Annotated in this window: 33 protein-coding genes; 12 read left to right on the top strand and 21 right to left on the bottom strand. The window is 61.9% G+C overall.

Features of this window, described 5'->3' with window-relative positions; all coding sequences use genetic code 11:
* Nucleotides 1–691 (top strand): protein NO VEIN domain-containing protein (locus V5E28_RS45785; RefSeq protein ID WP_336216550.1); only part of this gene is annotated, 691 nt, incomplete at its 5' end.
* Nucleotides 692–724: 33 nt separating this feature from the next.
* Here V5E28_RS45785 and V5E28_RS45780 read toward each other — a convergent pair.
* Entirely contained in the window at nucleotides 725–1,741 is a 1,017-nt protein-coding gene (locus tag V5E28_RS45780) for an HNH endonuclease (RefSeq protein WP_336216549.1), read from the bottom strand.
* Nucleotides 1,742–1,772: 31 nt separating this feature from the next.
* Here V5E28_RS45780 and V5E28_RS45775 point away from each other — a divergent pair, with 31 nt between their 5' ends.
* The 3 genes from V5E28_RS45775 (at nucleotide 1,773) to V5E28_RS45765 (ending at nucleotide 4,528) form a co-directional block, all read left to right on the top strand.
* Entirely contained in the window at nucleotides 1,773–2,156 is a 384-nt protein-coding gene (locus V5E28_RS45775; protein WP_336216548.1) for a nucleoside triphosphate pyrophosphohydrolase, read from the top strand.
* Nucleotides 2,157–2,764: 608 nt separating this feature from the next.
* Entirely contained in the window at nucleotides 2,765–3,922 is a 1,158-nt protein-coding gene (locus tag V5E28_RS45770) for a restriction endonuclease (protein WP_336216546.1), read from the top strand.
* A gap of 228 nt (nucleotides 3,923–4,150) precedes the next feature.
* Nucleotides 4,151–4,528: a hypothetical protein gene (locus V5E28_RS45765; protein WP_336216545.1), complete on the top strand. Its 378-nt coding sequence runs from the start codon at nucleotides 4,151–4,153 to the stop codon at nucleotides 4,526–4,528.
* A 6-nt stretch (nucleotides 4,529–4,534) separates the two neighbouring features.
* Here the strand turns inward: V5E28_RS45765 and V5E28_RS45760 are convergent, their stop codons facing one another.
* Entirely contained in the window at nucleotides 4,535–4,828 is a 294-nt protein-coding gene (locus V5E28_RS45760; protein ID WP_336216544.1) for a WXG100 family type VII secretion target, read from the bottom strand.
* Between the two features lie 2 nt (nucleotides 4,829–4,830).
* Nucleotides 4,831–6,639, bottom strand: a complete 1,809-nt coding sequence (locus V5E28_RS45755) for a DUF6571 family protein (protein ID WP_336216543.1) — start codon at nucleotides 6,637–6,639, stop codon at nucleotides 4,831–4,833.
* A 400-nt stretch (nucleotides 6,640–7,039) separates the two neighbouring features.
* Between V5E28_RS45755 and V5E28_RS45750 the strand changes: the two genes are divergently transcribed.
* The 3 genes from V5E28_RS45750 to V5E28_RS45740 all read left to right on the top strand — a co-directional run bounded on the left by V5E28_RS45750 (nucleotide 7,040) and on the right by V5E28_RS45740 (nucleotide 12,004).
* Nucleotides 7,040–10,474 carry an ADP-ribosylglycohydrolase family protein gene (locus V5E28_RS45750; RefSeq protein WP_336216542.1) on the top strand — a complete coding sequence of 1,145 codons (3,435 nt, stop codon included), beginning with the start codon at nucleotides 7,040–7,042 and terminating at the stop codon, nucleotides 10,472–10,474.
* Nucleotides 10,467–11,270, top strand: a complete 804-nt coding sequence (locus V5E28_RS45745) for a carbohydrate kinase family protein (RefSeq protein ID WP_336216540.1) — start codon at nucleotides 10,467–10,469, stop codon at nucleotides 11,268–11,270. Before V5E28_RS45750 ends, V5E28_RS45745 begins: the two co-directional genes overlap by 8 nt.
* 371 nt (nucleotides 11,271–11,641) lie before the next feature.
* Nucleotides 11,642–12,004 carry a hypothetical protein gene (locus V5E28_RS45740; protein ID WP_336216539.1) on the top strand — a complete coding sequence of 121 codons (363 nt, stop codon included), beginning with the start codon at nucleotides 11,642–11,644 and terminating at the stop codon, nucleotides 12,002–12,004.
* 42 nt (nucleotides 12,005–12,046) lie between these two features.
* Here V5E28_RS45740 and V5E28_RS45735 read toward each other — a convergent pair whose 3' ends face one another.
* The 8 genes from V5E28_RS45735 to V5E28_RS45700 form a co-directional block, all read right to left on the bottom strand.
* Entirely contained in the window at nucleotides 12,047–13,411 is a 1,365-nt protein-coding gene (locus V5E28_RS45735; RefSeq protein ID WP_336216537.1) for a tyrosine-type recombinase/integrase, read from the bottom strand.
* Entirely contained in the window at nucleotides 13,408–13,599 is a 192-nt protein-coding gene (locus V5E28_RS45730) for a helix-turn-helix transcriptional regulator (protein ID WP_336216536.1), read from the bottom strand. The genes V5E28_RS45735 and V5E28_RS45730 overlap by 4 nt, the downstream gene beginning before the upstream one ends.
* Nucleotides 13,596–14,927 (bottom strand): replication initiator, encoded by a 1,332-nt coding sequence (locus tag V5E28_RS45725; RefSeq protein WP_336216535.1) that lies wholly within the window; start codon nucleotides 14,925–14,927, stop codon nucleotides 13,596–13,598. The genes V5E28_RS45730 and V5E28_RS45725 overlap by 4 nt, the downstream gene beginning before the upstream one ends.
* 255 nt (nucleotides 14,928–15,182) lie before the next feature.
* On the bottom strand, nucleotides 15,183–15,344 hold the full coding sequence (locus tag V5E28_RS45720) for a hypothetical protein (protein WP_336216533.1): 162 nt from the start codon (nucleotides 15,342–15,344) through the stop codon (nucleotides 15,183–15,185).
* Between the two features lie 12 nt (nucleotides 15,345–15,356).
* A complete protein-coding gene (locus V5E28_RS45715; RefSeq protein ID WP_336216532.1) occupies nucleotides 15,357–15,686 on the bottom strand; it encodes a hypothetical protein in 330 nt (109 codons plus the stop codon).
* 6 nt (nucleotides 15,687–15,692) lie between these two features.
* Nucleotides 15,693–16,370, bottom strand: a complete 678-nt coding sequence (locus V5E28_RS45710; RefSeq protein ID WP_336216530.1) for a DUF2637 domain-containing protein — start codon at nucleotides 16,368–16,370, stop codon at nucleotides 15,693–15,695.
* Between the two features lie 4 nt (nucleotides 16,371–16,374).
* Nucleotides 16,375–17,349, bottom strand: coding sequence for an FtsK/SpoIIIE domain-containing protein (locus V5E28_RS45705; protein ID WP_336216529.1), 975 nt, complete (start codon nucleotides 17,347–17,349; stop codon nucleotides 16,375–16,377).
* A 383-nt stretch (nucleotides 17,350–17,732) separates the two neighbouring features.
* Nucleotides 17,733–18,065, bottom strand: coding sequence for an SCO3933 family regulatory protein (locus V5E28_RS45700; RefSeq protein ID WP_336216527.1), 333 nt, complete (start codon nucleotides 18,063–18,065; stop codon nucleotides 17,733–17,735).
* A 144-nt stretch (nucleotides 18,066–18,209) separates the two neighbouring features.
* Between V5E28_RS45700 and V5E28_RS45695 the strand changes: the two genes are divergently transcribed.
* The gene (locus V5E28_RS45695) at nucleotides 18,210–18,590 is read left to right on the top strand and encodes a GntR family transcriptional regulator (RefSeq protein WP_336216525.1); all 381 of its coding nucleotides are present in this window, start codon (nucleotides 18,210–18,212) and stop codon (nucleotides 18,588–18,590) included.
* Between the two features lie 187 nt (nucleotides 18,591–18,777).
* Here the strand turns inward: V5E28_RS45695 and V5E28_RS45690 are convergent, their stop codons facing one another.
* On the bottom strand, nucleotides 18,778–19,992 hold the full coding sequence (locus tag V5E28_RS45690) for a helix-turn-helix domain-containing protein (RefSeq protein WP_336216523.1): 1,215 nt from the start codon (nucleotides 19,990–19,992) through the stop codon (nucleotides 18,778–18,780).
* A gap of 777 nt (nucleotides 19,993–20,769) precedes the next feature.
* Between V5E28_RS45690 and V5E28_RS45685 the strand changes: the two genes are divergently transcribed.
* The 3 genes from V5E28_RS45685 (at nucleotide 20,770) to V5E28_RS45675 (ending at nucleotide 22,411) form a co-directional block, all read left to right on the top strand.
* Nucleotides 20,770–21,036, top strand: coding sequence for a winged helix-turn-helix domain-containing protein (locus tag V5E28_RS45685; RefSeq protein WP_336216522.1), 267 nt, complete (start codon nucleotides 20,770–20,772; stop codon nucleotides 21,034–21,036).
* Nucleotides 21,037–21,092: 56 nt separating this feature from the next.
* Entirely contained in the window at nucleotides 21,093–21,566 is a 474-nt protein-coding gene (locus tag V5E28_RS45680; protein ID WP_336216521.1) for an NUDIX hydrolase, read from the top strand.
* Nucleotides 21,567–21,697: 131 nt separating this feature from the next.
* A complete protein-coding gene (locus tag V5E28_RS45675; protein WP_336216519.1) occupies nucleotides 21,698–22,411 on the top strand; it encodes an AAA family ATPase in 714 nt (237 codons plus the stop codon).
* Nucleotides 22,412–23,089: 678 nt separating this feature from the next.
* Here the strand turns inward: V5E28_RS45675 and brxL are convergent.
* The 9 genes from brxL to V5E28_RS45635 form a co-directional block, all read right to left on the bottom strand.
* Nucleotides 23,090–25,135, bottom strand: a complete 2,046-nt coding sequence (gene brxL / locus V5E28_RS45670) for a BREX system Lon protease-like protein BrxL (protein WP_336216518.1) — start codon at nucleotides 25,133–25,135, stop codon at nucleotides 23,090–23,092.
* A gap of 69 nt (nucleotides 25,136–25,204) precedes the next feature.
* Nucleotides 25,205–27,517, bottom strand: coding sequence for a BREX-1 system phosphatase PglZ type B (gene pglZ, locus V5E28_RS49895; protein ID WP_442945983.1), 2,313 nt, complete (start codon nucleotides 27,515–27,517; stop codon nucleotides 25,205–25,207).
* Nucleotides 27,514–30,735, bottom strand: coding sequence for an Eco57I restriction-modification methylase domain-containing protein (locus V5E28_RS45665; RefSeq protein WP_336216516.1), 3,222 nt, complete (start codon nucleotides 30,733–30,735; stop codon nucleotides 27,514–27,516). Before V5E28_RS45665 ends, pglZ begins: the two co-directional genes overlap by 4 nt.
* 14 nt (nucleotides 30,736–30,749) lie before the next feature.
* Entirely contained in the window at nucleotides 30,750–34,226 is a 3,477-nt protein-coding gene (brxC, locus tag V5E28_RS45660; RefSeq protein WP_336216515.1) for a BREX system P-loop protein BrxC, read from the bottom strand.
* The gene (locus V5E28_RS45655; RefSeq protein ID WP_336216513.1) at nucleotides 34,223–34,783 is read right to left on the bottom strand and encodes a hypothetical protein; all 561 of its coding nucleotides are present in this window, start codon (nucleotides 34,781–34,783) and stop codon (nucleotides 34,223–34,225) included. Before V5E28_RS45655 ends, brxC begins: the two co-directional genes overlap by 4 nt.
* Nucleotides 34,780–35,490 (bottom strand): hypothetical protein, encoded by a 711-nt coding sequence (locus V5E28_RS45650; protein ID WP_336216511.1) that lies wholly within the window; start codon nucleotides 35,488–35,490, stop codon nucleotides 34,780–34,782. The genes V5E28_RS45655 and V5E28_RS45650 overlap by 4 nt, the downstream gene beginning before the upstream one ends.
* 445 nt (nucleotides 35,491–35,935) lie before the next feature.
* Nucleotides 35,936–37,162: an McrC family protein gene (locus V5E28_RS45645; RefSeq protein ID WP_336216510.1), complete on the bottom strand. Its 1,227-nt coding sequence runs from the start codon at nucleotides 37,160–37,162 to the stop codon at nucleotides 35,936–35,938.
* Nucleotides 37,159–39,360 (bottom strand): McrB family protein, encoded by a 2,202-nt coding sequence (locus V5E28_RS45640; protein ID WP_336216509.1) that lies wholly within the window; start codon nucleotides 39,358–39,360, stop codon nucleotides 37,159–37,161. Before V5E28_RS45640 ends, V5E28_RS45645 begins: the two co-directional genes overlap by 4 nt.
* A 379-nt stretch (nucleotides 39,361–39,739) precedes the next feature.
* Nucleotides 39,740–41,563 carry a hypothetical protein gene (locus V5E28_RS45635; RefSeq protein ID WP_336216507.1) on the bottom strand — a complete coding sequence of 608 codons (1,824 nt, stop codon included), beginning with the start codon at nucleotides 41,561–41,563 and terminating at the stop codon, nucleotides 39,740–39,742.
* A 200-nt stretch (nucleotides 41,564–41,763) separates the two neighbouring features.
* On the opposite strand from V5E28_RS45635, the gene V5E28_RS45630 reads away from it, so the two are divergent.
* Nucleotides 41,764–41,954: hypothetical protein (locus V5E28_RS45630; RefSeq protein ID WP_336216506.1), on the top strand; the 191-nt coding region annotated here is incomplete at its 3' end.

Below are 41,954 nucleotides of genomic sequence, written 5' to 3'. Positions count from 1 at the left end.
ATTAGCCCTGTTTGCCGTCCGAGACGCCTTGCAGGCAGACTTCCCACGACAGCGGCTCTACTTCCCGTGGATTCAGTACCAGGATTCCCTACGGACCTGGCAGACGTACCTCGCCAAGTTCCCGAACGCGGTGCTCGATGTGCTCCCCGAGGTGAAGGAAGCCGTGGAGGCGCTCGTCGGAGAGCGGCCCCCTACGGTTCTCACTCGGAGCGGCGTTGAGGAGGCCGAACGTCAGGTCGCCGCTGCCGCCGGCCGCCCACGGACGCCTCGCAAGGGCCAAGGCTTCGCCACCGACCAGCGGGCGAAGGTAGCGGTCGAGACGCACGCCATGAACGAGGCTCTCCTCCACTACAGCAAGCTGGGCAAGGTTACGGACACCTCTCGTACCGAGAGCTTCGACTATGTGGTCGAGATCGACGGCGTCTCTTGGCATGTCGAGGTGAAGGGGACGACAGGCGATCCGCAGGAGATCCTCCTTACGCCGAACGAAGTCCGGCACGCCAAGGAGTACCCGCACGTGGCCCTGTTCGTGCTGAGCAACATCACCGTGAACCGCGACGACCAGGGTGAAGTCTCTACGAGCAGGGGCAAAGCCTCGATATTTCACCCCTGGTCGCTAGATCAAGCTCGGCTGTCACCCATCGGCTACAAGTACCAGCTGTCAGAGGATGGCCAGGAATCCAAGCCCTGATGGGCGACTCATGGCGTGCGCCGCAGCCAGGTTTTAGGCGAGGTGGCCGGCTACCGGTGGCATCCAGACTGCCGGGAGGAGTTCCGTTGCCCTTCGGTACGCGAGCTTAAGGGTGTCATGCCGTTCGGCCGTGGTGGCGCCGGTCTGGGCCATGAGTACTTCGCGCAGCGGGTGACGTGATTCGATGAGGTCGTTGTTGCGCTGTTCCAGCCACGGCATCCACGTCTCGTGCGGAGCTCGATCCCGCTTGGCGTTGTTGCAGGACCAGCAGGCTAGGACGAGGTTCCAGATGGCATCGACGTCGGGGCCACTCCACAGGCGGGTGAGCAGCTTCCAGGGCAGGACGTGCTCGACGATGGGTCCACCGCCTACGGACTGAGTCATGAGCTCGTTGCAGTAGGCGCAGCGGCCATCCTGGTATCCGTTGAGGGCGTCGACCACCCCGGTCACGCTTCGTCGACGCTGCCTGGACTGGAGCACCAGGGCTTGCTGATCACGGTCGTAAACAAGCGACGAGTCCAGGACCCCGTCGGATATGCCTGTGGCCCATGCGGTCTCCACCAGCCGCCAGCGAGCAGCGGTTTCCGCATCGAGGTCCCGGGCGTGCACCGATCCGGCGAGTTCAAGCAATTCGTCCCGCAGCACAAGACCGGGAGCGGTGGGGTTCTTGCGCTGGTCCTCGTAATAGCTCAGTGGTGCCTGGTCACCGCCCAGCTTGGGGAATGCGTCGACGACGTTGCTGAAGCCAAGCTGAACCGTTCGCCGGTGCAATGTGTCGCGGTCGAGCTCGCCAGCGTTGAAGGCGCGGCAGGCGTCCAGGAATCTACTGCGGGCCGAGGTTCCCTGCCGCGGCTGACGCTGAAGGGCTTCACACAGGAGTTCCGCGTACCGCGGTGCCAGTTCTTCGAGCGTGACATGGTTGCGGCCGGTGGCAGCCACCTCCAGCAGGGTCGCGCCGAAGGCGAACTTGTAGGTGGCCGAGTTCGCGCCGTACAACACGATGGCACGCCATACGCTTTCACGGGTGACCACACCTCGGCGGTAGTCCATGTGAGCAGTATCGACCAATGGGGCGACAGTTTTGGACGAGGAACAGACGATCGTCTACGGCAAGCTGGTCCGCGATCAGATTCCACGCATCATCGAGGCCGGTGGCAGGACGGCCGCAGTGCGTGTGCTGAGCGAGTCCGAGCTGGTCCCCGCCTTGACGGCCAAGCTCGTCGAGGAGGCTGAGGAGCTGCACCGCGCCGAACCGGATGATCGCTTGGAGGAGCTCGCCGATATCTACGAGGTTCTGGCGGCCCTGACTGAAACGCTTGGATACTCCGACGAGGAGGTCGAGGAGGCCGCACGTCACAAGCGAGCCAAGCGAGGCGGCTTCAGGCGTCGGCTTTGGCTGGACGAGGTGAGGCCAACCCGAGACCCTGAGGCAGCCTATGGAGCCCCCGAGCGCCTCTACGAGTAGCGCGCACGCAGGCACTTCAACCAAGACGCGTGCAACCTGATCAGACCCCATGACGAACGCGAGTAGCCGATCTAATCTGATCTAGGCGTCACAGTGGACCGCGAGCCGACCACGATGCGTTGGCCCGTGTCCGGCTGTCCCGGTGCGGAGCGGAGGGCTGATCAAGGTGGCGGGTGGTCGTAGCGAGTGGGAACGGCGTCAGGCAGCTCTTCGCCGCGAGGCCGAACGACAAGCTCGGGAATCTGCGAAGGTTGCCAAAGAGCAAGAACGCGAACGCCAGCGTCAACGTCTCGAGCGCCAGCAATCCACGGCAGAGCGGAAGACGGCCGAGGTCGCTCACCGCATAGAGGAACTGGATCAGGTCTTGCTCGCGGCGCTTGGAGTGCGTCCCCTCTCCTTCGACCAGATGCAGGTGTCCAGTTCCGTACGGCCATTCGTGCCAGAGCCCCCGCCTGACCGTCTCCGAGCCGGCCCCAGACTGGGCCGCGTACCAGCCTGCCCCTCCATCCGGACTGGGCAAGATCTTCGGGGGTAAAGACCGCTACGAACGGGCTCTCGCCGAAGCTCGGGCACGTTACAACAACGCGACCGATAGCTATCAGCAACGTGTGCAGCAGCGGATGGGCGAGCTGAATGCTGCTCGCAGCGCCTACGACCGTCAGGTGGCCGAGGAAAAGAAGAAGATCGCAGAAGCCAACGCCCGGCTCAATCAGATACGCACGGACTTCGATGCCGGCCGGCCCGAAGCGCTGGAATGGTTCGCATCGAAGGTGTTGGAACGATCGATATTTCCGACGGGCTTCCCCAAGCTCTTCCAAGTGGCGTATCGCCCCGAGAACCGTGACCTGGTCGTCGAGGTCGAGCTACCGCCGCAAGGCGTCGTGCCTGAGGTGCGCGCGTACAAGTACGTCAAGAGCCGCGATGCCATCGACCCGGTTCCTCGGCCGCAGACGGAAGTGAAGCTGCAGTACACCCGACTCCTGGCCTGCGTCGCGCTCCGTACGCTGCACGAGATCTTCACCTCTACGCCCCGCGAACTCGTCGAAGCGATCGTGTTCAATGGCCGTCTCAACACCATCGATCAAGCGACAGGTAAGAAGGTTCGTCCCCACTTGCTCAGCGTGGAGGCCGAGCGCACCGAGTTCGAAGATCTCGTCCTGGCCGACGTCAATCCTGCGGCATGCCTGAAGCGTCTCAACGCCCTCGTGTCACCGAACCCGTACGACCTTGAGGCCATCGAGCCGTTCATCACCTTCGACCTCAAGCGGTTCCGTTTCTCCGAGGACATGGAGGTTGTCTCGGGGCTCGACTCACGTCGTAACTTGCTCAAGCTCTCGCCTACTGAGTTCGAGCACCTCGTGAGGGAGCTGTTTGTGGCGATGGGGGCCGAGGCGTGGACGACCATCCCGTCGAAAGACGGCGGAGTCGACGCCGTGGCGACGAGCGACAACCTCTTCTTCGGGGGCGTCTGCCTCATCCAGGCGAAGCGGTGGTCAGGGCTGGTCGGCCTCGACGCCGTTCACGCGCTCACCGGCGTGATGGCCGATCACAATGCCACCACGGGTGTCCTGGTCACCACTTCGTGGTTCGGCCGGGCCAGTGAGCAGTTCGCCCAGCGCAACAGGGTCACGCTCATCAACGGCGCCGAGCTCAAGCACCTCATCAAGAAGCACCTGAACATCGATGTCATTCCAGGCACCACACCGCCGCGACAGGCAAAAGCTTCCGATAATAGGCAATCGGGGCGACCTGGCCCTGCTATCTAACCCGCCGCTCTAGGGAACGCGCGCAGCGGTAAATCATCCCCCTCATCGCAACTCGCTATGGTTGGGGCAAACCGGATGTACGAGCAGAGGCTGCTCGGATAAGGTCCGATCGTGCGCCTTGGTGCGTCTTCGAGGATAGTTGCCGCGGCACTTATCTGTTTCGCGGTCATGACGGGTTGTTCTGGTGAGCCGGAACCACCGCCATTGGCGGAGGCTACCAAGCAGCTCGTGAGTGATGGAGATGCGGTCGCGACCTGGATCGAGGCGCGCGTGACAGGGCTGACGAAGGAACGGGCGGACGGTCCGGACCGGAACTCGTCCTGCGGGCCCAACCTGCAGCGACGTTTCTACATCGCTAAGGGCAGCTTCGCGGATCCCTCCAAGGAGAATCCGCTCAGCCTGGTAGGGATACTCACGGGCGAACTCCTCGGCAGGGGCTACCACGACGAGGTGGTCGACAATCTAGATCTCTGGGAAGATCACACGAGCGTTGCCGTGCTGGTCAACCCGGAGGCCCGGTTGACCTTCATACTCTTCGCCCGTGCGGATTCCACGCCCAACGTAGTGATCATCGGCAAGACCGAATGCTACCCACGCGCCGGCTGAACCAGTTCACGCCGGACCGGGCATCTGCGCAGCCTCCTTGCGGAGTTGCTCGGCTCGGCGGCGAAGAGCCGCGGCAGTTGCCTGGCATGAGCCTTCGAGATCACCCATCTCACGCTTGAGACGGATGGCATCCGCAAGGTAACGATCCGCGGACGCCCCTTTCCAGAAGGGGTCGCTCTGGTCAGGCCGCGATGGCACGCCGTCGAAAGTATCGGCGACTCTTTTGGCATAGCCGTCGAAGGTGGAGGCGAGTGACTCCTTTTCTGCTGCCTCGCGAAGCAGTTGTTCCTTGGCAGCCAAGATCAACCCCCTCTCACCCTCAGAGCGTTGACCAGGGCACCATGCATCCGGCCCATCACGGCATCAGTCAACGTGTTGTGCTGATCTGACGTCGGCGCGCCGTGCCCGTTCGCCTTCATTGACTCGATCATCGCGTCTACTTGCAGGTTAACGAGCTTGGTGGCAACCGCGTCCGCGCTGTCCGGTGTCTTTCCGTCCAGGTAATCTGTGATGAGCTTTTCCAATCTGCCCTTGATGCCGTCGAGCATTAGGGCCTTGCCGGTACCAGGAATCTTGCCGTTGACAGGAACGAATTGATCGAGGTAATCGATCGGGATCAAAAGGTTTCCGGCGAGCACCTCCGCATACTGGTCGTCGCTCCACTCCGCGTGCGTTGATCCAGACAGCAGCAGGCTCGACAGCGCTCCCGCCCGCGCGGCGTAGTTGTAGAACGCCGCCGCGCTGTAGTTGTCCGGGCCGAAGGGATTGAAGCGACCCATGTCCATGTCCTCGACATACTTTTGCCCTAGCTTCATCAAGGTGTCGGCCGCGGCGGGGTCCTGCATCAGCGCGCCGAAGAACCGAGCGCTCACTTCGGGGTCGAGCGTGTTCCACGGAGCCCGAGGCGCCAAGTGGGGTGGTGGCAGGGGCGGGTTCTTCACTCCGTCGGCCAGCGCCTGCTTGTACGCCTCCTGGGCTCTCTTGTCGGCCTGGCCTCGCGCGAGCTTGTCGAGGATGGGTCCTATGTGCTTGGCCAGGACTCGGCTGATGGGCGAGTTGGGGAAGGTGCCGATCGCACCGCCGACCCAGAGGGAATTCTCGGCGCCCAGGCTGTTGATGACAGTGATCCAGGCGCGCTCCCGGACCTCATCCTGCCCCGATCCTGGCCGCAACGCCCCGTCCAACGCCTGCGCCAGCGCTCCTTGATAAGCAGGGACACCGCTCGACTTGATGGTGTTGGCGTCCAGCAGGACCCCGGCCTCGTTCGGGTGTTCGGCAAGGAATCGCCGGAATACTTCGGGATTCGCCGCGAAGGCTTTAGCCAAGTTGTACAGGTTCCAGTTGGGGTCCGTGGGGAATGTGTCGGAGTTTGGCGAGCGGTTCAGAAGGTTGGTCGCCACCCGGGTGAGGAACGCACCTGACTGCGGAGCCACCGTGACGAGAGTCGTCAGGATGTCCGAAGGGGCAGTCTCGATCATCTTCTGCCATTCCGGCCCGAGCCGCCCAGAGCCCTCTGCGCTGGCGAAGGCCCTGCCCAGCAAGCCAGGCGGGCCGTCGGCGGCCCGCTTGCTCGCCTCCGGAGTCAGCCCTCTGCGATCACCGACGGCTTGCGTGTTCATCCAGTCGCGGAACAGCTTCTGGAAGGTCTTGGGGCCGAGGGCGGCCAGCAGAGCCGCAGCGTAGGCAGGGTCATCGACGCGACCCTTCAGCGCCGCCATGGCCTTTTCCACCTCGGCCCAACTCTCCCGGGAGAGGTACTCATCGTGGTGCTTGAGCGCCTCGGTGATCGCTGCCGCGTCCTTCTTAGCCGCCTGCGCTGCCTCCGTCTGATTGCTGAAGGGCAGAGTGGCGGTCAGCATGCCCTTCTGCTGGGTGGGGACCATCCGTTTGAGGGTGTCCACGCGCCACTTGAGGTCCTGCTGCGACTCATGGAAGAACGCCCAGGTCCGGTGCATCGCCGTGACGCCCATGCGACCGGCCCAGTCCGGGCCAGCTTCGGCAATCGCCGCTTCGAGTCCCGGCCGTGTTCTGCCGAGGACGTCCTTCCCCGTCTCCATCTGGCGGATCAGCTTGTCTGCGCCGAGGGGATCGATCCCAACGAACTCCCCCATGGACCCTCCCAGAGGGTGTTGCTTACAAGGCGGAAGTCAAGCATGTCCAGACACGTGGGTAAACGCGCTATACATTCTCATTAGCTATTTGAACCGCCGCTATATCGTCCGGCCCGAATTTCGACCCGGTGACCGACTCGTTCATTCGCGGCGATCGCCCAACCTCGTGGCGAGGTTCATGTATGCCGAGAGCAACTCATACCGACGCGAGTATCCACCGCTGCTGAGCTTCCTCCGCCGACAAGGTAGAGGGATACGCCGCCTCGGTGTAGAACCGAGTACGGCGGCCGAGCCAAGGCCGTTCCGGAGCGTTGGGCGTAGGCCACGTCAAGCAATCCCGATCTCGATTCTCGTCTTCGTTGGAGAACCACATGCGATTCGCACCCGCCCAGAGCTGACTGTGCCGATCTTCGAGGAAGGCCCAGCCAGGTCTGTAGTGGCTCTTGACCGCTCGCTCGATCTATTCGCGAATCGCTTCGAGCTGACCCGGCATGTCGTCTCGCTGATCAACGAGGACCCACCGGCAGAAAGAATCCTCTACCTTCACGGCCTGGGCGGCAATGGCAAGTCGTTGCTGTTGCGGCACCTGGAGCAGCGGTGTTGCCTACGCACAGACCAGTGGACGACCGTTCGCGACGCCTCCGACGCCGAGCTGGTGGAGCGACTGGCCGAGCATGGCGGACAGGTGCCGGTGGCCAGGATCGACTTCGGTGCGCGGCCGGCGGGTGAGAATCGCCCGCAAGAGGCGTTCTCCGGGTTGTTCATGCTCAAACGGCAACTCGCCCGGTACGGCATCGCGACCCCCCGCTTCGACTTCGCCGCAATCACCTACCTCCACAAGCTTGGCTTCGACATTGCCCACCGGGTGCCCGAACTGTTCCCCCGAACGGAGGCCGGCATCGCGCTGGACATCGCCGACGCCATCATGACTTTGCCGGTCCTGCGTGTGGGGCAACAGCTGTTCCAGATGGTCAACGTTCGGATGGACAAGGTCTTCACCCGAAGGCGGGTACAGCGCCAAGTCCCCCAGGAGGACGCCGAACAGATTCTCACTCTCGTCCCCGAACCGGATCTCCTGCACGAACTCCCCCGCTTGTTCGCCAAGGACCTGAACGACGCCGTCTGCGACCATCCGCGCATCGTGCTGCTCTTCGACACCCACGAGGCGTTTTTCGGCGAGGCGATCGGCGACCCGGACAGTTTGATCCACGCCGACAAACTGATGCGCGATGAGTGGCTGCGCTGCCTCCTGGGTCATCTCGACCTGAGCGCCGGGATCGTCGCCATCCTGGCGGGCCGTACCCGCCCGCCGTGGCCAGCAGCCCCCGTCTTCCCCATCCCCGACCGGTATCTGGATCTCCGCTTGGTCGGCCACCTGACGAGCATCGACGCCCATCAGTACCTGAGCATGGCCGGCATCACCGACCCGCCCATGCAAACGGCGCTGGTCGGGTACGCCTCCACCGCCCCGGACGAAGTGCATCCGTACTTCCTGGGTTTGTGCGCGGACGTCGCTATCGCTGCTGGATCTCGCCTCAGCCCTGCCGACTTCAGCGGTCTGGTGGACAAGGAACGCGACCTGGCCCACCGGTTGCTGCAATGGACGCCCGCCGAAGCCGAATACGGGATCCTCGCGGTCAGCGCGTGCCGGGCCTTCACCGCCGAGACCTTCCGCCATCTGGGCCAGGAGCTGGACTTTCCCTGCGACCGCAGCGCGTTCAGTAAACTGACGGCCTTCTCCTTCATCGCCCCGTTGCGTGGCGGCACGGCCAGTGGATCCGATGCCTTCACCATGCACAACATCCTGCGCCGATCGCTTCAGAACGTCCGCCCTGCTGAGCTACGCCACGCGCATGAAGTCCTGGCCCGGCACTACGGCCAGGGCGAGGAGTTCACCGCCGAGATGGAGACGGCCTATCACTTGAGCCATCTCGATCCGGCGCAGGGCGTGTCGGCGTGGGTGGCGCTCATGGATCGCAGCCTCGCCACCGGCCGCTTCGACCAGTGCCGCGCTCTCGCGGGTCTGCTCGACGAACTGCGCATCGACCGTGACGAGGACCGGGGCCGTTGCCTTTACCGAGTGGCCCGCGCATACCTCGGGCTGGGGCACTGGAATCGAGCCGAAGCCCTCCTGAACGACCTACCTCAACGGTCGGCCCATGCCGAGCTCGTACGCGCCGAAGTGGCGTTCTGCAGGGGCGACTTCGAACGCGCCGAACACCTCGCCCAGGCAGCCTTGACCCTCGCGGAGGGAGACGCACGGCAAGGGTTCCTGCTCCGATTGGCCGAGATCGAGCTCTACCAGGGGCGTTTCACAGACGGACGCTGGCACGCCACTGAAGGCATGAACAGCACGGCCGACCAGGCTCCGTGGCTCAAGCTCCTCGGCGAGATCGAGTACTTCTCCGGCAACGTCGACCGTGCGGACACGCTCATCAACCAGGCGCTACAGGAAGTCATCGCCCGTCCTGCCCATCTCAGGGATCAAGCGCTTCACGCTGGCCTGTTGCAGGACGCCGCCCTGGTCGCCGAAGCCACCGGTGCTTGGCGCATCGCATTGGACAGTCAGAACAAGGCGCTCGCCATCCGCAAAGCCTCGGAGGACGCCCGCGGAATCGCCCAGTCCATGCATGGACTTGGAAAGGCCCAGTGCGGCCTCGGGCTGCTGAAAGAAGCCACTCACAGCCTGGCAGAAGCAGGCCGTATGGCCCGGGATCTGGGAGACGGCCTGCTGACGGCGAAGATCACACACAGCAAAGCCGACGTCCATCAGGCCAACGGCGACCACTCAGGCGCACGACGGCTGACTGAGCAGGCATTGATCGAGTTCAAGCACCACGGCACCCCGTACGACATAGCGTCCGGCCGCCTGTCGCTCGCGCGCCTCATGCAGGGCCGCGAGCGCGTCCACCACGCCGACATCGGACGGCGCCTCGCTGTTCAAGGAGGGTTCGACGCATTGGACCAGTTGTTTCCTGACCAGGCGATCCCCTCCGCAGAGCGGATCCTCAACGGACTCGTTGGGTTCTGCTGTGGTGACGCTCTCGGCGTGCCGTGGGAGGGGAAGCCTCCCCATGACATCGCCCTCACAGACGTCCTGACCGCTCGCGGAGAATGGCCGCCCGGCAGCACCTCGGACGACACCGAACAACTCGTCCTGCTCGCCGAGAACCTGATCAGCACCGACGGCTCAGAACGTGCTTTCCTGACCGCTCTCGCCGCGGCACTGCCCACCATGCACGGTGCCGGCCCGACCACGCGGCGAGCGGTCGCACGGTTCGAAGCGACTGGATCCCTCACGGCAGACGGCGGAGGAACCAATGGCGCGATGATGCGTGTCCTGCCCATCGGTTGGGCCGTACCCGCCACCGAGGCCCAGGACCGCCGTGAGCTGGTCGAGCGCATGACGAAGACCACCCACGCCGACCCGAGAGCCATCGCCACCGCGAGCGCTGTCGCCGCCATGGGATCGTGGGCCCTCGAAGGCTGTACCGCTCAGGAGCTGATCGCAGTCGCGGCAGAAGAACTTGATCACTTCGGCGTCTCTGGCGTCGAAGGGTGGGAGCTGCGCCCGGACGGGGTGTCTCTGGACGTCATGGATACGTTGGGAGCGGTCCTGCATGTACTCGGCCTCCACGAGGAACCGGTTAACGCCATGCGGTACGCGGTCAGCCTCGGCGGGGACACTGACACCGTGGCTGCAATCGTCGGAGGCATCCTGAGCTGCCGCCAAGATGCGGTGGACATCCCATGGGCGCCGCAAGTCGCGTTCCCCGCGTCGTTGGAAACGCTCGCCCAGGGTCTGCGGGCGAAGCGACGGGCTATGTATGCCTGACTTCTGGATCATCGGACCGATCGCCTGGGACCTCGCCCTGTACGTCGATCGTCTCCCTCACAGCGGCCACTTCGTCCAAGCCGTCGAGAGCGCCGAGCGTCCCGGAGGTACCGGCGCGAATGTCGCCACTGCGCTGAGCCAGGTCGGCGCGCGAGTGCACATGGTGGGCTACGTGGGGGCGGATGCCGCCGGCCAGAGGATGACAACGGCGCTGACTGCGGCCGGGGTAGATGTCAATCACGTGCAGGTCCTGGACGGACACACCTCCTCCGTCGTCCTGCTCATCGAGCCAAACGGCGAGCGAACCATCATGGGCATCCACCCTGATCTACTGCACGACGTCACCATTCCCGCCGCAGCGGTGGCGCCACGGGACATCGTCTATTTCGCCGCCTGGCGCGACGTCTTCATCCCCGCAGCCCAGGCCATGGCCGCCGCTGGAGCGGTGGTCACGAGCGTCCCGCCGGGCACAGTCCCAGCCATGCGGTACCTGATCGGGTCTCGCAACGAATTCACCGTCATTCCCAAGGACACCACCGCGATTGTCACCGATGGCGCCAGCGGCGTCACTGTGCATTCAGCAGACGGCACCGATCATTTCCCAGCGGCGCCCGCGGATGTCGTGGACGCAACCGGTGCCGGAGATGCCTTCGCCGCCGGCCTGCTCTGGGCGATCGGCAGAGAGAGATCGCTCGTCGAAGGGGTGCAGCTTGGACTTTCCTGGGCTGCCGCCACCGTACGAGTGAAGTCATCCGTACCCACCGCGACGCCCCAGGCGTGCCCCCCTTCGCTCTAACGCAAGATCAGCTGAGCAAGCGATGGCACGCCCAATTGCGGATGCGGAACTTGGAGACGGTTGGCGGGAAAAGCTTGTCACATCTCGCGGCGATCAAGGACTGTGTCCGCTCCCCAGCGTCGCGCTCTGGGGTGGCCCGTCTGACTTTCGGCGTTCGGCGTGGAACCGGTCGCGGCTCTACGTCTCGGCGGGCAGGCCGAGACGATCCGGAACGGGTAGCTGGTCGTTCCCGTCTTCTGGGCGATGATGCCGTCTTGGCCTTCGACTGCTTGGGAGCCGGGCTGGATCTCACAGGAGAACGCACGCTGAACGTCGGCGAAGGCCTCGGCGTCGTAGCGGTCGGCGGCGATTGAGGCATTACGGGTGGCGGCGTGGCCATCGGGGCAGGGTCAACGCCGGATGAGCTGAGCGCACTGCCGATGATTGACCAGGCGGCGAAGGCTGCGCAGGTCGAGGAGCCGATCCAGAGCAGCACTTTGGCGGCGCGATTCAAACGCCAAGAAGATGATCTCTGTGGTGCAGCCGGAGGCGAGTACTTACGCCAAGCGAGGGAGGTCGGCGTATCGCGTCGGATTCGAGGGCGGATCAACATACCGTACGGTGGTCGCCTCAGCGGTCTGGTTGCATCGTGGTCCTTGTTCATTAGCCTCCTCTCGCTGCCTGTTCATGCCAGAGTGACGCAGCGCGCCGTTTCTGAAACGGAGCGACGCGGCATGTCGAGCAGCACGACGTGAAATGGCCCCGGAAGACCGGGGCCGAAGGTGAATAACCTGGACTTACTCATCAAGAGCGTCGTTGATCTTGTTATTGATCTGCTCTTGCTGGCCGTCCATGCACTTGGCGTAGACCCGTAGCAGGACATCCACGCTGTGTCCGGCACGCTTGGCAACTTCGACGGCCGGGACACCGGCGTTCAGCCAGAGGGAGACCGCCGCGTGGCGGAGATCGTACGGTCGGGCGGCGAGCGACGAGGCGATCTGTGCGGGTGTGAGAGCGAGTTTGCGGGTTTCCTGCCAGACGTAGGAGTGCGCCGAACTGGAGTAGGTGCCGCCCGTCCTCGTGGCGAAGATCCTGCCGTCGTCAGCGGTGCCGTACGCGGCGATGTGCTCGCGGAGCATGGCGACCAGAACGGGCGGGATGGGGATCTCGCGCGTCTCCTTGTCCGCGCGGTGCTTCAGGCTGCGCGACTCGTGAGTTTCGCCAGAGTTGGTCCAGCGCTTCGTTCCTTGGGGGCGCGCTTTCTCCAGGACGATCAAGCCCCAGCCTGATTCCGGGAGAGTGCAGTTCCTCTGTCGGAGGTCGGCAGCCTCTTCGGGTCGAAGTGCGGCGTAGTAGATGCAGGCGAACAGCGCCTTGAGCCGAGGGCCGCGCTTGCGGCCAACCTTGGGAATGGCGTCGAGGAGTTGCTTGGCCTGCGCGGAATTGACCACGGTGCGCGGGTCGACCGCTGTCACGGCCTTCGGCACTGTCCACTTGATCTCGTCCAGCGGGTTTTTGCTGAATGCCTTCTGCTCTACTGCGTGCTCCAGCAGGTGATGCAGTACGGCGCGCTTACGCCGCACGGTGTTGGCCCCGGCGGGCGCGCCGGCGAAGGTGACGGAGATGGCGGCGAGAGCCGTACGAAGGACGTGTGCCTCTCCCAGGGCTGACAGCGGGAGAGATGCCCTTTCCAGCCAACTCAGGGTGGCTGTTTGTGTCGCGGTCAGGTCAGTCCGCCGCTTCTCCGGCAGCAGTGCGTGAATACGTAGCACCTCGCGCAGCGCTTCTGGCGAGGGACGGCGCGAAGCGTCGGCGACCAAGGCAGGGATCAGGGACAGGAGCGCGTACGCGTCGGTCTCCCGAGTCCGTGCCGCGGACAGATCCCAGCGACGGAGGACGTACGCCTGCGCGAACTCCAGGAAGGACGGTCCGGTCGCCTCGGACTCCAGCATCGACACCGGCAGCCCGGTGGCGATGTCGAACTCCTCCCCCGTTTTGGCCGCCTGCCGGAGATCGGACATGAAGGCGTTGGCCAGGCCCTTGGTCCGGAAGCTCTTGGACTTCTCCTTGCCCGCGACCCTCCAGCGGGCGACGTACACCGCCATTCCACGGTTCGAGCGCTGCTGGACCTGACTGAACTTCACGTCGTAGGTGGTGTTCACGCGGCCTCCCGTCGAGAGTCGAGCCAAGCGATGAGGTCGCTCCGCCAGACGCGGAGTTCGAGGTTGGGCAGTTGAAGGCAGACCGGCGCGCGGCCAAGCTCACGCCAGCGGTAGAAGGTGCGGCGGGAGACTCCGCCCAGTTCGGCGAGGACCTGAGGAACGGTCAGCAACTCGTCGCTTCTGCTCATTGAGGATCACCTCCGATCTGGGGCAGGCGAACGCCGGTGATGGCTGCGGCGAGGAGCTGTTCACTCAAGGAGAGGCCCTGTCCGGCGTACTCCCAGTGGGCGATGACCAGGACGGTGTCCTCTTCGAACAGAGGAAACCGGCCGGTGGTGATCTCTTCGGTGCGCATGTGTTCTTCGCGAGCGGCGCGGAGTGCGCCGAGGGTGGTGGAGTAGCGGCGGCTCTTGGTGGAGAAGTGGCCGCGGAAGCCGAGCATGTGGGCCCAGTGGATGAGCCGGAGTTCGGCCAGGTCGGGTTGGCTACCGAGGCGCATGCAGGCGGCGATCAGCCGGCGGGCGTGCTCGCGTACCGGGAGGGCGTTCAAGTCGTCGAGGGGTTGGATGCGCCGGTCCAGGGTGCCGACGCACTCTGCCGCCTTCGTGGCGTACTTGGCGATGTAGGCGGCTACAGCCTGGTCGGTGAGGTCCCCGTCCATGGTGATCTGGCGGCTGTCGAGCTGGGTGCCCCAGCGGAAGGTGCGGCACAGTGGCTTGACCTCTGTCGTCACGGCGGCAGCTGCGTGTTGGACGGCTTGGGCGAGCGCGTCGGCCGTGGCCCAAGCCGGTGGTAGCGTGTTCGGACCGTCCGGGCCGTCGAGGCGGATGACGGCGTGGAAGTGGACGACGCCGCGGCGCTGGTATTCGGCGACCTTGGCGAAGGCGATACTGACGTGCTCGCGCAGGGCCTTGACGGTCAGGCCGTTGAGCCGGGCGAATCGGCGGCGCAAAGCGAGCGTGAAGCGGCGCCACAGCTCCGGGCTGATGGCGTTGAACAGGACCGACCCGTCGTAGTCGTAGCAGTCGGGACACAGCGGTTCGCCGAGACGCGGATCGTCGGCGCTGTGCCGGTCGGTGCAGGACAGCACCCTGCCGTGAGGGCAGGGCGAGGCGTCACGGCGGGCGTGGCAGGGCAGGACCTTGCCGTTCTTCTCTCGCCGCGCGTGTACGACTCCGAAGGACGGCGCGGTGAGGGTCACGAACAGGCACGGGTGCGTGTTGACCGTCTCGGGTACGCCCTTGCCGCCGACAAGGCCGGCGCGGACGAGTTGGTAGGTGTCGGCACGGTAGACCTCGGCGCAGGCCGGGCAGCGGGAGGCGCGGCGCGTCTTGCACGACACTCGCAGAACGCCGTTGGGTTCGATGTTGGTGCTGTAGCGGTGCAGGAGATCGCCGGTGAGCTGGTCGTAGTGCTCCACCTTGCCGCGCAAGTGAATGGGCTGTCGGCAGCCGCCCGTGCGCTTGATCTGGCAGGCCCAACGGTTGAAGTCGGGGTCATGAAGTCGGGAGATCATCCCGGCTATGGCGTGTGGGTGGTGCAAGATGGATCCGTCCTGTCCGGATGTGCTCTGGGTGGGATGGCCCCTCACCTGGCGCGGAACTTGGCGGTTGTGTGGCCAGGTGAGGGGATCTCGGCTATGCGCCGTGGTTGTCGATTCCGGTGCCGTGGCAGTCGCGACAGGTTTCGCCGTCTCCGTCGAGGCCCGAGCCGTTGCAGGTGCAGCAGCAGCCGGGCGCGATCAGGGCTTGGCGCTCGTCCGACGTCATGATCAGTGGCTTCCGCGCGGAGAGATCGTGAGATAGATGCGGTAGTGGCGCGGTCGGTTCCTGGCGGGGAAGGCCCGCGACATGGACGTGACCGTGAAGTTCTGGCGCAGGTGGATCATGCCGAGGGTGAGTTCGGCGCGGTTGCCTTCGAGGCGGATGCGCATGGTGCGTACCTCCTAAATGTCGGTCTGGATGCAGTCGCGGTAGCTGTCCACGGCGGCGTGGCGAGCGCGGGCGGTGGCGAGGATGGCGGTGAACTCGTAACTGACCGGTCCGAACGCGATGCCGGTCATGTAGTGACCGTGAGGAAGATGGTCGGGGTCGATCTCCGTACCGAGCAGGGCGGCAACCTTGTCGACCTCGGCGCATATCTCGTTGTCGGGACCGTTGGCAGGGAAGGCCCGGATGATGACGGGCGCTACGGACGTCGGCACCTGGGGGTTGGCCTTGAGGAAGCCGGCCAGGGCGATGAGACCGGCGATGAGGGCGTCTCGATCGTTGTGCATGGTGATCTACCTTTCGGACGAATCGTGGAACGTTCCAATTACGGTGAGTAGATCGGAGGCAAGTTGGTCGGACGCGCCCAAGCGGGCGCGGAGAATGTCGCGAGTGATGGGCTTGCCGTGCCTGGCGTGGTGTTCGTCGGCCACTCGTCGGGCGTAGTCGATCAGCGCCGGAGAAGGCCCAGGTCGGTGGTCTTCGGCTGGTACGAGAGCAGGACGATCATTCGTAGAAGCGACGGGCGGTTCCTCGGGACGAGGGCAGGGCGAGACGTCGATTGAGGATTCTGCGGCCGAGGTAGGACGAGGGCCGGACGTTCGGCGTTCGAGCATGGAGACTGCGACGAGGAAGGCTGCCGCCGGAGTGGCCGCGGTGATCCAGCCCCAGATCGTTGGGTCGGCTTGTTGAAGGTTGGCGGCCAGGGACAGGATGATGCCGCCGGTCAGGACGAGAACGGGCCAGGAGGTGAAGCCGCGCTGTTGGCGGCCGGTCTTCTTGTCGCGCTGCCGCTCGCGAGCGGCCATGACGCAGGTCAGGTCTATGCAGACGGCGATCGCCCAGGCCATCCAGCCGGACTGTCCGTGCTCGCTGGCGGTGTCGCGGATGTGGGTGAAGGACCCAGCTCCGGCGATGAGGGCCAGGACGAGCACGGGGCCGGTGTCGAGAACCCAGTGGGCGAGGCGTCGCATCGGTTCAGGCCTTTCGCGGGTCCGGGATGGAGTCGAGGAACTCGGCGAGGTCGGCGTCGGTCGGTGGCGTGGTGTGGCCGGAGATGACGTTGGCCCAGAGCGGGGTTCGGTCGGCGTAGGCGGTGGCCGCGTGTTCGGCGGCTTGCTCGCTGACGTAGAAGGAGCGGGCGCGGTACCACTGGCCGTCCTGGGAGGCGACGATGGCGACGCCCGGTGTCTCGGCGGGGATGGCGCGTGCCGACGCGAGGGCGGCGGGGTCGAGGTCGCCGAGGGTCATGTTGGCGGTTTCTGGGTCGTTGACGCGGTGGCAGATGCGTCCGGAGCATTGGGCGCGCAGGGCGGTGACGCCGGGGCCGAGGTCGGAGCCGATGCGCTGGCCGCAGCAGAACAGGTAGATGCCGAAGGCGCGTCCGAGCTGGGCGACCCGCAGCAGGGCTGTCGAGGTTTTGGCGATCTCGTCTTTCTCGCTCTTGTCGGCCATCAGGTAGAGCTCGGCCAACTCGTCGACGAGGACGACGATGGGCACGGGACGCTGGCCGTCCGGGAGTTGCCAGATGTTGCGGGCGCCGGCCTCGCGGCACAGGGCCATGCGGTTGGTCATCAGGTTGACGAGGTCATCGAGCAGGGCGGTGCATTCGCCCCGGTTGGTGCCCAGTGCCGAGAGGCGAGGGCTGTACGGGGTGAACTCGACGCCGCCCTTGAGGTCGAACCCGAGCAGGGCGACCGGTTGCGGGGCGAGTCCTTGGATCAGGGCGTTGGCGAGGTTGGACTTACCGGACTGCGTCGCTCCGGCGTTGATGTAGTGCGGGACGGTCTTGAAGTCGATGATCCACGGGCCGCCGGTCTCCAACCGGCCAACGATGACCTTGAGCAGTTCGGGTGAGGTGGGCAGGGTTTCGACCCGGACGAGTGGATCGCGGACGGTGGCGGACAGGACGACCCGTCCGGGGCGAGGAGACGCGACGCGGACCGCGTGCACGCCCCATGAGTGAGCGAGCCGTTCGGCGGCGTCGGAGTAGTCGGCGGGGATCTGGCCTTCCAGGGTGTGCAGGGTGACGCGCCAGCCGTGCCGGGTGGGCTTGGGCAGCCAACGGCTTGGTGTCCACGGCGATGCGCTGGAACTTGCGCTTGACGCGTACGACGCCGGTCGAGGCGATCATGCCGGGGACAGTGGTGAACCAGAAGCGCTGCCGCTTCTTGGTGAGGTTGCAGCCGAGAGCGACCTTGCGCCAGCTTGCACGTACGCTGATCGCGGTCAGCGGGAAGGCCGCCACGAGCCAGAACGACGGGTAGTGCCAGCGGCGCCAGGCCCAGAGCCCGGCCGCGACAGCGGTCAGGACTCCGAGCACGAGGAGCGTGGTGTCAGACACGGAGCGACTCCGTGTCCACCGGTAGGAGCGCGGCGGCGCGGTAGGAGATGCCCCACCGGCCGGCGATCTCCCAGACGTACCCGATCAGGCCGGTCGGGTTGATCTGCTGACCGGCGCTGATGGGGGGCTCCCCCGAGGTGGCGATCTTGACGAGTTCGATCCGGCCGAACTCGTCCTCGACCGAGGTGGTGATCTCGTAGACGGTGTTGCCGTTCTTGTCGGTCTTGATCTCGCCGGTGTCCTTGTTGACCAGGCGAGGCTTGGGCGCCTTGACGCAGGTGATCACGAGCTTGGAGGTGTCGACAGGGATCGGGATGGTACGCACGAGAGCTGGTCTCCTTCGAAGGCAATGTTCTAGATACAAAGATACCTAGGTATCTAGTTCTGTAAACCAAGATAGCTAACTTGGATCGAGATTGCTTACAGGTTGCCCAGAGACCTAGGCACCTAGAACCGCTAAAGTTGGGTCATGGCAACCGACCGGCGCCGGCCGTACCTGAGGATTGCCGAGGACATCCGGCGCGACATCGCATCAGGCCGGTACGCGGTCGGCGAGCGCCTTCCCGTGGCCCGCGAACTGGCGGAACGGTACGGCGTTGCCATGATGACCATCGGCAACGCCTTGGCTGTCATCCGCGACGAGGGACTCATCGAGACCCGCCAGGGAGCCGGCAGCTTCGTCAGCCGGACTCCCGACGACGAGACCGCCGGCCCGACCCCTGGCGAGCACAGCGAAGAGTTCCGCATCATCTCCGAGCAGCTGAGCGAGATCCGTCAGCACATGAACAAGCTGACGGTCAGGCTGGACGAGCTAGACGCTCGGACTCGCCCTGATCAAGCCGAGAAGTGATCCTGACGGTACGCCGTTGGAGTTCGGCCAGGTCGACCGTGATCTCCGCCAGCTCGCGTAGCAAGATCTGTCGTTCTATCTCACTGAGACCCACATACCACCCCATTGTGTAGGCAGGACGCCGAAGCGTCCCCGGGTTACCTGCTGGGTGGGGAGCCATTGCGCGGATAGCCCTCCGTTGCCGTGCTCAGAGCAGCCGCATCACCTTGGCGAGATTGAGGATCTCGCGCTGACGATGCAGCTTGCCGCTGTCCCTCAGGTCGCGCACGATGTTGCGGACCAGCGGACGGTTCCGGACGTGCTGAGGCGCGATCCGGTCGGCACGGAGCAGAGCGTCTGCCGCTTCGTTGTCCTTCCTGTTCATGTGATAGCCCGCCGCGGTGCAGGTCCAGTAGTGGGCCTGGCGCTCGGACGAGGCGATCTGAGCGATCTCGACATGATCGGCGCGGGTGATGACCTCGCGCGGCCGGCCCAGCTCCATGCTGACCTCAACCGCGTGGATCGTCGTGTTCACCTGGTTGAACTGTGTCTGGAAGACGTTGCCGTCCTGCGGCAGTACTTGAGCGATCCGGCGAGCCTCTTCAAGATGGCTCTCGGCCTCTCGTTGATCCCACAGCCGGGAGTACGCCACCGCCGCCCGCAGGTGCAACGCGCCCCACATGGCCTTGATCGTGTCGTCCCCGCTTACGTGCGGTTCGATCTGGTCGAGCGCCGACAGGGCCGCGTCCTTGGCGGGGTCGAGTTGCGCTTCATGCAGCCACACCCCGCACAGATCCCAACTCGCCGCGGCGACCAGGTCGGGGGCGCCGACCCGCTGAGCAGCGACCAGCTCACGCTGTACGGCAGTCCAGCCGAGGTCGTGATGCCCCAGCAGGTTGGACGACACTCGTGCCATGTGACAGGCCCGCAGCATCAACGCTTCGGCCCGATCGCGTTCGCCGGACGTGTCGTTGGTGATGGCGATGAGATCGGTAAGGATGCTAGGCAACACCTCCCCCAGAGCGGTGAACTTGGCGCCCTGGCGGAGTTGTTCGGCAAGGCGGACGTTCGCCTCAAGTTCCTGCAGCGACCGCGGTTCTCTGGGCGCCCGCAGCAAGATCCCGCTGGGCAGCGAAGCCTGCTGAAGCGCGAGCCGTAGCCCGGGAACCGCCGCGTGCCCGGAGTCGAGTTCCGTCGTCTCGTGCCGGTACGGCTGACCCGTGAGCTCGGCAACCTCCGCCCCGAGGACCTCGGCGAGTTGCCCGACCACGCTCATACGGTCCAGCGGCAGCCGCCCGTTCTCCACCTTCGACAACCAGGAGACGGAACGGCCGATCTTCTCGGCAAGGGTGGCTTGATCCCAGCCCTTGCGGTGACGAGCCCGCGCGATCCGCTGGCCTTGCGTCACGTACTCTGTTGCCACGTCCGAGCCCCTCCCTCTCGCCGTCGCTTGATTCGACGATAAGGCGGGCGACCTGCGTCACTGGCAGAAAAACTGCCAGTCGGAGGGCATGCGAAACCGCAGGTCGGCCTTCGACCTGCGGAAACGCACGTCACAGATCAGTTGCTAACTGTGACGCTACGTGTGCGCCAATCGCATGGTTCGGCGCTTCGCTACTTCGCCTCCCCGTTCATGAGCTGTCGCCACAGCGCCATGGCGTCGACGACCCGCAGGCGCGGGCTCTCTGCGATAGCCCAGGGAAAGACGGACCGGTCGTGCCGCCGTATGAATCCCTGCCCGCCAGCAATGCACTGCTCGAAGACCAGGGACAGGCATTCGCAGGTGTAGCCCCGGACCCGCGCCCGATCCGGGCGGCGCTTAACCGGGGACCACCTCACTGGCACCGCATCCGGACGAGGCGAAGCGGGGTGCATGCCGTGAAAGTCGCCGAAATCTGCCACAGGGCTCACCGTCCTTCGTGACGCGCGAACGCCAACGTGGCGTCGGCGATGCCTTCAGAAACCGCGATCGATGAGGCGTTGGTGAGCGAGTGCCATCTCCAGCCGCATGGTGCGCCCTCACGGGGCGGCCAGCCGGAGCGCACCTGCGGAGCCTCACCCGGAGGGGCTCTGGACCTTCGCCCACCAACGCCATACCTTCAAGCTAGCAAGCCTGTAAGTCCCTGTCTACTCCGTGCAGCTCCATGGAGCTTCACGATCCGGAGTGAAGGGCCGTGAAACGCCCTCCTACTCTCATACCGTGGCCAGATATGTCGAGCACACGCGCACCTGGGAGTTCGATGAGGACCGTTCCCGCTGGGAACAGATCCTCGAAGTCCTCATGGCGCGCATCGACTCCGGCGAGTGGGGACCCAAGTTCAAGATCTCCGAGGTCAAGCTCATGGAAGAGTTCGGAGTCGCCCGCCCAACCATACGCAAGGCGATGGAACGCCTCAGAGGCGCCGGCAAGGTCTACACCGTCCCCAACCTGGGCAGCTTCGTTAGGACCGACGGCGAGGCCGAATAGGGCAAGGCTGCCGACCGTCCCAACGACAGCCCCTCGGCGGAGTAGGCTCCCGGGACGTGAGCCAGCGGATCGACTACTACAACGACCCGAGCGCGCCTGCCGCCAACAACCTCGTCCCGTCCGTGAACGTCGTGGTCACCAACGAGGCCGGCGAGCTGCTACTCATCCGCCGCACGGACAACGACAATTGGGCCCTTCCCGGCGGCGCCATCGACCTCGGCGAGTCCATCCCACAGGCCGCGACCCGCGAGGCTCTCGAAGAGACCGGAATCACCTGTGAGATCACAGGACTGGTCGGCACCTACAGCGACCCCCACCACGTCATCCACTACACCAGCAACGACGAAGTTCGGCAGGAGTTCTCTCTCGTCCTCACGGCCCGGGCAGTCAGCGGCCAGCCGACTCCAAGCACGGAATCACGGGAAGTCCGCTGGGTACCTCCGCACGAGCTCGACAGCTACGGCATGCACCCCTCCATGCGACTGAGGATCAACCACTATCTCCGAGGGGACAGCCCGCACGTCGGCTGAACCACCACCCGCCAATGGTGCGAGGCTTTGATCGCGACGACAGCAGCCCTACAGATCAGGACGGCCACTCGCACTTGGCTCCGCGTCGTCGCCAGCAGGGGCAAGGATGTGTTCAGGCAATGAGCCCACCCTTGGTTTCCGCCTACTGCTTCCCTGATGAAATGACCGAAGCGCAAAAACCCCTGTTGGGCCTGCCCCAGCCAACCGACTCTGCGAGCGACAACGCCGCTGCCCAGGTGATCGAACAAACCCTGGCGAAGGTCTCAGGCCACCCGGCCAATGCCAAGCAGAACATCCTCCTCAACCGCGTCGTAGACGCGTGGCGACAACACCACGGCCAGGGCAGCCCCAACCCCATCCTCATACTCGTCGCCGGCTACGCCGGATCGGGCAAGACCGAGTTCTCCCGGTTTCTCTCCGACATCACCGGCTGGGCCTTCATCGATAAGGACTCCCTGACACGCCCCCTGGTCGAGCGCCTGCTCATCGCCCTCGGCGGCGACCCCCACGACCGGCACACCCAGCTCTACCTGAGCGAGGTTCGGCCACTGGAGTACCGCTGTCTGATGGAGGCCGCATTCGACAACCTCAACGCGGGGACCTCAGCCGTCCTGTCGGCTCCGTTCGTTGCTCAACTGACCGACACCAACTGGGTGTCCCACCTGACCACTCGCTGCGCCGCCAGAGGCGTCGACGTCGCGGTGGTGTGGGTCGCTCCGACACCGAATCCATGCGCAAGCACATCGAACTTCGCGGCGACGCCCGCGACGCGTGGAAGCTCCAGAACTGGGATGCGTATGCCAGCACCCTCGACACCGAGACCAGCCCGTCCACAGCACACATAACCGTCGACAATCGGCTCGGGACCGCGATCAGTCTCGCCCACCAGGCCCGCGAGACGTTGACAAGGATCCTCGCCAGGCCGAAATCGCCCTAATCAGACGACCTGCCCGCGGCGAGAGCAATACTCGTCACCGACGTCCTGCGACTGGCGTGTAAACCATCTCCCTGGCCAGGACAGGATGTGACGCCGCTCCAGGCGTTCAGCTCCACCAGCGCCAACCCGGACCTCCCCACATGATCGTCACCGATCACCCAGGAACGCAGGTCAGCCGAAGGGGTGTGAAGCATCAACCGGAACAGGACAACGGATGACGGCGCGATGGATGAGAACTTTCTCCACGGTTTCAAGGCGCGCGCCGCCAGCGACGCGCGCAGGCTGGCCGTTGGCCGCGCTGCGGCTCTTCGGCCGGTCGCGGCCAGCGCCAGCCCGCGCCAAACCAGGGAGACGCCTCCTGATAGCAGAGTCAGGCCGTGACGATCGCCCACTTCGCTGCTCACCTGCCATGCTAGGGCGATCGGCTGCCGCGGCCCTCCTTCGTCGGACCTTGCCACCGAAGGAGCCGCTGCGGCTCTGTCACAGCTTCGGGAATAAGCAAGGCGAATCAGCATCCGCACCTTCGACGAAGTTAAGCGACTACCCATACGCGCGACGTTCCAAGCGCAAACCCGAAGCTAAACACTCAATCAGCCAGCGCTTTCAGCAGGGCGTCCCGGGCGTCTGCATAGAAAAGCACTGTAAGCCTAGTAGCCATATCGTCCGAAAGGTCCATCAATTGACGGCGAGCACTGATGGGAAGTAGTAGCGTTGAAGCGCCCCTCTCGACTGCGTGTTCCGCCATATCCACCGCATTGGGTATCGGATCGATCGTTCCGCCAAGATTGAGACCGCCGGCGATCACTAACCCTCCCCTCAAACTACGACTGAGCAGCGAACTACAGAACGCCAAGAGCGCTGCAACCCCAATGGAGCTACCGCTACGGGCGGCGTCGAATGCCTTTACTTGAACTGTGAGCTCAAATCTGCGCGGATCGTGATCGCCTACAAGTTCCCTTGCCCTAGAAAGTAGATTGGCTTCTGCACAGTGAAGGGACTCTCTCATGGGCGGAGGCGTCGGACGGTTCACGATACTGACACCAGATCCCGGGCCGACATTAACCTCAATACGAAAAAGCCCAGAATGTTCCCCACTTCCACCAGGGCTGATAGCCCAGACCTGACCAGATGGAAGCGGATCAGCCGCAATTGTATCTTCACTCGAGAGTTCGGGAGTAACCACGAATTGCTCAACACCCCCCTCACCGAGCCGATACGAGAAGTGCGTATTCCGAAATTCGGCGGATCCGATCCGCTTCTGCTGCTCTTTCACTCTTCGGCGACATTCTAGGGCAAGTCTCAAAGCCCACTCAATATCTTCCTCTGGAACCTGCATATCAGGATCTGGATACAGGAGTTTAAGGAGACCGTCGAGGGTCTTGTGAACAGCTGTCGTGTCGCGCCCGGACAAGGCCGAGCCCAGCCCAATCCCACTAAGCACAGACGGCAATCTGTTTTCGGAACGCAGTTGAGTCCATGCTTCCGAGAGAAAATCATTCACTAGACCGAAATGGGGAGTGAAGAGGTCAGCGTGAAGCTTGGGTACATCCCAACCGGGTAGGTAGGCGTGGATGCGATCCATGAAGGCCGTGTCATTCCGCATATCAGAAGGCAGCGGCCCAAACAGATGACCAAGGCGCTGCTGCTGCTCAACATCAACATCAAAATTCCCCACGAACACAATCCCACCAGAGGCTCGAATGCTCTCCTTCCCTCGAGAGAACTCTCCCGACTCCATATAGCCTTTCATAATATTGACGCCATCCTTCTGATCGAAGGAGACTCCTGAAACTTCATCGAAACAGATAACATCATACTGAGCCACCAGCCCCCGCCGGCCAGTCGAGTTATTCACAAACATTCGCGCTACGGACGCCTTGCCGCCTGAGATCAAATGAGAATACGGAGAGATCTGCTGGAAGAGATGACTCTTTCCCGTTCCTCGCGGACCTAGCTCTACCGCATTATAATTCCGAACCACAAAGGGCACCATACGGAGAAGCAAAACGTCTTGGGCACGTCCACTAAGTGCAGTGGGCTCAAAACCTATGCTTCGCAAAAGAAAGCGTTTCCATTGATCAGCGGTAAACTGCCTACGGCCGCGAGCCAATTCCCCAAGGACATCGCGCGTAGATAGCTGTATCGGCCGTAGCGAAGCAACCCGGAACGGGCGTCCCTTCGTGGATTGGGCCTCAAGCGCCTCGTACTCAAGCTCGAGTTCGGCATAAAAACCGCCCGTAAGCATGCGTTCGTTCTCAGCAACCAGACTAGCCGAAATTCGGACATCCGTTAGCTGAAGACTCGGGAGAGTAGCCAAATAGGAATCACTTGCTGTATCCAACCGAACCGTGATGATGTCAATCAGCTTGGAAGACCCATCCTCACGTGCCCGTGATTTGAAGAGCTCTTGCTCGCCCGCACGAATTGTTCTCTGGCTCATCAGCCGTTGAACTATGTCAAGACCTTCATCGATCTCGTCTTGGTTTGTGGTTGCACAGTACCGGCCCAAGAGAAATTCTCCGACGTACGTAGGCACGGGATACTGACCCTTAAACCGCAACGCAAGATCTTTGCGCACGATGTAGCCCTCAAACGCCTTCGCCCCAAGGACATCGAGCTCATCAAGCTCCACTGGCCTCACCTCCCATGCCTGCTAGACAGTGTGCCGTGCCCAGCCGGCAGCCGTGGGACGTGCGTACATCTACCCGACCTGCCCCACGCTGGTGGTCTGCTGGGCTACGAGACTATCGGCCACCAGAAGTACCACAAAAACGGCATCCCCCTCCATATCGGGATCAGTCACGAGGATGCGAGCTTGGCCCTCGTCTCCAAGCTTCACCGGGCGTTGGAGGAGGCTGGTCGCTGCGCTGCCAGCCTTGCGTCTGATGTCGACATATGCACGCCGAGGCCCATCCGTGACACTGACGATCGCCCTCATTCCGTTCCACTTGACCGCAAGGGTGGGTTGGCCAACTCTTGCGACACCCCCGCCTGCCACTGTAATGAGGGGAGTGATCAACTCTTGCGGGCTAACGCCGCCATGCTCATACTCCTTACCCGCCTCGAAGCAGCAGATATTCGGCCCAACCGCCACTCGAACGTCAGGGTCCCACCGCCATGGATAGGTGGGGCCTGTGGTGGGAGCGTCAAGCTTAAGCCTGGCGCACCGACCCTTACGTTCGACAGTCCATGCAAGATCTAAGTGCGCCTTGGGTAGGCCTCCCGGAAGTAGGAGGAATCCGTGATCAGTAATGACTCGAACACTCCTCCAACCTGCCTCGAGGAGGTCTGAGATCCGCTCTGCTACTAGCTGAAGCTCTGCGTCAAGCGCACGAGGAAAGGATGCCGATTGATTGTGCCCCTTGCCATCAATGTCGCCAGCCTCAGTCCAACCCCGCCCTGTCGGATCCCCAGTCTCGCCGTCGCGCAAAACCTGGATACCTGCATCACCCAGCGCCTTGCGGAGGTGATCAGCAGTTGCCGCAACAGAACTGCCTACTTGCGCCGCTCCAAGTTGGTCACCAGGACCGAACGCCGCCGGAACTGGACTAACGGCGTATTTTGAAGTCTTCGTTATAGTGGGCAGAGATGCCAACGAGGTTTCAATCGCCACTTGCGCCCCGGCTTGCTGGAGCAGGTGAGACAGACGATGCGCAAGATCGAGCCGCAAGGCATCGATAAACATGACGCACTCACCGTCGGACACCTCTGGGAGCGGCTTTCCACACTCTGGGAACGAACCTGACTCCAGAGCCAAGCTGAGCGCGTTCTGGAAGACTTCCGCCGAGCGCTCGAGCCAGGGCTTGTAGATGGCTCGTAGCGCCTTTCGCACCGCGGCAACGTCTGCCGGACTGCTCACGGCCGCCGACGCAGCGAGTGCTGCGGCATCCACCATCCAACCGTGAGTTTCATAAGCAGTCGCCATTTCGACTGGTGTGCCCACAAAAACGGCAGACACGGACAGTGTCGCCAAGGTATGTAGATGACCGACCGCAATCGCCAAAGGAGCCTGGCCCAATTGAGCCCATACCCATCCACGTCTAGCGCCGTGACGTGTTTCGAATCGGGCTATAGCGCTGCTGGCTTCCCCCGGAAGTGCGCCGTCTAGCTCCGCAAGTTGCGCACGCAACTCACTTTCCAACTCGTCGTTGTGCTGAGGCCACGAATCGGGAAAATGGGAATCTATCCCATTAACCCGGCCCAGCAGCGCAGGAATCCCCGCATAGCGCTGCGGTGCGTCGACGAATCGATCCCAAACCTCAGACCAGGGACCATTGCGGCGTCCCAATCGCTCAGCAGCAGCAAGATTTCCCTCACGGATATCGAAGCCGTACTTTGCGAGGCACGTTGCCGCGAATGAGTCATGGATATGCCCCGAAACAATAGATGCTGGCTCAGATATCCACAGAAGCAGGCTACGTGCCGGATCCGGTGTAATTAGTTCATCCAAGTCACCAGCACGAAGCCGGCCCAAGGCCCGTAATTGGTTGATCTCAAGCTGAAAGAGAACAGAACCCGTCCGCCCTAACGCTTGCTGCGTGGCTTGATCCGAAGCGAGGTCTAGGTTTGCCCCTGCTGGACTGCGAAGCCACGATCCTACATTCCAGTCGCTCCCGTTTGATTGAACAAACAGTGCTCCAGAGTACTGCAGCTCCGCAAGCGGTCGAAGCTCAAGTGGGCAATCTTCAACGGCCCGCAGATCATTCCGCCCGAATCCGGGGAGATAGACGATTGGGCACGTTAGCTCAGTATCACTGAGAGCATCAATCAACGAGTAGTCGAGGTCGCCAGCAAGAAGACACCGTACGTAATAGGCGGAACCGCGACGGTAGGCGGGTGCATAGTCCCCCAGCTCACACAACGGCACATTCCGCGCACGAAGCAGCGGAATGATGGCCTCAAAGGATCGTGTGGGATCCGGCCACAATATAGCTACAGGGGCCACTCGGTCGTTTGCGTTTGTCGAGGCGCTAGTTCGCAGACCGTCGATGAGTCGGTCTAGAATCGTCTTCATGATGCCTCATCACCAAGCGTCAATTGATGCAAAGGTTCAGCTCTGATTCCGGAAGAGCTTCCTATAGCTCGAGCGGCCTGCTTCTCGGCTATCGACAAATGGAGGTCGTTGATTCGGGATGTGCCGTCCTGATTCTTGCCGCGGTCAGGTCGCCAGTGCACTTTAACGGAATGACGAAGCACCTTCGCCATGATGAAGGGCCGAATATTTATGCGTACACCATCATCAAGGTCAGGCTGCCATCCGATTGGCTGCTCCTTCGGCGCCTTCCAGCGAGCATAGATGTCATAGGGTGGTTCTCCATCAAGGATAAGACCCAGTTTCTCCTGCAAAGATCTTGCGCTCGCCAGGCGAACATCTGCCCCAGGGACACTATTCTGAGCTGCAAGAGCTTGCTGTTCTATCCATGAGCCAAGGGTCGCATAAGTAAGCTTCTCGAGTTTGGCACGCGTGAGGGCCTGATAGTTCAGAAGAGCCGAGAACCCATCCTTACGCCCGTCGGTCACATGCCAGATAAATGGGCGATCTCCAAATATCTTGCAGTGCTGTGAGAAAAAGCCGGTCCAAAGCCATTCTTGAAGTGACCTGCCACTATAACCTGCGTCAGCTAGAAGACGATCAATAAGGCTCGCGTGAAACTTATCCTGATATGCGTCGGCAAGTAGCCTTACCAACCGGTCACTCGCCGACAATTCTCCATGTACAGCTGGCAAGCATACGATACCGTCGTTATCGACGTTTCGGTCCAACCCGTCAGCCTTTTGATCCGGCCAGGAGTAGCCGCATAGACGAGCGACAGCGACTTGCAATGGATGGAGGGCATCAGGAATCACACCGTCGAAGAGCCATTGCGTAGGATCGCGACTATACGGCTCGGATGGAGTCGGCGAACTGGAAGCAAATGTCCGCCACGCCGCAATATCGAACGGCACCTTCACTAAAGTAGCATTGGTTACATTCAGCTTCGAGTCGATCTTTTGAACGAGGTCACGATACGCTCGACTTCTACAGAAGTGCCAAATCGCATCGAAGTCCTCCGGCGATCTGGGAGTAATTATTGCGACATTCGAATCGAATAGTTCGCCACTATAAATGGCCGCTTGCAAGTTCATTTGGTTTATTGCAATGCCGGGCTTACCCCACGCGGAGCGACCTCGCTGGTCTATGTTGTGGAGTCGTTTCTGATTCTCTCTTCCAAAACGACGTAGTCGACCATTGCCATCTTCCCATAGGAGCGCAAAGCTGCACCCTCCATATGGGACGCTAGAATCTGCCGTGGTGGTTTGAAAGCGTGCCCAAACTCCTTGATCAACGGGCACTTCCCAGAACATGCGGATAAATCTGGGACCATCTCCTGAAACTATCCCCGCATAACTATCGGCATAGGCTCCAAGCAGTTGATGCGAACTAAGGCGTTCCGCAAGGATTGTTGAGGACGGGTGCCGCACCTGCGCATCCTGTGAAATCGCTCTAAGGTCGCTATTGAGTAGACCGTCGCGCTTCTTTGAGGGCTCAACAGTGCCAGTTAGGTCGAGCGCATACATTACAGTTTCACGAGAGGGCTGCATCGTGCCCACTATCAGCAGCACCACATTGACAACCGCACCACCGATCGCTTCGAAGGCTCCCCGGCCAAGGCGCGCATAGAGGTGGAAGGATTGCTCCTTGAGCAACATTCTCCGCATGTCTTCATAGCTGCTGAGAGTTGTCCAATTTTGTGGACTAACCGTCCCGTAGGCCCCACCGCTAACCGTCATCTCTGCACAACGCAAAACGAAGGCAGCGGCTAAGTCGTCCTTTCCTTCCGCATATCTCTGCTCGCAAAACTTGCGCAAGACATCATCCTGGCGCCGACGAGTAAGATATGGAACGTTAGTAGTGACCAGATGATATTGCTTGGCCAAAAGCGAAGCTGCCTTGGCTAGCGACGCCGCAGCCTGGCCGGCTACGACCGCTACAGGATTATCTTGCTCAAGTTCTAGAGCTCGACTTACCAGAGGCTCGAGTTTCTCCCAGTCCGCAGCCAGGAGGCCCCCAGCTTGCCGCTTAGGATCGATCAAGCTCCCCAAAGTGGGAGCCTGTTGAAACAGCTCGTGTAGGGATTGCAGCCCGTTTCTAAGAAGCTCATCGTCACCTGCGAGCCGAAGCCAGTCGGCTAGTTGTCCACCGACCCCAATCCCTGAGCATGCCAGATTCAACGATGGCAGCGCCCGATAACCACCGCGCTTCCAAGCCTGCAGCATCAGAGCGAATGCCGCGATCTCGATGCACCGCTCGTCTATCTCAAGCCCAAAGAGATTGTCACGAAGTACAGCATCACCTGCGGATCTCGCGTCGAGCGATTCCTGTTCCATGCGCATCGCCGTTAGCATGTCGAACATCTCGATGAGAAAGTGACCCGACCCGCAACAGGGATCTATGCATGTGAGGTCGGCTGCACGATCGGGCCATTCCGAAAACTTTCCAGAGGCAGGCGTTCCATCTTCGAGGTAGCGCAGGAAGATGAAACTAGAGTTGAGTGGACTGTTAGGATTTCGACTCACCCACCACGCTCCTAGGGTGTTTTCTAGGAGGAAGCGGACCATGTAACGCTCGGTGAACAATTGCGTGACAGCAGGAAGCTCTGCTGAACCAATTTTCACTTCGCTACGATTTACTTCGTCCTTGCGAGCTTCTTGCCAATACTGGTACACCCACCCCAGAGCATCATCTGACTGGAACATCTCAGGTGTCAGCTCGTCCAGGACCCGTTCGAGAGCGATCCTTCCTTCGGGCGCAAACTTGACCATGAGCAAGGGGTCAGTTATTCGAAATATCCCCGGTAGCATGCCAGATGCGAAATCCGCGGCGATGGTCCATCGATCCGCCCCCGGGGTGGAGGAGGCTATCTCTTCACAATCTTCGAGACTAATAGACAAGTCCCATTCTGGATGCACGAGGAGATCATTTTCTGCAAGGAAACGCGCAAAGAGCATTCGGTGCCATTGCTCGTAGGCACACGCCCGTACCAGCTCGTCGACATCATTGCCTAGCTGCCGTAGACGTGAGCGAAGCGCCACCCTGAGCCGTCGTTCCTCAGCGCTTAGGGTCCGAGGCGCGATACCCTGGACCACGCCCAAGGTATCTAGAGCCGTACGTGCAGCCTGCTCAGACATAGTGCGGGCACGACCAACAGCACGTTGAAGACGTGCGCGAAGGTCACTGGCCAACGAACTCATGTGCACTCTCTCACTCAACTGGGGAGAACAGGGCTGATAGCCACTTGCTCGGTGAGCAAGGTGCGCAGCTGCTCCACGTAGACGTTGACATCCTCAGCCGTGTGCAAGGTCCGTTTAGGAATCACGACGGTCTGCACTGACGGCTCAAGCCGCCGAGCAAGATCGCCAAGCAAGGCTTGCGCTTTTGTGGGAACTGCGTCGATGCGATCAACCCACGCAGCGAGCGAGCGCAGCTCTAGTGCGGTCACAAGTTCCACTGTCGTTCCCACCCCCGGAGCCTTTTCGGGAACGAGACCGAAGTTCTTCAGAGCCGCTTCTCGATCATGAGCTGGTATCTCTGGCCAAAGAGCCGAAGCCTCAATACCGCCAATTGCCGCATTCAGTGCATCCTCATATTGTGTGAACAGCTGCTTCAGACACAACCGTAGGTGGCTGGCCAACTCCTGCAAGGGCCTGGCCACCGGATCCACCGCGTCAAGAAGTGATCGGTTAGTTGAGATCGCCTGTATCTGCACCCGAACGTCCTGAATCTTGCTCGCTAGCTCGGGATCGCCGCCACCAGGAGTCCCCACTGCGGCCAAGCGCTCCAGCACCCGCCACGTCTGCAGGCGCCCGGATGCCAGCTCGGCCTGGCTGTTCCACAGTTTGAGACGGCGAGAGAGGTCAACGTGGTTTTCGGCGAGCCTCACCACCTGTTCAACGCCGGTTAGACCGAGGAACTCTTGGAGATCGAGAACATCGGGACGCGGCGGCAAGGGCGCTTCGCCACCAGCCTTTGCAGCTAAGTCCAGGATTGCTTGGAGGACTGTCGATGCGTTGCCGGCTTCTTCTCCAGAGGACACCCGCCTGCCGACGACTTGAGCAAGACGCCGGAAGGCCATCTTCTGATCCACCGAAGCGGAGATAGTCTGATTCCTGAGATCAAGCGCACCGAGTTTTCCAGCGGTGAGCGTAGAGGGGTCGACTATGGTGCCGTTGAGCCTGGCAACGAGTACGTCCATTCTAAGAAGGAGCAAGATCAGCGTTGCGACAGCGTCCTTGGGCCAGCCGAACGGGGCTCCTTCGAAGTGCTTGAGAACGTCCTGTCCCCGCTGACCAGCACCGATGAACATAAGCAGTTTCTTGGCGGCAGGATGCTCTCTCACCTCCCCCGTCCAGTTCACATGCTTTAGCGCGTCGAGCTTACCCAGCAAGGTATTTCTAAGGGCACTATCCCATGCCGCGCTGTCCACGATCTTAAAGTCTGAAAACATCCGATCGGCAGCTATTGATCCAGCATCTACGAGTCGCTCTCTGAGAGACGTTCCCGAGACTTCTCCCCCGCCGCCACGATAAACCGTAGCGGCGCGACAGAGGGCACTGATCTGCTCCTCGAGTTCCCGGGCGTACCGCTCCAGACGACTCTCCATGGACTTCCTAGCATTACGACCCTCATCCGAGGTAGGTATCGGTCGAGTTTGTACGACCTCGGATGTTGCCAGAAAGTTGATCAGCGCCGCCTTCAGCGCCTCCGCATCTTGGTTGGGGATGAACACATGGACCGTCGGATCTTGGCTTCCCTTGGCGGCCGCCTCACCTTTAACCGTCCTTTCGTCCGTACTCCATCCATCGCGGACCCAATACTGAATAACCGATGTGTCGGGAGACGGGGCTGCATCACCGTACGAGAGCACGGTCTTTCGCGGAGTCTTGCTCGTCCCATGCAGCACCGCGACCTTTCCCAGCTGCCCTTGTATGGCAGCTTTAAGTCTACTCGCGCGCTCTACTGCAATTCGCGAGTCGTCGCTGCGGATTCGCGCATGTCGCGAAATGAAGTCGGCCTGCCACTCCTGCCCCTCCGGAGTCTGAAGCTGATAACGCCCGTCAGTCTCCTGCAGAAGGCCTTCGCTTACTAGCTCCTCAAGTAGTGCTGGCAATTGTGCACGAAGTTTTGGACCGTCAGCTGCGAGGTCCTCAACAAGGAGGTCCGCCACAACGCCGGCAGTGGCGCGGATTCCTAAATCAGTTGCAGGATCTTCGGGAAGTTGGTTTACCAGGTAAACTGCCGAGCAGATTCTGGCCTTCAGTAAGCCGTTTCCAGTCTGCTGGCGTAGCCGTTGAATTCTCAGATCGACATCTCTCAATAGTCGACCGCTATTAGTCAATTCCCCGCGTTGCTGGTCATATAGGAAGTCAATTGCCACCACCGTCCCGAGATCTCGGTCGGCCACAAATTGAACTGCTTCATGGGTGATTCTTAGCTGATTACGCAGATGTGCGGATACTCCTGAGTCCAGAGCTCTAAGGAGGGCTTCCCACAACCTACGTCGCGCAGGCAGAACCGGATAGTCCGCAGCGAGCACCGAGGAATCCGCGGCAGTCGGACCAATGCGCGACCCGTTCAGTTCACGGCTGATCTCACCGGAAACGATTTCTAGGGCTTCATCGAGCTCGGCCTTTCGCGATTGGTCTTTGGGCAGGACAACCTGGCGGAGGACTTCTTCAACATCGACGTCCTCTAGATGCACCAGTACGGAGAACCTGTCCTTCAGCTTTCGAAGCACCGGAGTCGCGGTTAGCTGACTCTGACCAGTAGCGACAATGAGAACTCGGCGCTGAAATTCCCCTTGTACAGCTTGAATAATCTCCTGAACGTCCAGCATCCGGGAGTTGTTATCATCAATGAATTGCTGCAGCTCATCTAGGATGATCAGGGCCAGTGGTATTCTCCCAGCCACGTTCGACTGCGCATTAAACACATCCCGAAGCGTCATCAACAGGTCGTCGATAGCGATATCTGCGACATTAGGATATGTCTGCTTGAGTGCGTCTTTGACTGCCTGAGGCGAGTCCCCAAATCCCGGTATCGTCATGAGGGAGTTGTGTACCTCTGGAGAGACGCCCATATTTGTGAGAGCGTCGACATCCTTCCCTCTTTTGCGCAGCTCCTCGAGAAATTTCTCCTCGTGTCCATTCGTTCGCAGATAGAGCATCAACCGGGCTTGTGCGTATTTTTCTGGCAGTCCAGCTGCGCGAAATATGATCGAAAGAAAGGCCAGCTTTGCACTGGTTCGAGAGCCAGCCGACAGTGTCCCAGCAGCAGACCAAAGTCCTCCCTCTCGACGCCCAGCCCCAGAGAGTTCTGTAGCATATACACGGATCTCCTCGGGAAGGCGGAGGAGATCCCTGGCCCGAACCCCTTCAGGTTCGAGTAGTGTGTCGCACCAGAGATGCTGAAGGACGCGGACAAATTGCGACTTCCCCGAGCCGTAGAATCCGCTTACCCAGACGGACGGCTGATGTTGACCCGTACGTCCCAGATTTGCCAGATATTGGCCGAGAACGCGTTCAACCCCATTTTTATATCCGCCGGTCCAGACGAAGCTCCGCAGCTCGTGACTTAGTACTGCCCATGCGCCATGGTTGTCTAGGCGGTCAAACTTGGCAACGCCATCATTCGGCAACCGAAAATTTCGGGGGTCAGTTGCGAAGACCTCCCAGTTTTTTGTCATGGCGCGGTCTCCGTAGCAACGATGGGGCGGGCTAGATAGTTCCAACCATCACGTGCGTCCAGAAATCTGTAGTTGTTACCTTCGTGACTGCCAGGAAAGAATACGAGAAGTCGGCCCGATATTGCTTCCTGCAACTGTACGACAAGTTCAGATACACTGCCGATGCCGAACAGTCCGCTTACCCCCGTAAGCGCGACCACAGTATTTGCGTCAACGTTCGCATCGTGGGCTTGACTACAGATTGCTTTTACGATATCCCGTGGGAAGTCGATCTCGAGGGCGGGGCCGAGCTCATCAGGTTCTTCAAAATAGGCTTCACGATATTCGTGTGAAATCAACCATTTCCCAAAGGCGTGAGAAAGGTCAATTTCTAACCATCCATGACCAGCCCTTTTTGTGGCGAGCTCGAACTCAGCCTTATGTAGGCGAACACGCCTCTCTTCCGAGGGCGGATAGATTACCATCCAAACCCGTTCCGCCTTGGAGAGGTTACTTGGCCACCTTAACGAAACCTCACGATCGTATGCCTCCGCAAGGCGCTGAACGAGCGTGCTCATTTTGCCTCCGCTATGATGCCCTCAAATAGACGGAAGGTAATCTCAACGACATTGCCGGCCGCCCTCAATTCAAGGAGCGAACGGCGAGCTGCCTCAACGCATGCCTCGCGCACAGCGGCTTGCTCTAGACCGAGGCAGCCGAAAAGAGCAGAATCGAAGATTGCACTCCCCGAAGCTCCTGCTTTGTGAGCCAGCCACGCGACATAAGCTGCACTCGCTGCTCCGGGCTGAAATTCTGCACGCCGCACAGGCACACCCCTCGTAATTCCAGCCATCGTAGACGACGCAAGCGCGTTTTCTGCGATCTTATGCAGGCTGGCCGGACCATAGGTTGCGCCTGCCTTTAGCACGACCTCAGCGAGTGCCTTGTGAGAGACGATCGAACCTGGCGGCTGGCGGACGATGTAAGCGATGGCGGACCGCAGCACTGGATCATGCGAGCAAGCAAGCACCAGGGCCAGGATCGACTGCTCCCTCGGATAGTGGGAGTAGAGCCTGCGAAACACAGTGAAGGCCGGCATGGTTGAGTCGAGGCCGTAGAAGTAGGTGAGCTGGCGAAGCGAGTTCTGGCGTGCTTGTCCAGTGCCCTTGGCAAGGAGGTTGTCCTCAATGATCGCGGATCGCATCGCAGCATGATCGGCCTGCTGATCCGTGGAGGTCAACAACGACTCCAGATCGCCCAGCGCAATACTGCGCCGGACGAGCATGGTTCGCGTCCCTTGCGTTGCTCGCCCCATTAGCCGCTTCACCCTCGACTTGATCTACTAGCTCATGGTTCAGCGTAGTAGCTGCAGGGGCAGATCCGCACGCCAATGGAGACCACTCGTGGGACAGCGAGTCCGTTTTGGGTGATTTGCAGATCTCGTTCCTTCACGAATATGGACATATGGGCCATTTTGTAGCATTATGTCCGAGTGGAGCACTAAGGCGGGTGGGTGTGGAAGTGCAGTCCTTCGCGCCAGTTCCGGGTTCGCTTGCCACCGGACGATGTGGTGGCCGCCGCCGCGCGTACGGGACATGTGCGGGATGATCATGTGAGCAACATAGACTGTTCGGAGCGCTTCAGCAGCTCACCCATACAAGGCGACAGTTCACCCGCGCCCTCTCCTACAGCGGGATTGGATCTGTCCCGCTTGGTGTCATGGGTCGGTTTCACCGGTTGCCTGGCAGAGGGACAGTCGCCATGTCTGGTCCTTCGGAACGTGCTGCGAGGCGGTCGACCAACGAGGCTACGGCGATTGCCAGGTCCGTGGGCCCCTGGTTGAGATCCAGGACATGCACGTGGACTCTGATGTTCGAGTTCTTGATCCGGTACGGCTCCGCCGACGGCCTCCCGGAGGCATAGACGAGGTGTCCCTCGGCAAGGCCGAGAGCGGTGCAGTAGGAGATCATCTGAAACAGATGCCCTGTCGGCGGAGCACCGTCCAGAGTCCGATACTTCGCGTCCACGACCACGGTGGGCCGACCGTCGCGATAGATGAGGATGTCGGGCTGGAAGAGGACCCGCCTCTGCTGATCGAGCCGATGCCCTTTCTGGGCCACGCAGCGCAAGCTGTGCGGCAAAAGCCCAGTGGCTAATTGTCTGGTGAGGAAGCGTTCGAAGATCTGGGCCATGTTCAGGATGAACCCGTCGATCTTTATTGCCTGCGAACCCTCCTGTTGTAGCGAGGCCCCAGAGAGAATCAGTTCAGCCAACTGGAGCGCGGGTACATAGCGCTCGTTGAGCCGGGTTGGCCGCCACAACGGCAGCGGTGCCCCGGGTCGGACGAGGACAACGCCGACGAGCCGCCCGCTCAGGTGGCGTAGCAGCGTGATCGTGGTGTCCGCGACGCCAGGCAGGGTCTGGGCGAGCTCGATTGCGCCGAGCAGTATCTGGTTCTCGGGAATGTCGGCCAGGTAGTCGTCGTAGGCGACTTCGATCGCGGTGGGCAGCCCCATCCGGCGGCTCAGCTGGGCGCTGGTCCGGATCCGGCCCCGCACGACGGTGAGAGCGTCCTCGCGGTGGACATAGCCGTGCAGAACCCCGCCGCGAAGCACGCGCTCTGCTGCGCGGGCGAACACGGTGGCGAGTGCGGGTACGAGCAGGTCGTCGGTGGCAGCGGTGATCTGGTGGTGTTGCCAGATATCGTCGTTGTCACCGAGCAGGCCAAGGAGCCGCTGGACGGGCAGTTTCGGCTGGATGCGTAGCTCTATGGCGCCATCGTTGTGGCCCAGCCGTACTGTCCCAACGCGCTGGCGGCCCGCGAGCCGCCACCGTCCACCCACGGTCGGGGTCATGATGACCAGCTCGGGGACGGTGGCCAGCGTGGCGACCTGCGCCGGAGTCAGGGGCCGGGGCGGACTGGCGGTGGCCTCGGCGAGGTGGAGATGCAAGGTCATGGCAAAGTGTGGCCGAGCGCGGCGAGCAGGACCGGCAGGCCGTACTCGGCCTCGATGTCGTCGAGTTTGCCGTAGAGCTGGTCTTCCAGCAGGGGCAGGATCTCCGCCGTCCAAATGAGTTCCAGTCCGCGCCGGGTGGCCACGTTGGGCGTCATCAGGTAGGAGGGGCCGATGGCGCGGTCGGGGTCATTCAGGCGGCGGTTGACCTCCTCCAGCAGGAGCGCGGGTAGAACGGGGAGTTGCTCGCGCTCCAGCCAGCGGCGTAGCAGCCCATCGACCGGGAGCCGGTCCGGGGCCATGGCGCGGAAGACGAACCGGCGGCGCATGGCCGCGTCGATCAAAGCCACCGAGCGGTCGATGGTGTTCATCGTGCCGATGACGAAGACGTTCTTGGGCAACTTGAACAGCTCGTCCGGCGAGTACTGCAGGGTGATCTCGTGGTTGCGGTACTCCAGCAAGAAGTACAACTCACCGAACACCTTGGCCAGATTGGCGCGGTTGATCTCATCGATGACCAGGGCATAAGGCCGGTCCGGCTCCTTCTCCGCGGCCTCCACAGCGTTCTTGAAGGGGCCGGGCACCAGGTCGAAGCCAATCATGCCGTTCTCGCCGAGCCGGGGGCGGAAGCCTTCGATGAAGTCCTCGTACCCGTAGGAGGGGTGGAACTGCACCAGGTTGGTACGATCAGGGCCGGCCAGCGCCTCACCGAGTTTGGTGGCGAGGTAGGTCTTGCCGGTGCCGGGAGGGCCGTAGAGGATCATCTGCCGTTTGGCGGTCAGCAGGTCGGCGGTCTCCTGTAGCCAGCCGAGTGGCATGAGCAGGTCGTCGGCGAATTCCTGAGTGAGTGCTGGGATAATCAGGTCGCGGGTCTCGTCCTGGGCCAGCACCTCGTCGGTGAGCTGTTCCTCCAGTCCGGCGCCGGTGGCCAGCGCCGCGATCACACTGGTCAGCTCGCCGATCGTCATAGCGGTCTTGAGCTTGGCCTGCGCTTCCTCGGGGAGAGTCTGGCGGCTCATAGGAATGGGGTTCCACTCGACCGAGCGGCGGCGAGCCAGGCTCCGGCCGGCGGAATCGTCGTAGTACGCGTCGCCGGTGATGGTACCGACGTAGACGGCATCGCCGTCGACAGTCGCGATTAGATCACCAGGCTGGAAGCCGCTGAGGAAACGCCATAGCTGCCCAGCCGCGACGTCCTTCCTGCCTTGTTTGGCTTCGGGAAGCCCGGCAGCGACGGCGTCCTTGACCTGCTGTCGGGACGCGCCGGCCGGTAGTTGTTCAATGTCTGAAAAGCTGACTGAGCAAAACCCATCGGCCAGCCACACTGGGATCGCGTTGATGCCGTCGACGTTGGCCCCTCGCACCAGCCAGCCCTTCTGCGGCCGTGGTGGCGGAGGCGGCTCCCAGCGAGACCGCCAGGGCTCGTCATAGAAGCTGAACCGTCCAACGTGTTCTGCTTCGATCTGCTGGCGAATGGCGTATATATCACGATCGAGATCCCCGGTCGGCTCTGCCAGCCGGTCGGCAAAGGCATCCCGGATAAGCTGCTTGTTGCGCTCAACCGAGACCGGGGCGAACACATCGGGGAACAGTAAAAACAGCAGCACGTGGAACTGCGCGCGGGCCCGCGACTTGCCGTCGTAGTCGGTGAGCACCGATTCGGCCAGGTCCCGGAAGCGCCACGGATCCCGCACAGCCGATTCCCGTTCGTCGAGCGGTAGCTTCACCAACAGCTGCGTGAGGCGGATGAGGAACGCGAACTGGGCCCAGCGGTAGTTGAGGAACGCTTGGCCACCTTTCATGTAGCCCGGTGAGGTCGCCGCAGCCAACTCGTCGGGCACCTTCACCTCGAAGGATGCCCACGACAGCACGCTGTCCAGGATCTCGAATTTGCGATTGACGCCGATTGTGGCCGGGCTCAGTGGCATGACGTTGAGATAGAGCAGTTCGGCGGCAAGCACGATCGCCTCGTCGCTACCCTCGGAAATCTGTCGTTTGAGCTTGACCAGGAACTCGTCAGAGGACTCGTCGAAGTTCTCCACGAACCGGTGGAACAGCTCGTCCGCGGCATCCGTTGTCCAGGCGCGCAGGCCGGGAGCAAACGAGGACTCCCCTGCCAGAACACCACCTACGACTACCTGGCGTGCCGCTCGGCATACGATGACGCCCTGTTCCCAATCCACCATAAGTCCCTTCCGCATGAAGTGTCCTACACATCCTCAGGCATCTTGCATGACGTTACGCTGGGTTGATCAGAAGGCATTTCTGGTCTTCGAAGACCTGGCAGGTCAGAGCGTGCTTGGAGATGTCCACCACGTCCAACGTTCACCGCGGGTTGAACACGGCAGCCAAGCTATGCCAGACGAACATCACCGCCTCGATCAACGGCCAAAGGACCCTCAGAAGCACGGGACCTGCGCGGGATGATCGCGCGGCGAGTACCGCTGAGGGTATTTGTGCAGGTCATCCTTAGCGAACAACCAGTAATGCCAGCACTCTTCTACAGCAAGTGCCGCAAGTTCGAACCCTTCAGGGGGCGCTAGCCATCTACGTGGCGCAAGCTGCCCAGGACCAGGACGTTTAACGCTCGCTAGCGATGACGACGAGTTCGGCTCCCTGACTCGTCACGGAACCTCGCACGCTGTTCAAGAGGGTTTCGAGAAGGTTGAGCCGGAAGCTCTCTTCCATAGGACTCAGGCCTCCGGCTCGCTGGTACAGCACCTTGCTCAGATGAGGTTGGACAATGACCACCCGGGCCTGATCCCTTGGGCTTCGACAGCTGAGCGCATCCAGCAGGTCCTCTCTGCTATCCACCCGGATGCCCTCCACCCACGTAGCCGGCTGTGGTGCCGGTGACGACTCGAGCCGGTCCCGCAATCGGGACGGGTCGAGGTTGATCAAATTCTTGCTTGCCTGACTCGCCACGATTTCGTAAGGCCCCACTGCAATGCGGCGCGACCGGGCACTGCTCTTGGCCGCTTTGACATGGATCAGGCTCAAGGTGCCGTCGTTGTCGATGTGCACGAAGTCAGCAATCTCGCCAGGCCCGTCATCGCAGGTCAGCCAACCAGATGAGAAGGCGTTAACAACCCAGCCGAAGAGCGAGAGGTCGCCGGCCATGCCCACCTTGCTGTGGATCTCCGCCGGTGAAGACCCGATTGGCTTTTCACGGGCGATCTCGTAGCCAGTGAAGTCGGCCCACTGCCAATGATGGAAGGCATGCGGTTGCACGTGCCGTTGGAAGATGCTTCTCCCGTGGATCATGTGCCCCGATTCGTAATAGATCTTAATGAGTTGGTCGCTGTACTGCAACGCATCCAGGACTCGCCGGGCCTCAGGCAGACTCGTGGGCTCATTGTGAAAGCCAAACCGCACTCGAACAGCGCCAGATTCCAGCCGCACAACTCCTTGGAGCGTTCCACAATGAGCGCCTTCGAGGCCTACGTCTACAACGAAGTCCGCCGAATCGCACTGCCCGCGTACCTCAAGAAGCGCTCGCTCCAGCAGCTGCGCCGCATCGATTAGTTCGTCATAGGCGCCGAGCGCCGACGACAGTTCGTCGGGAGGTGTGGTGGCGAGATCAAACGCGTTGTGAACGCCCGACAGGTCATAGGATCGAACGGCCAAAATGGGAAAGGGGCGAACGACCTCGGCGCCAGCATTGATCGTCTCCTCAAGAAGCCGAAGCGCCTCTAGAACCATCTCAACGAACTCATCGAAGTAATTAGTGCCCCTTCCCCAGATGAGAGCGTCACTCGGCGTTGTTCCGATGCTGCCAGTGAGCGCCTGGCGTGAGTCCGCGGGTGGCAGGCTGGCTCGAGCGGAGGAGAAAGCGAACGAGCTGTCCTCCAACGGGTTGAGGGCGTCCTGAAGGCGTTGGCCGCTGAGGTTCTTGGTGTCGGGACGGGTGGCCCGCCGAGTGTGCGTCCCTTGCAGCCACAACCCTCGCGCCTCTCCCTGGAGCAGCGCCCCTTGGAATACCTCCGGCGGGACTCGGACGAAGGGCGGGATCGGCGGGCGAGTAAGCCACCGCTGCAGCCGACCCTTGAGATGGTTATCGCAGTAAACTGCGACGAATTCCTTGTACGTGAGCGCAAGAGCAAGCGAATGCCGGGTGTCAACGAATCCGGTGTGGTCATTCGCCCAACTCGGCCGGGAATCCTGCCGATAAATGAAACCGTTCACACGGTAGGGCATGGCGTCGTCCACTGCCGCTATACCGTCGGCGACAATAACAGGCGGCTCCTTGCCTGAACGTTGAACTGGAACCTTAAGGAAATCAATGAGCTGCGATATCGCTCGCTTCTTATCCCTAGCCGTGTTCCGAAGAACGATGATCGAGAAATACGGTCGAAGCCATTCTGGCTGAATCACGGGAAGGGGGTGTTCGTCGGGCATCGCCATGAGCCGACGCTAATCCGCCCTGCCGCCCGTTCGCTAGTCCTCGAATAGATGATTAACGAAAATGTGATCCAGATAGCAATCAAACCTTATTTATTTGCCCTATTTCGCTAAATGTCCAGGATCGGCGTAGCTTGGCCGGATTATCAACGGGCCTGGGGGCGTTCTGCGGGCGGGCCAACAATTGCGTACCCTGGGAGGACGTGATCTTTGCTCTGCCACCGAGACCGGGCCGCGTGACGATCGGCAGGTTCGACTACATCCAGGTGCGAACAAAAGCCAGCCTCGTTGGATGTTGGGACATTCGCGGGATGATCTTTCAGATCATGCAAGCGGCGCGAGGCATTCAGGCAGGTCAGGGCACGTACATCAGCAGTACAGCCACCCCTCTCCT

It is taken from the genome of Nonomuraea sp. LPB2021202275-12-8, from assembly GCF_037044575.1.
GTDB lineage: Bacteria > Actinomycetota > Actinomycetes > Streptosporangiales > Streptosporangiaceae > Nonomuraea.
Note: the sequence above shows the minus strand (reverse complement) of the source record. Positions and strands in the feature narration are given on the sequence as shown.

What these genes read in the sequence shown, in the direction of transcription:
- V5E28_RS45655 (WP_336216513.1), bottom strand. Translation starts at nt 34,783, where the DNA reads ATGAGCACGCTCGTTCAGCGCCTTGCGGAGGCATACGATCGTGAGGTT.
- V5E28_RS45730 (WP_336216536.1), bottom strand. Translation starts at nt 13,599, where the DNA reads ATGAGCAGAAGCGACGAGTTGCTGACCGTTCCTCAGGTCCTCGCCGAA.
- V5E28_RS45725 (WP_336216535.1), bottom strand. Translation starts at nt 14,927, where the DNA reads ATGATCTCCCGACTTCATGACCCCGACTTCAACCGTTGGGCCTGCCAG.
- V5E28_RS45720 (WP_336216533.1), bottom strand. Translation starts at nt 15,344, where the DNA reads ATGCGCATCCGCCTCGAAGGCAACCGCGCCGAACTCACCCTCGGCATG.
- V5E28_RS45745 (WP_336216540.1), top strand. Translation starts at nt 10,467, where the DNA reads ATGCCTGACTTCTGGATCATCGGACCGATCGCCTGGGACCTCGCCCTG.
- V5E28_RS45715 (WP_336216532.1), bottom strand. Translation starts at nt 15,686, where the DNA reads ATGCACAACGATCGAGACGCCCTCATCGCCGGTCTCATCGCCCTGGCC.
- V5E28_RS45710 (WP_336216530.1), bottom strand. Translation starts at nt 16,370, where the DNA reads ATGCGACGCCTCGCCCACTGGGTTCTCGACACCGGCCCCGTGCTCGTC.
- V5E28_RS45665 (WP_336216516.1), bottom strand. Translation starts at nt 30,735, where the DNA reads ATGAGTTCGTTGGCCAGTGACCTTCGCGCACGTCTTCAACGTGCTGTT.
- V5E28_RS45640 (WP_336216509.1), bottom strand. Translation starts at nt 39,360, where the DNA reads ATGCGGAAGGGACTTATGGTGGATTGGGAACAGGGCGTCATCGTATGC.
- V5E28_RS45780 (WP_336216549.1), bottom strand. Translation starts at nt 1,741, where the DNA reads ATGGACTACCGCCGAGGTGTGGTCACCCGTGAAAGCGTATGGCGTGCC.
- V5E28_RS45695 (WP_336216525.1), top strand. Translation starts at nt 18,210, where the DNA reads ATGGCAACCGACCGGCGCCGGCCGTACCTGAGGATTGCCGAGGACATC.
- V5E28_RS45650 (WP_336216511.1), bottom strand. Translation starts at nt 35,490, where the DNA reads ATGCTCGTCCGGCGCAGTATTGCGCTGGGCGATCTGGAGTCGTTGTTG.
- brxC (WP_336216515.1), bottom strand. Translation starts at nt 34,226, where the DNA reads ATGACAAAAAACTGGGAGGTCTTCGCAACTGACCCCCGAAATTTTCGG.
- pglZ (WP_442945983.1), bottom strand. Translation starts at nt 27,517, where the DNA reads ATGAAGACGATTCTAGACCGACTCATCGACGGTCTGCGAACTAGCGCC.
- V5E28_RS45635 (WP_336216507.1), bottom strand. Translation starts at nt 41,563, where the DNA reads ATGGCGATGCCCGACGAACACCCCCTTCCCGTGATTCAGCCAGAATGG.
- V5E28_RS45645 (WP_336216510.1), bottom strand. Translation starts at nt 37,162, where the DNA reads ATGACCTTGCATCTCCACCTCGCCGAGGCCACCGCCAGTCCGCCCCGG.
- V5E28_RS45755 (WP_336216543.1), bottom strand. Translation starts at nt 6,639, where the DNA reads ATGGGGGAGTTCGTTGGGATCGATCCCCTCGGCGCAGACAAGCTGATC.